Raw genomic sequence first — 56,816 nt, forward strand, 5'->3', positions numbered from 1 at the left:
GATCTCGTGCTCGATGTCGTCAAGATCGGTACGGACACGAGTGGCATCCTGACACTCACGACGCCCGACAACCCGGGCGGCGTACCGATGGCCAGCGCCACGGTCGCGGGCGCTCCGTTGCCGGCTCCCAGCATGGGCGTTTCCTCCCTGGCGATCGCGATGCAGGGGCTGGCGAAGACGCTCAGCCAATGCTTCGCGCTGCCGGTCGCGCAGCGCGCCCTCGAGAGAGACACCAGCATTCCCGAGGCCCTTGGCGGCAGCAGCGTCACCCGCGCCGCGGCGCCGTGCGAAGCGTTGACGGATCCAGGGTTCCTCCACAACGGCTTCAACGCCGGCCAGTACTTCTACTCGTCGTTCACCAGCAACTCGATGACCGGTGCGCAGTTCAGCGTTCCCCAGGTGATGCAGCTGATCCCGGGAGGAATCGGTGGACGAGACGCTGCGATCATCAACGCTCGCTTCCTCGACGCGAACGGCTTGGCGGGCAACTACATCACCGTCGCCGTCAACAAGGCGACGGGCACGTCGACGCCCAACTGGGTGGTCTACGGCAACCAGCACCCCGTGAACGTTCAGGTGCGCAGCTCGATTCGGCGCCAGCAACAAATGGCACCGGTGACCCAGCCCGCGTTCGCAGCGGCTTCGTTGAGCACCTACCAGACGGGCATCGAAGTGTTCATCAACAAGGACGGCCCCGGGAGCACGAACCTGACGGCCGCCCGCGTCACCGGCCCTGGCCTGCCGCCGAAGGGCCTGATCCTGAACCGCCCGATCGCTTCTGCCGAGCCGCAGCAGTCCTGGCTCAACATCGCCGACAAGTCGGGAGGTGATCCCGGCGTCGTTGCTGGCCAACGCACCAACTGCAACTGCGACATCTTCTTCCTGCAGCGTACCCAGGACGTCGCTGGCGCCGGTGCGAGCACGGTCCGAAGCAACCCGAACAACGCCAACAGCAACAGCGGTCAGTTCGTCGATTGGGCGCATCCGCTCGACTACGGCGCTGCGACAGGAACGCCGAGCAACGAGTTCGTTCCGTTCGACAAGATCGTCGCCGGCGCGACCTACAAGGTCGAGCTCTTCTACGGCGGCAGCTCGACGCCGACGCACACCTTCAACAAGACGCTGCTCTCGCCGATCATCCCGGCGACCCAAGGCGCGAAGTTGGCGTGGAACGCGCCGGCGCAAGCTGCACTCGATCTGCTGGACCCGACCAACGCGCTTGCTGCGGCGGCGTCGGCATTGACCGTCAGCTGGATCCAGCACCCGGCCGCCGAGCAGATCCGGCTCGCCCAGATCTTCGCCCGCAGCTCGACCGGCACGGTCAACTAGGGCGACGGTGTCAGCGTGCCGAGAGGCGCGACCTCCGTGATCGTTCCGGCGCCGGGGGGCCTGCAATTCCCGCCACTCGACAGCAGCGGCTCGAGCTCGCGAAGCTTCCAGTTGCTGTACCGGACGTTCGACAACAGTCTGAAGTTGGCGATCTACCGGTTCAACTGATCAAGGCAGGCTGCGCGGGGCGGCACAGCAGCACACCGCCCCGCCGCCTTCCGGTTTCTGTTCTTGGGACTCGCTGAGAAGACGATGATCCTGACGCCAGTCGGCCCCGGGTCTCATCGACGCGGAGCACCGCGCCTCACAGCGAGCGCTCGGGAGCAAGTTCAAGCTTGCGCGGGCTGTGTCGATGTGCCGTGGTCCTAGAATTTAGTGTCCATCGCTTGCAGGAGCGTGCTATGTGGATTGACCGGCGGGGTGCGCGTCACCTTCGTTTCCTCGGTGCCGTTCCGATGGAGGTCCGCGCGAGTGGGGCCCGGAGCGGTCCCGGTTCCCTGGCGTTGGCCTTGGCGGCTTTTGCGCTGCCGCTGGATTCAGCCTTCGCGACGGGCTTTTTCATCAACCAGCAAAGCGTGATCGGCCTCGGACGCGTCGGTGCCGGCAGCGCTGCCGGCGCCGACGGGCCAAGCGGGGTGTTCTTCAACCCGGCCGGTTTGTCCGAACTCGGACGGCTCGAACCGGAAAAGAAGACTTGGACCTCTTTTGGCCTCCAGGTGATTGCCCCGCGTTCATCGCTGCGGGATGATGGTTCGACTGCAGCAACGCCCGGCAGCTTGGGTGGCGATGTTCCTTCCGGCGGTCGAGACATGCGCAACCCGGGGGATCCGACTCCGATCGGAAACCTTTTCTTTGTTCGTCGGCTGACCGATGTGCCGGCGTACGTGGGATTCGGCATCACCGAACCATTCGGCCTGAAGGTCAAGTTCCGCGAAGACTGGTTCGGTCGCTACGACGCCATCGAATCATCGTTGATGACGATCAATCTCGGCCCGGTGGCGGCCTGGGAGCTGAGCCGGGAGGTCACGCTGGGTGGCGGGCTGGATGTGCAGTACGCGCGCAGCACGCTGACGAGCGCCATTCCCAACCCGGCTGTTCCGGGCGGCCCGACTCCCGCTACGGACGGCAAGATCCGGATCCGCGGCGATTCGTGGGCGGCGGGCTACAACCTGGGGCTCTTGCTACGCCCGACTGACCGAACGCGGGTCGGCCTGCACTTTCGCTCCCCGATCGACCACCGGCTTTCCGGGTCGTCGAGGGTGAGTGGATTCACGGGCGCCCTCTCGGCGGCCAATGGCCGCTCCGACGCGAAGGCCAAGCTGAAACTGCCTTCCATCGTCAGCTTGGGGGTGGCTCACAACCTGACCGATCGTCTGCTGCTGCTGGGCCAGGTGGAACGGTATGGCTGGAAACGGTCCGATGAGGTTCGGGTGCGCTTCGACAACGGCGGAGCCGACGCTGTTCGGCGGACCGGCTTCCGCAACGCCTGGGCGGCTGCGCTCGGCCTCGAGTACGCGTATTCGAGTGCGCTGACGCTGCGCGGCGGCGTCCGCTTCGATGAGACGCCGACTGTCGACGCGTATCGCGACACCACGCTTCCCGATCAGAAGCGTCTCTGGCTCGGACTCGGTGCGTCCTGGAAGGTGGCCGAACAGTGGGCGCTCGATTTTGCGTTCGCCCATGCGCGCATCAAGCGGGCCGATATCAACGTCGAGCGCACGTTCTTCGACGGAACGCCGCTGGCGAGTTCGGCCCGGGTCTCAGGCTCGACCCGTTCGTCGGTCAACACCCTGTCGTTCGCCCTGCGATACGCGTTCTAGGCAGCGAGAAGCGCCACCGAGATCGCCTCGCCGTTTCGGCAGTCGTGGCACGCGCTGCCTTTCGGCCGCGCTCGTCATGGAGCGTCGCCGAAGGTTCGCCTCATGTAGCTTTCGATCTTTGCCATGAAGGTCTGCGTCAGCAGTCCGACGAACTGCTTGCCGAGGATTTGACTGTTGTCGAGCAGGACGTCGTTGATCCCTCTCAAGAGGGCTCGGTAGTCGTCCGTCATGCTGTTGGCGGCCAAGCCCTTCGCCGGAAGCTTGTCGACCAGCTCGCCGAGTCGCAGGATGTCGATGAAGTGCGGCTTGTGCTCGGCCGCCAGCTTTTCGTCGACCTTGCGCAAGTTGTCGAGGTCTCGAAACTCGAAGTCCTCGGGGCGGTGGATCTCGGGGAAATCCCCCAGCAACTTACCCTGTGCGCCGAACGCCGTCTCGTCGGTCGTGCCGCCCATTTCCGGCGTCATGATCATGTGCAGCATCGCGCGCACCGCGTGCTTGGCAGATTCGTTCGCCGCCTCCATCGTCGTCATTCGCGTATGGGTCGCCATCCAGGTGCCGGCCGGCACCCAGCGCCGCAGCAGCGGATAGGAGTGCGTATAGGCCATCTCGAGCTGATGCCCATGATCGGGCCGTCCCGGCTCGCGCGGCATGAGACCAGGGCGCAGGCTCCATTGGCCCGGCAGGTTGATGAGGAACGGGCTCGCGTTGCGCAGCGGGGTTCGGTTGTCGGGGGTGCTCAGCAAGAGATTTGTCAGGGCCAGTTCCAGGGGGACCGGTGACGCATAGGGTGGAGAAATCTTGATCCGATTTCCTGCTCGGTCGATCGCTTGGAAGCCGGTTTTCGCTTTCAGCTCGCTCACGAGCTCATCAGCGATGCCCTCAGTTTTGCTGTCGCTTTTCGCGATGACCGTGGCCGACGCCGCCTGCCTCCTGTCGTACTTCAGCGCGACGGCGTAAGTTCGGCCGGGGATGATGACGTCAGGAACCTCCAGCTCTGCCGAGCCGGCAACATTGACGTGTGTCACGTCCGCGGTGCCGACCTCAGGCTGCCTCAGGATCTGCAGGGGGAGCGCGCTGTACCGGCCGCGGGCTCGCAGCGTCAACGCGCACAACACGCCAGGCGTCCCCTTGCTTGTAGTGGCACTCTCGATGCGGATGCAGTCATCGGCGTTGGCAACGGAGAACAGTGCGTCGTTCCCGTCTCTGGTGGAGACCCAAATACCGTGCTCCCCGTAGGGTCCGGCCTCTGCCACTCCATCGGCGTTGATCTTTCCGATGAGTTCTTCGCAACTGGCTCCGTCGAGCACCCGGGGTTTAAGACCCTCACCGGTCGGCGCCAGCATGACGGCGTACCTTCGGCTCGAGCCCTTGGCGACGTGAACAATGAATTTGCTGGCTTCAACCATCGGCGATAGGACGATGTGCCGGCTATCCCCTGCCGCCGCTGCATCCCCGGACGCGCTTGACGAATCATTCCAGGCGAACACGTTCGCTTCACCTGTGTGTCCTTCGGAGTAGTCGTTGTTCGTGATCGCTTCTGCCAGCACCTTCGCCATCGGGGGCTCGGGGATTCTGTACGGCCGCTCTACAGCGGCTTCGGCGGGCCTGTTGCGGTCCCCGAACGTAAGAAAAAAGTCGTGGCCCTCCAAGACGAGTTCGGCCACTTTGTAGTTCCCGCCACTCTTGAGCTCGACCGTCGCCTTCCACGGTGGCCCCATGCCTTTCGCTGTTGCTGAGGTGAGGTCGGCACTGGTCGTCTTGCTGCCCAAAGGTTGGGTGGCTGAACGAACGCAGAAATCCTCATCAACGCTGGCAATGGCGACCTCAATGAGGTCCTCTCCCGTTCTGCTGCGAATGGTCAAGTCATCCTTGCTCTCTTTGCTCTGCGTGCTCTCTTTGCTCTGCGTGCTCTCTTTGCTCTGCGTGCTCTCCGTGCTCTCCGTGCTCTGCGTGCTCTGCGTGCTCTCCGTGCTCGTCTCTATTTCGACGAGCAATCCGTCGCGTCCAATACGGGACCTCAGGCGCTCAACGATTTGCTCCCGTCTGGCTCGTTGGCCCGGGCTGCCGTTGTCTTCGACCACCCCATCAGCGGTTCGTATAAGGATCCTGTACGAACCATGCACCGTCTCGGGCACGCTGACCGTCAGAGCGTTGGCCTTGACGTACGGCGCGAGGATCAGCACCTGCTGTCCTCCAGGCCGGAGACCGACATGCGCAAGAACACCGGCCGCTCGATCAGGATCGTCGTTGATTCGCGCCGCGATGGCATCGAGTCCCAACCCGTCGTCGTAAGCTGCCCCGCTGTAGGCGTGGGGGGGTTCTCCGTCACCCCAGTCGATACTCAACGAGTCGTGCGACGTTGGTGCGATCGCAGCGAGGATGTTCCCGCGGAAGCCGCCGCTTTCGCGTTCCTCGAAGCGGATGCCCCAGTCGAGGTGGTAGTACTGCGGTTCGAGCAGCTTGCTCGCGTGCGCCGCGTTGATTCCCCGCAGCATCTGCTGCCATGTGGCTTCGGCAATGTCGTGCTTGCGCGACCGCCATGCCGAAGGCGCCTCGCGCGGGTTCTTCTCGCCGGGTGGCGGGTCCTTCGTCCATGGCGCGTACCAGTCGCCGATGTCGACCGACACCTGTCCCAGGAAGCGTCCGATGGGATGGGTGCGGTCGCGGGAGTACGCAAGTTGCGAGATGGCGGTCAGTCCCCACGGCGAGTCTGCGAGATAGACATGGCCGCTGCCGAATCGATAGCGATTCGGGAAGAAGTACTGAATTCCCGAAATGTCACGGTAGGGCCACTGGCCGATGCTCCTGTCGGCGCCCGGCACGGCGCCGCTCCACGCAGCCCTCGGGGGGTCGGCGATTCCCTCGAGCGGCACGGCATCGTTCTTGAGCTTGCGACCCACCGCGCTATCGAAGGCGATGAGCTTCGAGAACGGTCCAGCGAACAGACGCTCGGCCTCGAGCGGCTTCGCCTCTCGCAACTGCTTCCACGCATCCTGGACCAGCCGCGATGATTCGTCCAGGGGTAGCGCGAGTACGAAAAAGTCGTGATAGAAGTTGGTCGGCTTCGCTTCGGCCACGAATTCCGGGACATCAAAGTCCTTCACCCCCTGCCCATCTTTCTCGATGATCTTTTCGTCTGCTTTATGCTTCTCCACGTTCAGGAAGCGATGCCCCGGAACTTCGGGCCGCGGCAGGCGCCAGCCGTCAGGCCCGGAAACGACAGGGACGAACTCGTCGATGGGGTCCCATTCGCCCTGCTTGACTTCTACGTACCCCCTGCCGAGCTCGATCCGCTCGAGGCGCCCCGTAAAGAACTTCACCCCCTGCGCGCCGAGGTAGGCCTTCCACACGTCGAGAAAGGCCTGCGAGGTGGTGCCGTTGAGCGTGAAGTCCTGTGGAAGCTCCTCGAACGGCTGGCGGATCATCATCTGCAGCAGGATGTTCGCCTGCGTCCTCGCGTCGACTTCAGCCGCCGCCATCGCGGCGAGCGCTCGTGGCGCGTGCTCGATGAAGTGCTTGGCCTTTTCCGAGTAGCCCCGTTCGCCCTCGTCGCCGCCGACGTACTTCCAGAACGTCTGGTCTTCACATTGCTCGATGCGTCGTTGCTTGCATGATGTCAGGTAACGCAGCAGGCGGAGTTGCAGGCGGAGCACGTCGCGTTCGGTGAAGCCGGCGGTTTCGAACACGAAGTGAGACAGTTGCTCGAGATCGCTTAGCGACTTCAAGACCCTGTAGTTGATCTGCAATGCGGGCTCGCCGTTGACGGCGACCGACGGGTCTGCTGCCGGGACCAGGTGGTTGCGAGCGGTTTCGTGACTTTCCACGCCGAACCGGTCGAACGTCGGCACCCGCTTCATCGTGTCAAAGAGATTGCGGTAGAAGGCGGGAAAGAACCGAAAGCCGTGTTCGCCAGGGATGACCTGCTCGATCACTTCGAATTCGACGCGGTTCGATCGCCGACGGCTGAGCCGCTCGCGCGTTGCAGCTTCGCTTGTTGATGTCGCTTCGTCCCGGCCGACGGGGATCAGGTGGTTGTTCAGCTCAAAATCGAGTGGCTTATCGACGCGCTGTTTGCTGAGATTGCGCAGTTCCGTGATGACGTCGCGGGCCCAACCCCTGCCGCCGCCTTTTATGTCTTTTCGGTTTGTAAAGCCGACGACACGCACGGCTAATATCTCTCGCCAGTACTCGATGGGATATTTGCCACCGGGCGCTATGGTCTCTTTCTTGATGTCGAGAAACGCGATTCGCGCGCGGTATTCGTTGTAATACTCGGTAAACGCTTGATATAGCTTGTCGAGAACACGATGAAGTTTCGACTCGTTCGTCACCCCGTGCGCATCCTGCTCGTAACGCCAATCCGGGCTGTCGCGGCGCTCGAACACGATGCTCTCGGTGAGGGGGAAGCGGCGCTGCACCGGACGCATCCGCAGGCCGCGTAGCCTCATGGGCCAGTCGACGACTTCTGCAAGTTTGGGGACGGACTTGCCGCCGGGCCACTCGGGCGGCAGGCTGAGGATCTCTGCCATGTCCGCCGGTACGCGTGAGTACTGGTTCGCTGCCATCCCGCCGACGTCGCTGGCGTGTTCGACGAGGCTGCTCTCGGCCGCTTCGACGACCTGGACGCCGAATCCGCGCTCGATCAGTTCCTGGGCAACCGACAAGCCGGTGATGCCCGCGCCGAAGACCGTGACCAGCGGCGGCTTTTCCTTGTCGCGCTTGTTGAGAACGAGGCGACTTTTCTCATCCGTGCGACGCCGCAAAGCCGTGAGCCCCGCGATGCGCCATTGGAGGTCCAGGAAAACGGCCATGCGACATCTCCTCGTGTCTAGTCGGGCTGCCGGTGCCCGCGGAACGCTGCCATCAACGCCTGCATCTTGTGGCTGCGCATGCTTCCGATGATGAACGTCGTAAAGGCGTCGAAGAATCGTTCGACGTGTTCGGGGCGGCCGCTCAGCCACAGGCGCTCGCCGATCAGCGCGTCGAGCAGCGTCAGCCGTCCGTCGACGAGGTCATCGATCGTTGCGAGTTCGAAGCGGGCTCGGACCGCGGCGTCGTGCACGCCATCCCTGATCGCAAGTCGATCGCCGTCGAGCCAGACGGTTCGCGTGTCGTCACCGGGACTGAGACAGGCACGCAGCGGCGCGAACTGTGCATGAAACCGGCGGTAGGCGAATGGCGCCTGCTCCTTCAGCGCCTCGACCGCTTGCGCCAGGAACCCGAAGAAATCAGGCTGCGGCATGGTTGTACTCGGCGAGGGTGAAGCTCTCGAAGCTGATCGCCTCACCATCGATCGAGCCGGTCACCCGGGCTCGGCCGCGCACTTCGGACAGCTGGGTCAAACCGCAGCCGTCGTCGTCCGGAAGGCAGAGCTGAGCGTAGTCGTCGTGGTCGAGTTCGAGACTCCACCGATCGCTTCCACGCGCCGCGACGAGGACGACTCTCTCGGGGATGTCAGCCGCAAGTCCCTGTAGCGCCAGAGCGGCGACGGCCGGAATCCTGGCGATCCGCTCCGGGCGAAGAAGACCGGAACGGCTGACATGGATATCGGCAGCATGGAACACGCGTGTCGGCGCGTGTCGGTGCCAGACCATGAGGCTGCGCGAGAACAGCTGATTGCGGCCGCGATCGGCGATCTGCATGTACACGAGCGTCCAGTCGACACTGGGAGCGATGGGCAGGAAGACGATCCATTCCCAGCTGAAGTCGCCACCCCAGGCGAAGTGGCCCCAATTGCGGTCGTGGTACGCCGGCGCGGATCGCACGGCATGCTGAACGCCGTCGACCTCGAGGGTGCCGCTCGCGCCGAGGCGGGGCACGACCATCCACCGCATCGGCCCGCGATGCGAGAGCCGCACGCTTCGCGCGAGTGCCGGCCGGGACTCGGGGCGCAAGGTAAGACGCGCGTCGACCCGTCCCGCGCGGTCGATGACGAGGTGATAGCCGCCGTCGCCATAGGTGAGCGAATGGGGGCCGAAACGCGTTTCCACCTCGCCGGCGCGCGCTCGGCAGTCCGTCATGTCGTAGGTCTGAACCGAGCCGGACCAGCCCGTCGCGTCGCGCAGCATGAGCACCAATCGCGGCACGTCGACGAAGGCACCATCGCGCAGCTCGCTCGTCACACTGAAGTTCACGAGAAGCTCGAACGCGTCGGTCAGCACGCAAAAGTACGACCACTCCTTCGCGCCGCTGGCATCGCTGCTCAGGGTGCCGGGGCGACGCCAGTGGTCGGAAAGAGTCAAGACGCTCGGCAGCGCGCCCGCACCGGTCTGATCGCGGGAAAGTCCGCCGGTTTTCGACACGTCGATCACCGCAACAGGGTGCCTGCGGCCCCGGGTTGCCGGTCTTCCGGCACGGGAGCGCGTGGTTGTGATTGTTCGATCACCGCCAGCCAGCGCAGCAGCCGCGATCGCACCGCGCACACGCCCAGGCACGCGTCGAGCAGTCGCTCATCCGGTGCAGAGCCCGCCCTGGTCGCGTCCGGCTCCAACGCCAGCGCACAGAATCGCTGCATCGATTCGCGAGCGCCCAGCAGCACATCGACGATGTCGTTGTGCTCGGCACTGCGGTCGACCAAGCCCAGGGGGTCATCACGCATGGCCGTCCTGTTCCCATCGGAACAGCTTGTCGAGCAGCTCGTCGCTGTTCTCGAGCGAGCTCAAGGTGAACAGGACGTCGAGCAGCTGCGTCGGCAGCACGCCCGGCGGATCGTGGTCGAGCAGGGAGAGGGTCGAAAAATCGAAGAGCAGGCCCAGGTGACGGACGAGGCGCGAATGACGCAGGCGCTCGTCCCACTCTCGACCTTCGGCGGTGTATCGGTAGCGCCTCCCTTCGGCGCTCAGGTACTGAAACGCGGCCTGCGCAGCCGCAGGGTGCTTCAGCACGCTCTTCTGGAGGTGGCGCAACGCCCCGAGCATCTCGTCTTCACGATCCGCGAGCACGAGCGTCGGCACGCCGAAACCTTCGTCGTCGCTCAAGGCCGCGGGATGCGGATCACTGCTCGTCATAGAGGGTCGCCTCGAGCCACACCCGCGCATGCGGCTTGTTGCCCATGTGCACGGCGAACGACGCGCTGACGGCATCCACGCCGCTCGTGTCCGCGTTGCGGAGGTCGAGCTGGAGCTCGACCACCCGGTGCGCACGCGCGGCGAGGATGAAGCGCGCAGGCTCGACGCCGGCAATCGCCCCTTGGACAGGGCTCCCGTCGCCGTCAGGTCGGTGCACTGCGCTGCTGGCGATGGAGACCTCGACCTGTTCCGAAAACCGATTCAGGCATCGGAAGCGCCCGGCCGAACGACCGGCTCTCGGGCATTGAACGAGGATGGTCTGCTGCAGCGTGCTCGCAGGCAATGCGGCGGGCGCAGGATGAAGCGGCGCGACCTTCGTCATCACTGCATCGACCAGGGAAGCGTGTTCGGCCAGCTTCGATTCGACGCCCCGGAGCTTGCGCCAGAGCTGCTCGTACGCCGCGCCGTCGGCCTCGCGCTCGCGCGATTGCTTGTCGTGGATGCTGCTGAGGACCTCGGCCAGCCGCGCAACATCGACCGCAGCGCCAGGACCCCGACCCGCGGGCAGCTGCAACAAGCGTGTGATCGGCCGGGCGACATCCGCGGCGGGCGCGTCGTGCGAAAGGCGTTCGCGCGTACGCTGCTCATCGATCCCGCCGAACAAGCGCGCGAGTTCGTCAGGAGAAGCCGAGATGAGGCTCTGGGCGAAATTCAGAAGCGGGCTCATCGTGGTTCTCGCCTAGGTCGCGCGGTCGATCGCATAGTCGGCCAACTCGAACAAGAAATCCCGGTGCCTCGAACGCGCCCAGCCGTCTGCCTCGTGCGCGAGACCGGCCCGAAACCGGCGTGCGAACCGGCGCGCCCGCTGACGCGCGAAGTCGAGGCTGCCGTGCAGCTCGACCAGACGCCGCAGAAACTCGACGTCGCTGGCGCTGCGCTCGTGCGCGCGTGCGCTGGTGTCCAACTCGGTACCGAGCCGCGGCTGCCGCTTGGCGAGGATCTCCAGCGCCGTCGCGCGATCTTCATGGGGCGCGGCATTGATCGCGTGAATGAGGATCAGCGTGCGCTTGCCCTCCCACAGGTCAGCCAGGGAGTCCTTCCCGTACGCATCGCCGCAAGTCGCGAGGTTCAGCACGTCGTCCTGGATCTGGAACGCAATGCCCAGCGGGATGGCGAGTCGCGCGATGCGGGCAACCGTCTCGTGCTGGGCGCCACCGATGATCGCCCCAGCGGACATCGGGGCGATGAAGGAATACCAAGCGGTCTTCTTGTGGACCAGCCTGGAGTACTCCCCCAGTCTCCGAGGCACAGCGCCGGACTTGATCCAGTTGAGTTCGATCATCTGTCCCTCGGCGGTCTCGCATGCCATGCGTGCGATGAGACGCAGGATACGCAAGGCACGTCCCACGCCGATCACCGCCATGTTGTCGAGCAGCGGCCCGATCGCCAGCGCCAGCATACCGTCACCGACATTGACGGCGGAAGGGACGCCATGCAACGCGTTCAGGGTGAGCTCGTGGCGGCGCTTCGACGAGGCATCCTCGACGTCATCGTGGATCAGGAATGCGTTGTGGTAGAGCTCCAGCACCGCCGCCGTCGGCAGCACCGCGCTTTGGGCGCCGCCCAGCGCTCGGCAGACCGCCAGGCACAGTGCCGGACGCAACGCCTTGCCCGGGCGCAAGGGGTAGTCGAGCATGAGCCGATACAAGCCCCCCGTGTGGCGGTCGTCGCGCGGGATGACACGCCGGATTTCAGCCGCAATCATCTCCCGACAGGAGCTCAGGTAATCCTGCAGCGGGCGCGCGCTCATGGCCTGATGGGCAGAGGTTCAGGCGGCGCCGAGCACCGGTGCGGGGTAGAACATGGTTGCGAAGGCTGATGGGTTCCTGATCTGCTCTCTCGCCATGAAGGCCTCGGCCGGGGGCATGCGCTTGTTTTTCGCAAACCGGTGCGTCAACGCTTCGGCGTAGAGCTCCATGTCTGCGCTTCGGTAGCCCGCCGTCGCCAGCCCGACCAATCTCGTCTGGGCATCTTCCTTGCCTTCCACGCCCGCCACCATGCTATCGATCGCGGCTGCCATCGCGCCTGCGAACGGCAGATCGGTGGCCTGGATGCAGCGCGCGTCCTTGCGAGCGATCGAAAGCAGCCTCTGACGCTGGCTTGTGTCGTGGCTGCAACTGCATGCGGCAATCGCGGCGCGCGAACGGAGCTCGCGCAGGAACGTGCTCAACGCGGCGAGCCGGAGGAATCCAGTTCCGGCGACTTCGGGCCACTTGCTTTCGATCAGGTCCCACGCACGCTGTGCTTCGCCCAGGTACAGGAGGAGGTTCGTCGCGGCGATCAGGTGATGAAAGTGGAGCGAGGTGAAGCGGTCTTTGGGTACCTTGTGCAAGCTGCCGTTGACGACCTTCATGGCGGCCTCGCAGTTGTCGTCTGCAGCCGCCACGAGATACCCCAGAAAGCTGGATCGAAAGACGTCGAAGAAGTATTCGTCACCGCGCTTGCGCGCGTCTGCGAGCAGGCCGGGCATCATGCCCCGCACATGGTCGATCTCGCCGACGAAGGCGCGTGCGGTCAGGGCCCAGCCGAGCAGGATCGCGACTTCGAACTGCACGCCCTGGCAACTGCTTCGGTAGATGGCGATCGCCTGCTCGGCGACGGAGGCACTCTGGCGCCATTCGCCTTTGAACCACGCCACGGTCGCTTCGGCGTGATACACGAAGGCTTGGTTGGCTGGCTCGTTCGCATGAGAAAGCAGTTGCCGAGCGCGCGTCATCATCGCGGCAGAGCGCTTCAGCATTCCACGACCGCCGACGTTCGCATAGATCGACGCTTCCAGGCCGACCGCGCGGAGCAGCCGAGTCGGCTCGCGTGCCTCGACAGACTCGCGCAGATACCAACTCGCCATGGCGTCGCCCACCACGTAATCGAGCATGCAGGTGCCTTTGGCAGCGACCCACAGGGTGTCGAGCCGAAGCAGGGTTTCCGCGGGCACGTTCCCGGCCGGGCTCGCGGCGGCGCGACCAACCCGCAGGGCGAACAGCAGCCGGTTCAGCGTGGCGGTGCGCGTGGCAGAGCGTTGGTCGTGTGGGTAGGGAAGCGACAGATCGGCGAAGACGTTGCGAAGCAGATCGATGCCACTTGCCAGTAGCCCGGCGCAGAGGAATTGCTCCGCCGCGTGGACCTTCAATTGCGCCACATGCAGGCGCGGCGAACACGAATGATCGAGCGTTTCGAGGCTGCGGAGGTACGCCTGCGCAGCCTTGCGGGACGCTCCTGCGTTCGCCAGCAGCATCCCCAACTCGGCATGCATGTCGCTGAGTTGGCCGCTCGCGTCCTCGTGCTGGATCGCCAAGGCCAGGAAATCGGCCGCCGTGGCGAAGTTCAGGCGGTTGGCCTCCTGGCGAGCAGCAAGCACCGCGACGCCCGAAGCCTGGGTCGTCAGCTCGGCGCCCAGCAACTGGGCGACGACGGCGCGCAGATCCGGATTCGGCGACTGCATCAGGACGTCGGCGATGCGCTTGTGCAGCAGACGCTTGCGTTCGGGCTGCAGCAAGCCGACGACGGCGCGCCGGATGCGGTCGTGGAACACGGCAATCCGGCTGCCCTCCTTGTCGGCGATCTTCTTCAGGAAGTGCCCTTGGCACAGGCTCGTGACCGCCGCCTTCGCGTCAGAGCTGATGCCATCGACGCTCAGCAGGGCGGCCTCGTCCATCGGCAGGTCGCACAACGCGGTGAGCGCGAGCACCTCGTGCGCTGCGGGCGACAAGGAATGGAGGCGTTGCGACAAGGCAATCGCAGGATCGAATCGCCGGAGCTCCTGATCGTCGCCCCAACCATGTCTGGCAATTTCCCGGATGAAGATCGGCAGGCCGCCCGTGCCCTGGGCGAGCGACGCGCGCTCTTCTTCGGTCGACAACGGGGCGCCGCTGAGATCCGCGAAGAACGCCGCGCTTTCCTCGACGCTGAGGGGCTTCAGGAACACGTGCGAGACGCGGCCCGCGAGCGCCTCACCTGAAGCACGCAGCGCGTCGAGCTGTTCAAGCGAAGCCGAGCGGCTCTCGGGGTGGTAGCTGATGACGACGAGGATGCGCGACGCGGTGGTTTCCAGGATGCGCCGCACGAACGGTCCACTGTTGGCGTCCGCCCATTGATAGTCGTCGATCCAGAGGACCAGCGAACGCGACGCGCTCAGCTCAACCAGGATCCGACACAGCGCTGCAAGCGCATGCTCGATGAGCACGAAAGGGTCGAGAGGCTCGCCTTCCAGGCGACCCTGCACGTCGAAACGCACGGCTTCGAGGACCGGGAACAAGCGGCGAAGACTGAAATACTCGAATGCCGAGACGCGCGGCGCAAGCAGGACGTCGTCCGCGAGGAATTCCGCAAGTCCGTCGATGATGCCGTCGAGCGCCGGGGACCTGATCGTTTCCTGGTAATGACAGCGCGAGCACAACATCAGCGCACCCGAGTCGCGCACCGACGTGCTGGTGAAGTGCTCGACCAGCGACGACTTGCCGACCCCGGACTCGCCTGCCACGGTGATGAGGTGCGGTGCGCCCTGGAGGGTCCGCCGCAGCGCGGCATTCAGTACCTCCAGGCTGCCCTCGCGGCCGATCGTCGAGAACTCGGTCGCCGGCGCGCGGCCGGCGGCACGGCGCGCCGCGCGCCCTCGATGGGCGTTCAGCGTCCGCAGGATCATGCTGCCGTCCGGCTGCTGTTCAGCTCTGGGTGCGGTCAGCGCTCCGATCAGATCAGCCAGGTACCCAGGACACTCCGGGGCCACCGCCATGACCATCGCAGCGCTCGGAGCGGCAATGGGTACGGCACCGGTAATCGACTCGAAGAGCATGACCCCGAGCGCGTACCAGTCGAAGCGGGGCGACGGCGGCGCGCCCGCGGCATGCTCAGGGCACATGTAGGCGAGCGTACCGGCCATGGCCCGACTCGATGCGCGCGAGCCGGCCAACGCCGACAGTCCGAAGTCGAGCACGACGACCCGATTCGCGTGGGAGACGAGGACGTTCGAAGGCTTGATGTCGAGGTGCACTCGTCCGATCGCATGGACGGCCAGCAGCGCCTCGACGAGGGCGCTGGTATTCGCGTTCAGTGCGGTGAAATCGACGGTCCGGTTCGCGCCGCCGCCTCGGCGCACTGCGGTCACGAAGTCCTTGCCCTCCACGTACTCCATCGTGAAGTAGCACTGCGGAGGATCGACGTAGAGGTCGTAAAGGGAAACGATGTTGCGATGGGAGAGGGCGCTCAAATCCCGGAACTCGCGCTTGAAGCGCAGGATGTCTTCGCCCTGCGGAAATGCCAGCGACTTGAGCGCGACCGTGATGCGATTGCGCCGGTCGAACGCTTTAAAGACAAGGCTCGTCGCGCCCCGACCGAGGTACGCTTCAACGGCGTACCGCTCGGATACCGGTGCAATCCGCAGCTCGGGGGCCAGTTCCATCACGAACCCTTCTCGATGGCATGCCGCGCGCGCGTCGTCGCCGGGACGGGCTGAAGGCGTCGTGAAGTCTACGGCCGATTTCCGGCGCCGAGGTGGCACACCCCCTCCACAACGCATTGTTGTCGTCGGCTGCGAAACCTCTGGCATGCTCCTGGTTACCCACCAGGCACCTGTCGCGGCGAGACCCCGCGACCAAAGCCTGGGGGCCGACGTCCATTCTTCAGCAGGAGTTCTCGTGGGTGCTGCCCGCCCGACAAGCCCCGCACCCCCTGGCGGTGCGCTGATCCCCGTCCTGGGGCAGCAATGGGCGACCCAGAGCCGATATTTGCTGCGCGACGACATGACCCGCGTGGGGCGTGAGTTCGATTGCGACATCGTGATCCCGGATCGCGCGATCTCGCGTCGCCACGCGGAGTTCACATGGGAAGGCGAGAGCCTGATCCTGACGCCGTTGAGCGAAACCAACGCCACCTTGGTCAACGGCCGCGTCATCGATCTGCCCACCCAGCTCAGGCTCGACGACACGGTCGAGTTCTCCGACGCCCGGTTCGGGGTCAAGGTCTATATCAATCCCACGTCGACATCAGCGTCGACGCAGCGCAGGACCGAGATGAACCGACGCGTGGCAGCGATCGTCTCGGCAGACGTGAAGGCCTACAGCGAAATGATGGAGAGAGACGACGTCACGACGATGCACGCCATCACGACCAGTCGAGCCCGGTTCAACGAGCTGAGCTCCGAGCATGGCGGCCGCGTCGTTGACGCGGTGGGTGACTCCATCTTGCTCGAGTTCCCCAGCGTCTCGGACGCGCTGGCGGCAACGATTGCCTTTCAGGAGAGCACAAGACGATCGTCCGGCGCTGCCGACCGCGAACTCGATCTGCCATTCAGAATCGGCGTCAACGCAGGTGAGATCGTTACGCGGCGCGACGGTACGGTCTACGGCATTGCCGTCAACGTCGCGGCCCGCATCCAGAGCCTCGCGGAGCCCGGGCACATTCTGGTCAGCCAGGTAGCGCACGACCTGGCAGCGCGTCTGCCGGAGGGCTACCGGTTCGTCGACGCCGGGGTTCGTGAACTCAGGAACATCTCCGGTAGCTATCGGCTCTATGGCCTGGCTCGGCTCGGCGAGAAGGAAGATCCGCGCGAGCCTATGGAATAGTGCTTGTGTCCGGATCGGCGGCGCTATCGGGCTGACGGTAACCTGCGGTGAATGACGTAGCAACCGTCGCGAAGGGAGACGTAGCCACCCGCGGTCAGATCCTTGAGGACTCTGCTCACCATTTCCCTCGACGAGCCGATGCGTTCCGCGATGTTCTGCTGGGTTAATTTCTCCCGAATGATTCGTTCCGAACCGATCGCTTCGGACGTTTCCATGAAGAGGTATACGACCCGGCCATAGACGTCTTTGAGAGCCAGGTTCGCGACCTGCTTGGTCAGGCGTCGAACCATCCGGGTCAGCTTCTGCGAAAGATGAAATCCGAACTCGGGGTGATCGACCAGGAAAGCCCGCAGTTCCGCGCCGCGAACGATCAGGCAAGTCGACGGTGAAACTGCTCGCACGGACGCTGAGCGAGGGCTGCCGTCGAGCGCGAGTTCCCCGACGTACTCGCCAGGATCGTGGTCTGCGAGGACCACGTCGCGTCCATCTTCCGAGCTCAGGTAGGTCTGAAGCCGCCCCGACAGCACGATGTAGATGGCGTCGCCGGGGTCGCCCTCATTGATCAGGATCGCGCCGGCACGGTATGAACGCGAGTGGCCGTGTGCACCCAGCGACTCGAGCAGGTCTTCAGGAATCCGATCTTCGTTCATGCCGCCGCACCTGGTCTCAAGCGGTGGGTCGCCGAAAAATCAAACCGGAGTTCATTTCGTGGGCCTCGTCTATCGCGGGCGCCGACGGCGTATTCGCCAATCCCGCGGGCGGAACTCGAAGCTGGATGCGCCCAGCCGGCAAGCGCTCGATCCCTCGAACTGCGGCAAGGTAGCCTCGGCCACTCGGGTTATGAAGCGACCGGCAGTGTAAGACCTGCTTGCGAGCTGCGGCGCGAACGGCCCACACGCTGCGTTTCTCCCCGGGCGGGCGGGCGAGTTTCGGCGCGCCTGCTTCGACGCGCATCGGCGGCGCCAGGGAAGCGCACGATCGACGGAACCCTGACGCACGCGGAAGCGGTCGAAGGTTCACCGGTGGCGTGAATACGCGTTCGAACGAGCCGTGTCTCAGAGGCGCCCCTGCAAGAAGACCATGTACGACCGCGGGTGGCGGCCGTAGGTCGAATCGAGCTGCGACGGCGCGCTTGCGAAGCCGACGAGTCCGCCGACGCCCCACTTCACCGGTCCGGTGTGGACGAAGTCATGGATGTAGCCGACCGAGAACTTGCGGATCCGGAACGCCTGCCCGTGCAGGGGCTCGCCGCCGTGTTCAGGTTTTCGTCGCTGCTAGTCAGGAGGTATTCCTCCCCGAAGATCCAGGTCTCGTTCTCGAGCATGCGATGCAATTGTGATCGCTCGCGAAGGTCGCGTTTGGTCTCTGAGCGGAACAGCAATTCCTGCAGGCCAGTAAGAAACTGCAGTCGGTCCGCGACGAGCTTGCTGGCCTCAATGATTGACGACAGGTCGTGTACTGCAGCAAGTCTGTCAATTCGTTCTGCCGCTCTTTCGGCAATTCGAGCACCTCCGAGAGAATGCGCTTCAGGGACTCGGGGTTCTCATCGAGCGCCGTCTTGAGCATGCGCAAAGTGAACTGCCGGTCCTTGATCGGACCCTCCCGAAAGGAGTCGAGGTACTGGTGAACGCTCAATGCGCAGATGTCGAAGACCTCTCGCCTGGCAGCTTCAAGTGGGCCCGTCGCATCACCGGCGAACGGGTACACACCTTCCTCCTTCCACTGCTTCACGAGCTCTGAAGCCGATTCGGCCTTTCGGCGACGGAAGTGGGAACGCAGCGACGCTCGGGCATCCTCCACCAATCGGCGCAGCCCTGGCTCAAGCTCTTCCAGCGAGAGAACGTTCTCCTGCTGCAGTTTCGAAACGTAGTCCGAGCGAAGGTATGCCGTAAAATTGAACTCGCTCCCTGGGCGGATGCCGGCCTCGATCTCGTCAAGGACGAAGCCATCCGAGTCGCACAGGCAGATTCGGCGCTCCTTCTTCGCGAAGGTCCACTCGACAATGTCCAGTTCACCCGAGACGCTCACGCCGTCCTCGGTCACGAAAGCGGGCAAAACGTGCGTCTCGTGAGCCTTCTGCACCGCCTTGGGATCGATGCGCTCACCCCGATAGATGATGTCTGTGGCCGTATAGTTGCGCAAGTACAGCGCGAACACCTCGGCCAGCTGGCGCGGCGCTGAGCCATCGCGCGAGAGCACGCCAAGCGAGTCTTGGATGCCGGTGATGCGAACCCGTGTTCCCCGACCGCGGCCGTTCGGCGCCGGCGATGGCGCGCCGATCTCGAAATCCTGCAGCCGGTCGCTGCTTCCCTTAATTGCGTAGTGCTGGGCCTGGTCATCGTCTCCAAGGAAGACGGTGTCCCACTCGACGCGATGGCCGAGGGCGAACGCCTTGAATCGCCCTTTGCCGTCGCGCCCATGCATTTTCTTGTGAGCCCGTTGGGTGACGCGTTGCTCGCGCTTCCACGAACCGCCAAGGTTGCCGAACGCTCGCTCTGCCTCGCTTAAGCTGATGCCGCTACCGTTGTCGGTGATCTCGATGACCACCGGGTTCCCGAGATCGTTGTCGGTGATGCCGATGCGGATCCGGTCGGCATCGGCATCCAGAGCGTTCCACACCAACTCGGCCAGGGCGGTCACAGGCCTCCCTCGCGCCAACGATTCGAGATGGTCGGCTTGCGCCTCGACGTGAATAAATCGAGCGCTCGTCGGCTCGGTAGTAGCGTGTTCGCTCATCGTGCTCATTTGGGATGGGGCTGTACAAATATACAGACTCCCTCGGCACCGTCCAAGGGTGGGCCGCCAGAATGTACCCGCGCTCAATATCAGAGCAGCTTAATGAGCCGGCCGAGCCGAACCCAGCTGCGGAGGCAGGCAAGCCTTTTGGAATGCGAGTGACAGCTTCGGGAAGGTGTGATCAGGCGCGCGGACGTCTCGTTAGGGTCGGGTGCGTGAATGCACCGCGTGCAGGAGCAGACGTTCGGGGTAGGGCTCATACAGGCCAGCGCCTCGGCATGTTCTCAACGGCAGCAACGCCTCTGGAAGCGGCCGTCGGCGTTTAAGCGCGCGCTGTGCCCGAAGGGCCGCTCAGTGACGTAGACCGCGCGTACGAGGTTCGAAGGCGACGGACCGCATCCGCTGCGCAGCTGTCGTTGGTGCACCGGTCGCTTGCGGAATCCGTTTGTGGCCTCGCGAGGCTGCAAGCTGCCAAAGGGCTGGCGAGGCTGCGGACGCAGGCAACTATTGCTGCGTGACGCCGTGTTCGGCTGCCCGGAACTCGTCCAGCCGGTTGGCCCACCACTGCATTAACTTCACTCGTTCCGCGACCCACTGCGCCCGGTTGTAGGCGCCTCTCACGTCATCACGTTCCTCGTGCGAGAGCTGCTTTTCAATGACGTCGGAGTTCCATCCGGCTTCGTTGGCACAGGTGGAGAACAACGTGCGAAACCCGTGAGCGGTCATGCGTCCCTTGTAGCCGAGCCGCACCAGTGCGCTGTTCAGCGTGCCGTCGCTGAGCGGCTTGCCGGGATAGAACGGGGAGGGGAACACCAAGTCATCGGCTCCCTCGACTCGCTTCACCCGAGCGAGAACCGCCAGTGCTTGCATGGATAACGGCACGAGGTGCTCGGCCGCCATCTTCATTCGTTCCGCTGGGATGCGCCACAGCGCACGCGCCAGATCGACCTCCCGCCAGCGGGCTCCTCTCAACTCGCCCGGCCGCACCGCCGTGAGGATCAGGAGTTCCAGCGCGGCTTTGGTTGATGGGTCGCCCTGGTACCGGTCGAGCTCGTGTAGGAACGCCGGCATGTCTGCCTCGGCCAGCGCACGCCGGTGACTGATGTTTCGTGGCTTGAGGATCTCTGAGGGCTTGAGGGGGTAGGTAGGATCGACCTCGACGAGATCCTCGGATAGCGCGTAGCGGTGATCGAGCGAAGTCGTTGGAAGACCCGTCCAGCGGTTTCTCCTGCGCCTTGCCGATCGACCGCTTGGATGACCTGCTTGATGTCGCGAGGAACGATCTCCCGGATCGGCCGCTTTCCAAGCGAGGGGAACACGTGGTTCTCGAGCGAAGCCGTGATGGCGTCGCGCGTGCCCGGCGTCCACGCGGTCGCGCGGTGTGCCAGCCAGGCGCGCGACACCGCTTCAACCGTGCTTAGCGCATCGCGGCGCTTGGTCTCCTTCGCCTCCTTGCGGGCGGCGCTCGGGTCGGTTCCGGCGGCCACCAGCTGGCGGGCCTCAGCCCGGCGTGTTCTGGCAAGCGACAGCGGCACCTCGGGGTAGGTGCCGAACGAGATCCGCTTCTCCTTGCCCTCGTAGCTGTACTTGAAGCGCCACCACTTGCCCCCGTTCGGCCGCACCTCGAGGTACGGGCCGTCGCCGTCGAAGAACCGCTGCGGCTTCTCTGCCGGCTTGAGGCTGCGCAGCTTGGTGTCGGTCAGCAGCATGGGGGCAACTTTTCAGACGCTGGGGGCAACTGGTCTGAAATCTATCCCCAGACGCGTGCGCTGTCACGGGCTGCCCTTGAACGCCGTGGGATGCTTCTTGGAGCATCTACGCCCGGATAACAGGCTTGCGAGGAGCTCGTTTGAGACGCTGCTGAACGTCCCAAAAACCCGTTAGTTGGTCTCGCCGACAGGAATCGAACCTGTATTTGCCGCTTAGGAGGCGGCCGTTCTATCCATTGAACTACGGCGAGAAATCCGAGACCTCGGGCGCGGCGGGGCGCTCGAAGCTCGAAAGACCGGCAGTGTAAGAGAGGCCCCGCTGCCTTCAGCCACGGCTGGCCACGAGTAGGCCTTCGAGCGCCAGCGATACTCGGCCCGCAACAGGGAGAGCGCACATGCCGAGCATCAGCGGAACGTTCGAGCAGAAGGGGACCGGGCGGCCATTCGGGTTCCGGATCGAGTACGAGGTCGTCGGCAGGACGATCAACTACAAGGCCGACATCTCGGCGCAGGGCGCGAGCGTGGCGAGCCCGTCGGGGCAGTTCGACTTCGACGCCTCCCGGCTCGATCCGCGCGACGCGGTGGTCAGCTTCGTGCAGGGGCAGGTCGACCAGGTGAATTTGGGCGACGCGCCGGACCGGCCGTGAGCTCCTGGTGAGGCGTCTGGCGCCGGTTCAGGGCTCGAGTGCCCCGCTGCCCCTCACTTCCATCGCAGCGTCCAGTTCACGTCCACCGCGTTGTCCCCGCCCGCCTGCGCCTTGACGGTGAGCCGGCGACCCAGCCTGTAGATCAGCTGCCAGCTGCCGGTCGCGGCGTTGAGGCCGCGCTCGTAGCCGAGGTACCAGTTCTTCGAGATCTGCTTGCCGATGGTGACGATCGCGTCGCTGACGCCGCCTTCGCCAGCGCTCACCGACAGGGTGTCGAGGCCGAGGCTCTTGGTGATGCGGTCCATCGCACCGGGTCCCTCGCCGGCGAGCAGGGCGAGCGCGGCGCGCTGCAGCAGCGCGGTTTCGGTTCCGCCGGTGGTGGTGCTGGCCTTGCCGAGCACGAGCCAGCTCAGCTTGTCCATGTCGGACATCTCGGGCTCGGAGAACAGGCGCACGCGAGGCGCGAGCACGGTGCCGGTGACGACGACGCCGACCCTGACGTCGAGGTCGGGCCGGGTCGCCTGCACGTCGAGGCGCGGGTTGTCGAGGGGGCCGACGAACGAGATGATGGCCCGGTTGATCGCCAGCTTCTGGCCGTACGCCTGGTAGGTGCCGTCGACGGCGCGGATCGCGCCGTTGGCCGAAAGGCGCCCCTGCGGCGACGTGAGGTGCACCTCGCCGCGCAGGCGCGCGTCGATCCCGCGGCCGCGGATCTGCAGGCGGTTGCCGACGTCGACGCGCAGGTCCAGGTCGACCTTGCGGCCGACCGGGGGTTCGGCCGGCACCGCCGCATTCGCGCGGCTCTGCGCGGCCGGCGACGCGGTGCCCTGCGGGCGCCGCACCACCACGACGTCATCGCCGAGCGTCGGCGCGTCGGAGCGCGTGAAGTCCACCAGGCCCTCGTCGACCTTGAAGTTGCCGCTCACGGCGATGGTCTTGGCGTCGAGGCGCAGCGCGCCGCTGCCGCTGGCGACGATGCGGCGGTCGACGCGGCCGAGCAACTGAAAGCTCTCGGCGACCATGCGCAGGTTCGCCTCGGGCGACTCGCCGAAGCTCGCCCCGCCGCTGATCTGCAGCGTGCCGCTGCCGCCGCGCGCGCTGAAGCGCTCGATGCGCGCGGTCTCGCCCTGCAGCGCGATCACGAGCTCGCCGTCGGTGATGTTCACGCCCTGCAGGAAGTGGCGGACCGAGATGCGCGTGCCTTCCACACGACCGGTATACGAGGGCGCGCCGATGCGGCCGCCGATCGCGGCGCTCGCGTTGAGGCTGCCGCCGAGGCGCCAGCCGGCCGGCAGCCAGCTCGCGTACGTCGCGAGGTCGGGCGCGCGCAGCGTCACATTGCCGCTGATCGGCGTCGCGGCGGTTGGCCAGTCGGTCTCGCTCGCGGTGCGCGCGGTCACGTTGCCGGCGAGCACGCCGATGGTGCTGCCGGCGACGTCGGTGCGCAGCGTCCACACGCCGCGCTCGGCGCCGACTGCGACGCGCAGTGCGGTCAGGCCCATGCTCTGCTTGCCGAAGTCCTGGTTGACGATCAGGTCGCCGCGTGCGCGCTCCACCACGATGTCGGCCCTGATGACGGGCGCGCTGCGGATGTCGATGCGGGCGCCGACCGCAAGGTCGCCCTCCCAGCCGAAGTCAGGCTGGAACTGGCGCAGCAGCGGCGCCACCTCGATCGGGTCGACCGTGGCCTGCACGTCGAGGCGCGCCGCCGACGTGCCGGCAGGGGCGCCCTGGTAGGCGATGCGGCTCCAGCGCAGCAGCGCGCCGAGCACGCTCGCGCTGCCGGGCTCGACGTCAACGCGGAGCGGCGCGCCGCCCCAGGCCACGCTGCCGCGCACGTCGCGCATCTCGACCCAGCTGCGGCGCGGCGCGGCGACGCTGCGCGCGGCGGCCTCGACGATGCGGCCGCGCCAGCCGGCGGCGCGCTGGCCGTTGGCGTCGAAGAGGCCGCCTTCGACGCCGAGCACGACTTCGCTGCGGCCGCTCGGTGCTGCCGAGGCGGCGCGCGGAGCGGCGGACGACGGTGCCGGGCTCGTTGCAGAGGCGGTGGCGACCAGCGCATCGGCCCACGCCGGCGGCAGGGCGGCCGACTCGAGGCGCAGGTCGGCGCGATGCTCGGCCGCGGTGCCGTCGACGCGGAGCGCGGCCTGGCCGATCGTGCGGCCTTCGCTGACGAGACCGTCGACGTCGAGCGTCGCCTCGACCCGTGCGTCGGCGGCGCTGCCGGCGCTCCAGCGGCCGTCCGCGCGCTGCAGCGCCAGGGTGCCGTAACGCAGGTCGGCGGCGTGCAGCTCGCCTTGGGTGGTCACCGTCGGCCAGCGCCCGGCGACGCGGGCGTTGGCGTCGACGCGACCGCCGACTGCCCCGGCAACCCCGGCGCGCGCCAGCAGCGGTGCCAGTGCACCGAGTTCCGGTGCGGCGAGCGTGACCTGCCACTCGTCGGCACGCCCGTTTGCGCCGCGCGGCGCGAGCTGGCCGCGGCCGCTCGCGCGGTTGGCCGCGGCAGCCACGTCGAAGGCGACGCGCGCGCGCCCGTCGGAGTTGGCGAAGCTCGCGCTCGCCTCCAGCGGCAAGCCGATCAGCAGGCTGTCACGCACCGCGAGCTCCGCGCTGCCGCGCGTCACGGCGAGCGTGTCGAAGATCGACGCGTTGGCGCCGGCGTCGCCCAGCAGGAGATCGAAGGTTCCCTGGGCGTTGATGCGGCTGGGCGCCGCCGCGGCGCTGCGTTGCGCGGCGGGGGTCTGAACCGTGCGAGCGGCCGCCGTGCGCACGGCCGCACGCGCTGACCGGGTCGGCGCGGCAGCCGACGCAGTCGCGCTGCGTGCGCCCGTTCCGGCGCTCGTCTGTGCGCTTCGGGCGGCGGTCGCGGCGCGCCCGCGCGGCGTCGGCGCCGCGGCGCCCGGCCACCACGGGTTCGGGTCGAACTCCGCGACGTTCAGGCGCCCGGCGGCGCGCCACGGGGCGGCGTCCGTGCTGCGGCTGAGACGGCCGGTGAGCGCGGCGCGCGCCGCGCCAAGCGTCGCTTCGACGGTCTCCAGGTCGACGGTGTTGCCGGCGGCGCGCACGTCGAGCCTGATGCGGGCGTCGCGCGGCGCGTTGCGAGGCAGCGCGGGGTCGAGCAGCTCGCCCGCGATGTCGGCGCGCACCGCGAAGCTGCGCGCGGGTGCAGCGGCAGAGGCTGCGGCTGCGGGCGCTGTCGCTGCGGAAGGTGCCGACGCGCGCGTGCCCGAGGCGCTCGGCGTCGACCCCCTTGCGCGGGGTGCCGTGCGTGCGGCGGGCGGCGCGGCCGTCGCCGTTGCGGTACCTACGGCCTCGCTGGTCAGCGCCACCTGCCCGCTCAACGCCGCCTGCGGCGCGCGCGCATCGAGCAGCGCCGGGCGCACGCCCTGCAGCTCGAGCGCCAGGTTTGCGAGCGTCGGCGCCCAGCGTCCGCTGCCGGCCAGGCGGCCGGCGTCGCCGTCAGTGCCGCCGAGGTCGGCGCTCAGCGTGCGGACTTCGACGATGCTCGGGTCGTCGGCGCGCGCCCGCAGCTCGGCGCGTATGCGCCGCACCGGCAACAGGCCGGCGTCGACGCGGCCGGCGCGCGCGTTCGCGAGGTCGAGCGAGACCACGACCGGTTGGTCGATGGCACGCGTCGTGACCAGCGCACCGCCGCTCAGCGAGGTCGCCGGCAGGCCCGGCGCGAACGCCGAAAGGTCGAGGTCGCGGGTGCGCGCGTCGAGTTCGCCGAGCGGCCAGGCGGCGAACGGCTGCAGCGTGGCGCGGGCGTCGAGCGCCTGCGGGCCGTGCGTGGCGGTCGGCGTGACGCGTGCGGTCGCAGACAGCGGCAGGGTGCCGAGCGGCCCGTCGGCGGCGACGCGCGCCTGCCACGCCGGCTCGCCGCCGACGCTGCGCGCGTCGACCGTCGCCGCGACGGCGAACGGCGGGTCGGCGGCGATCGACGCCGACCCGCTCGCCGCGGCCGGTCCGTACGCGACGGCCAAGTCGTCGACGCGATGGCGCGCGCCGCCTTCGGCGCCGACGTGAAGGCGCGCACGCAAATCGCGGATCGGCGTCGCCTCGGCGCTGCCGACGCGCAGCTCGCCGACGCTCGCGGCGCCGACCAGCAGCTCGAGCGGCAGGCGCAGGCTGTCGGGTGCGCGCCGCGGCTCGGCCGGTCCGGTGTCGGCGTCCGGGACGAAGAGCACGCGATCGGCGTGCAGGGTTGCGATCTCGACGCGCAGCCAGCGCCCATCGCTGCCGCGCGCCACCTGCAGCCCGGTCCAGCGCGGCCGCTCGAGGAGGAGCCGCCCCGACGCGCCGATCCGCACGTCGATCCGCTCGGCGCCGAAGTCTCCGATCAGCGAGCCGGTCGGCGCGACCGCCGTGACGCCGGGCGCCATCGAGAGCAACCAGGCCGTGCCGGAGGGCGTGCGCGCGGCCCAGAGCAGGGCACCGACGCCGACGACGAGCAGCAGGACGAGGGCGCCGACGATTCCGGAGACCCAGCGCCACGGGTGGTGCCCGCGCGGGGGCGGGGCGCCGTCGGGACCGCCGCCGGGCCGGTCGGTGCCGCCGGGTGGCACGGGGGCAGCGGGCGGCACGGCGCCGGGCGGTGGGAGGCTTTCACCCGGCAACGCGGCCGGAGCCGAGGCCGTCGCCGCAGCGGGCGGCAGCGAGCGGGTCGGCGTTCCGCCGCCCGCGTCGCCTGAGCCGTCGGAAGCGCCGGCACCGCCGAGCGCTCCCGTCCCTTGACCCACCGGCCGCTCGCTCACCGTGCCGGGCCCTTCAGAACGCCACGCCGACGCTGAGATGCAGGCGCGCGCGCCGCACCGCTTCGCCGTATGCCAGGTCGAGGCGCAGCACGCCGACCGGGCTGCGGAAGTGCACGCCGACGCCGGTGCCGAACACCGGGCTCCAGTCGCCCCAGCGGTCAGCGGCGTTGCCGGCGTCGATGAAGACGGCGCCGAGCAGTTGCGGCAGGCTCGCCAAGATCGGGTGCTCGGCCTCGACGCTGCCGGTCAGCAGCACTCGGCCGCCGACCACCGTGCCGTCGATCTCGTGGCCGAGGTCGCGATAGCCGTAGCCGCGCACCGAGTTGTCGCCGCCGGCGCGAAAGAGCAGGGTGTCGGGCACCGCGATGCGGTTGTTGACGAACACCTGGCCGGCCTCGAGGCGCCCGTTCAGGTACCACGAGCCGAACGGCTTGTAGGCGTTGATGCGGCCGTAGGTGCGCAGGAATGGGCCGCGCGCGTCTTCCTTGCCCGGGCGGCTGGCGCGCGTCTCGCTGCCGATGCCGTAGCCGAGCGCGCCCTGCAGCGAGATCACCGAGCCGCGCGTCGGCAGCAGCACGCTGTCGACGTCGCGACGCAGCCACTGGTAGTGCACCGCGGCGGCGTCGCTCGTCGTCGCCACCTCGTCGCTGCCGACACGGCTGTGCGAAAGCTCGGCGAAGTAGACGCGCTCGTAGCGGCCGGTGTCCTTGGTCCGACCGACCCGCAGCGCGGCCGAGTTGCGCGTCTCGTCGTCGTTCTTGAGCTGCTCGAGGTTGATGCCGACCAGCGTGCTCGAGAGGTCGTTGCGCGGGTAGGAAGTGAAGTCGGTACCGATCGAGCGCAGCTCCGAGCCGAGCACCAGCGTGCTGTGCGCGATCCACGGCCAGCCGAACACCTTGCGGTCGTAGTGGTCGACCGAGAAGCGCGCACCGGTGTTGGCGCTGTAGCCGACGCCGAACGTCGCCTGGTGCTGCGGCAGCTCGCGCACGCGCACCGTCACCGGCGCGCCCTCGGGCGGCCCGTTCTCGACGTCGACCGTCACCGCAGCGCCCTGGAACAGCCCGACCTTGACGAGGCGCTCCTGGTAGTCGAGCACCGCCTTCTCGCTGTAGACGTCGCCGAGCGCGAACGGCGCGAGGCGGCGCACCACCGCCGGGTCGTAGCGCTCGGTGCCTTCGACGCGCACCGCGCCGAAGTGAAACAGCGGGCCGCCGTCGACGGTGAGGTCGAGCGTGGCGCTCGCCGCCTCGGCGTCGATGCGCGCCATGGTCTCGCGCCAGGTCGCGAGCGGGTAGCCGTCGCCGCGCAGCTCGCCGAGCGCAGCGGTCTTCGCGCTCGACCAGGCGGCCTGGCGAAACGGCTGGCCCGGGTCGAGCGTCCAGTTGCGGCGCATCCGCTCGATGCGGTCCTTCGAGCGGTCTTCGCGGGTCGGGGTGCGCGGGGCGATCGGCGTGGCGGACTGGATGGTCACGCTCTTGATCGTGGTGCGCCGGCCGGGCTCGACCTTCACCGTGACGCGCGCCTTGCCGTCGGCGTCGGCGCTCTGCGTCGCGCTGACGATCGCGTCGAAGTAGCCCTCGGTTTCGAGCAGCGACTTGGCCTGCGCCGGCGCGGCGGCGACCAGCCGCTCGAGCTCGGGGCCGCTGATCGCGTCGCTCTGGGGTGCCTTCTGAAAACGCGCGAGGTCGAGATATTCGGTGAGCAGCGTCTTCAGCGCCCCGGGCGCCTCGACGTCGAGCTCGTACAGCACCACCTGCGGCTCCTCGCTCGCCTCGGCTGCCGACTTTGCATCGTCGTCCTTGCCGAAGAACGGCAGGCTCGCGCAACCGCCGAGCAGCCCGGTGGCGAGCAGCAGTGCCGCCGCGCCGAGCGGCCCCCTCATTTGCTGAGCAGGCGCATCGCCCCTTCGAGACCCGGCAGCGTGAGCGGGAACATGCGGTGGTTCATGAGCTGCTGGATCACCGCGATGCTCTGGCGATAGCCCCAGACGCCCTGCGGCTCCGGATTGATCCAGGCGAACTTCGGGAACGCGTGGGTCAGGCGTGCCAGCCATTCGGCGCCGGGTTCCTCGTTGTTGTATTCGACGCTGCCGCCCGGCTGCAGGATCTCGTAGGGGCTCATCGTCGCGTCGCCGACGAAGATCAGCTTGTAGTCCTTGTTGTACGTGCGGATCACGTCCATCGTCGGGAACTTCTCGGCGTAGCGGCGCCGGTTGTTCTTCCACATGAAGTCGTAGACGCAGTTGTGGAAGTAGAAGAACTCGAGGTGCTTGAACTCGCTCTTGGCGGCGCTGAACATCTCCTCGACGCGGTGGATGTGCTCGTCCATCGTGCCGCCGACATCCATCAGCAGCAGCACCTTCACGCGGTTGTGACGCTCCGGCACCATCTTGATGTCGAGCCAGCCGGCGTTCTTCGAGGTCGAGCGGATGGTGTCGTCGAGGTCGAGCTCTTCCTCGGCGCCTTCGCGCGCGAAGCGACGCAGGCGCCGCAGCGCCACCTTGATGTTGCGGGTGCCGAGCTCGACGTTGTCGTCGTAGTCCTTGAACTGGCGCTGGTCCCAGACCTTCACCGCGCTCCGGTTGCGGCCCTTGTCCTGGCCGATGCGGATGCCCTGCGGGTTGTAGCCGTAGGCACCGAACGGGCTGGTGCCGCCGGTGCCGATCATCTTGTTGCCGCCTTCGTGGCGCTCCTTCTGCTCCTCGAAACGCTTCTTGAGCGTCTCCATCAGCTCGTCCCAGCCCATCTTCTCGATCGCCGCCTTCTCCTCGGGCGAGAGCTCGAGCTCGAACTTCTTCTGCAGCCACTCGAGCGGCACGTCCTGGGTGAAGTCGGTCAGCAGCTCGACGCCCTTGAAGTACGCCGCGAACGCGCGGTCGAACTTGTCGAACTGGGTCTCGTCCTTGACCAACGCCGTGCGCGCCAGGTAGTAGAAGCTGTCGACCGTCGGCGCGCCGCTCGCCTCGTCGTCGATCACGCCGGCCTTGATGGCCTCCAGCAGCGTCAGGTACTCCTTGACCGAAACCTTGAGCTTGGCGGCGCGCAGCGTGAAGAAGAAGTTGATCAGCATGGGGCGGGTCCGGCCGGCGGGTGGTCGAGGATAGCCCGCATGCCAAGCCGCACGGCAGCCTGGGGGGATCGCGCCGCGAGCGGCGCACCGCAGCCGACGCTCAAAGGCCGGACGGGAAGGTCTCGGGCGCCTCCGGCGGTGCGGGCGCGGCGACGACGCCGAGCGGACGCAGCGCCTCGGTGGTGTCGATGTGCACCACGGCGTCGAACTGGCGCGCCAGCGAGGCGTCGAAGTAGTGGCTCCAGCGTTCGGTGTCAGGACGGTAGATCACGCCGATCGCGCGTTCGAGGCGTTCTTCGGCAAGCGCGCGGCGCAGCTCGGGCGCCGCGTTGCGCAGCCCGAGCAGGAAGCGCTCGCCGCCGCTGTCGTGCAGCACGCGCTCGATGCTGTCGGGGCGCGACGGCAGCACGCGCTTGGTTTGGCTCGGCTCGTCCCAGTCGTGCGCCGCGGTCACCGTGCCGGTGTGGGTCGTGAAGCCGAGCAGGAAGGTTTCGCCGGGCGCGGTGAAGCCCTCGCGTGCGAGCTGCCCGAGGTTGAGCTGGCCGTGGCGTGCCGAGTCGGTGGCGCGCGCGTCGCCGACGTGCGAGTTGTGCGCCCACACGACGATGCGCGCCGGCCGGCCGCGGCGCCGCTCGATGTGGTCGGCGAGCAGTTGAAGCGTCTCGCCCATGTGGCGGTCGCGCACGTTCCACGAGTCGGTGCGGCCACCGAACATGGTGCGGTAGTAGACCTCGGCGTTGTGGACCACGCGCGCGTTCTGCTGGGCGTAGAACAGCTCGTCGCTCGCCGCGCCGCCGTCGCGACGGAGCTTTCCGGCGCCGGCTCGGCAGAGCTCGGCGAGCTGCAGCAGCACGCCGCGCTCGCAGCCCGGGCGCATGCCGAAGCTCACCGCGTGCCCGTAGGCCTGCGGGTCGTCGGCCAGGTCGTCGAAGCAGGCGTAGCGGGCGCGCGCGCGGCGCGCCGCTTCCGGGTCCTCCCGATCGAGGTAGCGCACCACGGCGTCCATCGACTCGCGCAGGCTGTAGAGATCGAGCCCGAAAAAGCCGACGCGCTCGTCGGCCTGCCGGCTCGCGTTGTGCGCGCGCAGCCCTTCGAGCCAGCGCACGACCTCGGTGTTGCGCCACATCCAGCGCGGAAAGCGCTCGAAGTCGCCGAGCGCTTGTTCGGCCGTGCCGTCGGAGCCGGCGCCCTGCGCATAGCGGCTCGCGCGCAGCGCCGCCGGCCAGTCGGCCTCGGCCGCGACGGCGTCGAAGCCCTTCCGTTCGATCAGGCGGCGCGTCACCTCGGCGCGCACCCGGTAGAACTCGCGCGTGCCGTGGGTCGACTCGCCGAGCAGGACGATGCGCGAGTCGCCGATCGCCTCGACGATGGCGTCGACGTCGCCGAGGTCGTCGAGCGGCACGGCGTGGCGCCCGATCGCGGCGCTGAGGTCGGCCGGTTTCATGCGGGAAGCGCGGCAAGCCGCGTGCCAAAAGCAGCGGCGGCAGGGATGCGGCTGTCCGTCGATGCGGGGTGGCGGTCACGCGGGTTGCGCGAGCGTCCGCCTCGGGAGCGGTGGCGAGGGCCGAAACGCGCACGGCGGGCATGCCGGATGCCGCTCGCGCTGCCTCACTTCCACCCCGAGACTCCGATGACGAACCGACGCATCTTCCTCACGTGGCTGCCCGCTGCCGGTGCGGCGCTCGCTGCCGCCAACGCGACAGCCCAGACCCCTGCGCCGATGGTCGACGAGAAGGAGCCGCAGGCCGTCGCGCTCGGCTACGTGCACGACGCCAAGCGCGTCGACAAGGCCAAGTTCCCGAAGTACGCGCCGCCGCAGCGCTGCGCGATCTGCCAGTTCTACCAAGGCGCGGCGACGCTGCCGACGGCGCCGTGCACGCTCTTCGCCGGCAAGCGCGTCGCCGGTCCCGGCTGGTGCAGCGCCTACGTGCCGAAGGCCGCCTGAGGTCGCGACGCCGCGCCGCGCGCGATCAGCGCGGCCTGTCGAGCTGCCAGCGCAGTTGCGCCTTGACCTCCGGCCACTCGCCGGCGGCGAGGCTGTACATGACGGTGTCGCGCACCGTGCCGTCGCGGCGCAGCGCGTGGTGGCGCAGCACGCCGTCGCGGCGCGCACCCAGCCGCTCGATCGCGCGCTGGCTCGCGAAGTTGAAGTTGTCGGTGCGCCAGCCGACCAGCCGGGCGCCGAGCGTCTCGAACGCGTGCGTCATCAGCAGCAGCTTGGCGCTGGTGTTCACGTGGGTGCGCTGGCGACTCTTCGCGTACCACGTGTAGCCGATCTCGAGGCGCTCGACGGCGGGCACGATGTCGTGGAAGCTGGTCGAACCGATCACCTCGCCGGTCGCGGCGTCGATCACCGCGAACGCGAGCCGATGGCCCTCGGCGAAGCCCTGCAGTGCGCGCTCGACGTAGCCCCGCGTGTCGTCGGGCTCCGGAACGCTGGTGACGCGGATCGTCCACAGCTCGCCGTCGGCCGCGGCACGCTTGAGACCGTCGACGTGTTGGAGGGTCAGCGGCTCGAGTCGAACGCGCTCGCATCCCAGCGTGACGGGTTCTACAGGCAACATGCCTCGAAGCGTGGAGATGCCGTCGCGAGCGGGCCGAGGTCGCGGCGAAAAGCGCAGCCGGACAGGCGTACGGCGAGCATCGCAGGCGCGAGATCGACCCGCGCAGCAGGCAGATCCACTTCTCTGACGAGTTGTGGTTCCGGCCGGCGCTGCGCGCCTTCACATGGCGTTGCCATGCGAGCCTCCACCGCAACCGATGAACGCTGTCGCGTTCATCGGTTGTGACGCTGCATGAAGACGAGCTTCTCGAACAGCGACACGTCCTGCTCGTTCTTCAGCAGCGCCCCGACCAGCGGGGGCACCGCCACCTTCTCGTCCTTGCTCTGCAGCGCCTCGAGCGGAATGTCCTCGGCGACCAGGAGCTTCAGCCAGTCGAGCAATTCCGACGTGCTCGGCTTCTTCTTGAGGCCCGGCAGGTTGCGCACGTCGTAGAAGTTCTTCAGCGCCGCCGCGAGCAGGCCCTTCTTGAGATCGGGAAAGTGCACGTCGACGATGCGCTGCATCGTCTCGGCATCGGGGAACTTGATGTAGTGGAAGAAGCAGCGGCGCAGGAACGCGTCCGGGAGCTCCTTCTCGTTGTTCGAGGTGATGAAGACCAGCGGCCGGTGCCTGGCCTTGACGAGCTCGCGCGTCTCGTAGACGTAGAACTCCATGCGGTCGATCTCGCGCAGGAGGTCGTTCGGGAACTCGATGTCCGCCTTGTCGATCTCGTCGATCAGCAGCACGACGGGCTGGTCGGCGCTGAAGGCTTGCCACAGCACACCCTTGACGATGTAGTTGTGGATGTCCTTGACGCGCTCGTCGCCGAGCTGGCTGTCGCGCAGCCGGCTGACGGCGTCGTACTCGTACAGGCCCTGCTGTGCCTTGGTCGTCGACTTGATGTGCCACTGCAGGAGCGGCATGCCGAGCGCGCCGGCGACTTCCTCGGCCAGCATCGTCTTGCCGGTGCCGGGCTCGCCCTTGATCAGAAGCGGCCGCTTGAGCGTGGCGGCGGCGTTCACCGCGAGCATCAGGTCGGGCGTCGCGACGTAGTTTTCGGAGCCTTGGAACTTCATGGGCGCCCTGCGGGAAGAGGGCGGCCAGTATAGGGCCCGCCCCTATAATCGCCGGTTGCATCCGCTCATTCGCGTCACCATGAAAACGCTGGTCTCCTTCTCGCTCGCCGCGCTGGTCGCCACCGGCATCGCGTCGACTGCAACCGCGCAGCAGCCTCCGGTTCAGCAGCCGAACGTCTCGCCGACGACGGTTCCGGTCAGCACTCAGATCGCGATGTGCACCGGCTGCCACAACATCCCCGGCTACCAGGCGAGCTTTCCCGAGGTCCACAAGGTTCCGATGATCGCCGGCCAGAGCGCCAAGTACATCGCCAACTCGCTGATGGCGTATCGCAAGGGCGAGCGCAAGCACCCGACGATGCGCTCGGTCGCGGTGACCATGAGCGACGCCGACATCAACGCGGTCGCCGACTATTACTCCAAGCTCGGCCAGGCCGAGCCGGCGCCGGCCAAGCCCGAGCACACGCCGCCTGCCAACGTGGCAGCCCTGCTGCAGAAGGCCAACTGCGCGTCGTGCCACGGCGAGAACTTCTCCAAGCCGATCGACCCGAGCTACCCCAAGCTCGCCGGCCAGTACGCCGACTACCTGTACGTTGCGCTCAAGTCGTACCAGATCGACAACAACCCGCACATCGGCCGCGGCAACGCGATCATGCAGGGCATGGCGCGCCCCTACACGCGTGCCGAGCTGCGCGTGCTGGCCAACTACCTGGCCTCGTTGCCGGGCGAGCTGCGCCTGATCGAGCAGTCGCGTTTCCGCTGAACCTCACGCGGCCGTGCGGCCGCTGCCGGCCGCACTTGGCCGGCTCGCCCTGCCATCGGAGGTCCGGATGAAACGTCTCGTCGTCGCCGCCGTGATCGGCACTCTGGGCTCGACCGTCGTGCACGCGCAGACCCTGCGCTGGGCGTCGCAGGGCGACCCGCAGACCATGGATCCGCACTCGCAGAACGAGTCGCTGACCAACCAGATGAACGGGCAGGTCTACGAGCGCCTGACCTCGCTCGACCGTCAGCTCAACATCGTGCCCGGCCTCGCGAGCGAGTGGCAGCAGGTCTCGCCGCTCGTGTGGCGCTTCAAGCTGCGCCCGAACGTCAAGTTCCATGACGGCTCGCCGTTCACGGCCGACGACGTCGTCTACTCGATCCAGCGCGCGCAGCAGAAGACCTCGCAGGTCAACAACTACGCGGTCGCGGTCGGCACCCCGAGGAAGGTCGACGACCTCACCGTCGAGTTCCAGCTCGCGGCGCCGAACCCGATCTTCCTGCAGCATCTCAACGGGCTGTGGATGATGAGCAGGAGCTGGAGCGAGAAGAACAAGGTCACGCGCCCGCTCGACTTCGCCGCCAAGGAAGAGAGCTTCGCGTCGCTGCACGCGAACGGCACCGGTCCCTACATGCTGGCGAGCCGTGCGCCCGGCATCCGCACCACCTACAGGCGCAACCCGGCGTACTGGGGCCGCATCGAAGGCAACGTGCAGGAGATCGTGTTCACGCCGATCGCCAACGATGCGACGCGTCTGGCGGCACTGGTCTCGGGCGAGGTCGACTTCGTGCTCGATCCATCGCCGCGCGACGTGCCGCGCCTCAAGAACACGCCGGGCGTGAAGGTGATCGAGGGGCCCGAGAACCGCATTGTCTTCATCGGCATGGACCAGGGCCGCGACGAGCTGCTCTACAGCAACGTCAAGGGCAAGAACCCCTTCAAGGACGTGCGGGTGCGGCGCGCCCTGTATCAGGCGATCGACATCGAGACCATCCGCAGCCGGCTGATGAATGGTCAGAGCTTTCCCACCGGCGGCATGACCCCGTCGCCCAAGGGCGCCTACAACGACCCGGAGCTCGAGCGACGGCTGCCGTACGACCTGGCGGAAGCGCGCAAGCTGATGCAGGAGGCCGGCTACCCCGACGGCTTCGAGGTGCAGCTCGACTGCCCCAACAACCGCTACATCAACGACGACGCGATCTGCGTCGCGCTCGCCAGCATGTGGGCGCAGCTCAAGGTGAAGGTGAAGGTGCTCGCGCAGCCGCGCGTCACCTACTTCCCGAAGATGCAGAAGTACGACCTCAGCATGTACATGCTGGGTTGGGGCGGCGACGTCACCGACGCCGAGACCACGCTCACGCCGGTGATGCGCAACCCCGGCGAGAACGGCATCGGCTCGTGGAACTGGGGCCGCTCGCGCAATGACAAGTTCGACGCGCTCGCCGCGCAGTCGAGCGTCGAGGCGGATCCGAAGAAGCGAGAGCTGCTGGTGAAGTCGGCGCTGCGCGAGTGGAAGGAGCAGGTCCACACGATCCCGCTGCACCGTCAGGTAATTCCGTGGGCCGCGCGCTCGAACGTCAACGTCGTGCACCGGGCCGACAACTGGCTCGAGGTGCAGTGGGTGACGGTCGGGAAGTAGGCGGGCGCTGAGGGCCGGCGCGGGCAGCCGCAGCTGCCGTCGCGGCTACTGGAAGTACGCCAGCATCCGCTCGAGCGCCATCGTGAACGGCGCCTGCATCAGCGGCAGCGTGAGCAGCACGCCGATCAGACCGACGCCCAAGGTGATCGGAAAGCCGATCGAGAAGATGTTCATCTGCTGGGCGACGCGCGAGATGACGCCGAGCACGATGTTGGTGAACAGCAGCATCGCGATCATCGGCAGCGCGATCCACAGGCCCAGCCCGAAGATCTCGCGGCCCCAGGTCTGCGGCTGAACGCTGCGCAGGAACGCGAACGGCTCGGGGCTTACCGGAAACGCGTGGAAGCTCTGCACCACCGCGGCGATCAGCATCAGATGGCCGCCGGTCACGATGAAGAGCCAGCTCACCGAGATGCCGAAGAAGCGGCTCATCGGCGTCGCCTCGCTGCCGCTGCCGGGGTTGAAGAAGCCCGAGAAGTTGAGGCCCATCTGCAGTCCGACGAGCTCGCCGGCGAGCTCGATCGCGCTGAAGACGATGCGTACCGCGAAGCCGAGCGCGATGCCGATGATGAGCTGCTGAACCACCGTCATGAAGCCGGCCGCCGAGTCGAGCGCGATCGTCGGCATGGTCGGCAACGTCGCCTGCGCGCAGAAGGCGACGAGGAACGCGAGCGCGATCTTGACGCGCATCGGCACGTTGCGCTGCGACAGGACCGGCAGCGAGCCGAACAGCGCGAGCACGCGGATGAACGGCCAGACGATGGGCGTGATCCACGCCAGCACCTGGGCTTCGGTGAAGGTCAGCATCGAAAGGGCAGGGCGTCTGACGCAGGCACGGCCGCGGGAGCCGACGGCGCGACGCAGCCGGTCGGCCGCGCGCCGCGGAACGGGATGGTCGGACCGTTCAGCCGACCACCGTCGGGATCGACTGCAGCGAGCGCTGCAGGAACTCCACCAGCGTGGTCAGCATCCACGGCCCGGCGATCGCGAGCACCGCGACCGCGGCGACGATCTTGGGCACGAACGACAGCGTCGCCTCGTGGATCTGCGTCGCCGCCTGGAAGATGCTGACCAGAAGGCCGACGCCGAGCACCACCAGGAGGATCGGTGCCGACACCATCAGCATCATGTAGAGGCCCTGCTGGCCTAGCGTGAAGACCTGTTGTGCGTCCATCGAAGATGCGATCCGGGAAAGAAGGGTCAGGTCGAGAAGCTGGCCGCGAGCGAGCCGAGCAGCAGGTTCCAGCCGTCGGCGAGCACGAACAGCATCAGCTTGAAGGGCAGGGCGATCAGCACCGGCGACAGCATCATCATGCCGAGCGACATCAGCACGCTGGCAACGATGAGGTCGATGATGAGGAACGGCAGGAACACCAGGAAGCCGATTTGGAACGCGCTCTTGAGCTCGCTGGTCACGAACGCCGGCAGCAGCACCTTGAACGGCACGTCCGCGGCCTTCACGTTGGCGTCGATGCGCGCCAGCTTGGCGAACAGCATCACGTCGGCCTGCCGCGTCTGCTTCAGCATGAAGGTGCGCACCGGGCTCTCGCCGCGCTTGATCGCCTCCTCGAAGCCGATGCGGTTTTCGGCGTACGGCTGGTAGGCCTCGCTGTAAACCTTGTCGATGGTCGGACCCATCACGAAGAACGTGAGGAAGAGCGAGAGCCCGATCACCACCTGATTCGGCGGCGCCGCCTGCGTGCCCATCGCCTGGCGCAGCAGGCTGAGCACGATGACGATGCGGGTGAAGCTCGTCATCAGCAGCAGCACCGCCGGCAGGAAGCTGAGCGCCGTGAAGAACAGAAGGGTCTGGATCGGCACCGAGTAGCTGGTGCCGCCCGCCGATTGCCCCACGAGCAGCGGCAGCCCGGCGTTGCCGGTCGCCTGCTGGGCTTCAGCGACTCCGGGAACTGCCGATAAAGCCGACAAGCCGACGATCAGCCCGAGCCCGGCGATGCGGCGCAGGGCTCGGCCACGCGGCGCGCTCATGGCGAGCCGTCCTTGCCGCGGCGCAGCTTGGCCAGCACCTGGGCGAACGCGGGGCCGACGGTCTGCAGGCCGGGCGGCCCCATCGGCGGCGCGGCGACGGCGTCGTCCTGCGGGTCCATCGTGTGCAGCGTGGTGATCGAGCTGGGGGTCACGCCGAGCACGAGCCAGCGACGTTCATCGCCGGCACCGACCTCGACCGTGACGATGCGCTGGTTGGTCGAGATCGGCAGCGTGCCGATGCTGCGGATCACGCCGGCGCCACCCGCGCCGCCGATCGGCGTGCGCTTGAGCAGCCAAAGCGATAGCGGAATCAGCGCGAGGATCGCGACGAACCAGAACAGCGAAGCGAGGCCGTTGCTCATCGATCGGTCCGGCGCGGCAGGCAACGAGGCGTCATGTCAGGCGCGGCTGAGGCGGCGCATGCGCTCGCTGGGGGTCACGATGTCGGTCAGGCGCACGCCGAACTTCTCGTTCACAACCACGACCTCGCCCTGCGCGATCAGGTAGCCGTTGACGAGCACGTCCATCGGCTCGCCGGCCATGGTCTCGAGTTCGACCACCGAGCCCTGCGCGAGCTGCAGGATGTTCTTGATCGGGATGCGGGTGCGGCCGAGCTCGACGGTCAGCTGGACCGGGATGTCCAGCACCATGTTGAGGTCGTTCGGCGCCTGGGCCGGCGGCGTCGGCGCGAAGTTGGTGAACGGCGCCGGCGACACCTGGTCGGCGGGGTGCTGCAGCTCGGTCGCGGCTTCGCGCGCACCGCCGGTCGCCGCAGCCCAGTCGGCCGCGAGCTGGTCGTTCGGGTCTTCGGCTGCGGGGTTGTCAATGCTCATGGTTCTCTCCCGACCAGCCTGCCTGCGAGGCGGTCAACAGGTTGTTCACTTTGAGGGCGTAGTGGCCGTTGGAGACGCCGTAGTGGCACTCGAGCACCGGCACGCCCTGCACCTTGGCCTGCACGCCGCGCTGCAGGTCGAGTTCGATGAAGTCGCCGGGCTTGAACGACAGCAGCTGCTCGACGGTCGCCGGTGCGCGGGCGAGCTCGACCACGAGCTCGACCTCGGCCTCCTGGATCTGCGTGCTCATCAGGTTGACCCAGCGCCGGTCGGGCTCGCCGCCTTCGCCCTGCACCGTCGACGAGAGCACGTCGCGGATCGGCTCGAGCGTCGCGTACGGGATGCAGAAGTGGATGCTGCCGCTGGTGTCGCCGATCTCCATCGAGAACGACGTCGACACCACCACTTCGGACGGCGTCGCGATCGACGCGAACTGCGGCAGCATCTCCTGCCGCTGGTACTCGAACTTGAGCGGGTAGATGCCGTTCCAGGCGCGCTCGTACTCGGTCGTCACCACCTCGACCAGGCGCTGGATGATGCGCTGCTCGGTCGGCGAGAAGTCGCGGCCTTCGATGCGCGTGCGGAACTTGCCGCTGCCGCCGAACAGTGCGTCGACCACCGCGAACACCATCGACGGGTCGCACACGATCAGGCAGTTCCCGCGCAGCGGGCGCACCGTCATGATGTTGAAGTTGGTCGGCACGACGATCTCGTGCAGGAACGCGCCGTACTTCTGCACCTTGATCACGCCGATCGAGATCTCGGGCGTCTTGTGGATCAGGTTGAAGAGGCCGATCCGCACGTTGCGGGCGAAGCGCTCGTTGATGATCTCCAGGGTCGGCATCCGACCGCGGACGATCTTCTCCTGGTTCTGGATGTCGTAGCCGCGGATCGCGCTCGAATCGTCGCCTTCGTCGCCGGGCTCGCCCTCGCCGGCGATGCCGTGCAGCAGCGCGTCGACTTCGCCCTGGGAAAGGATCTGTTCGCTCATTTGAGTTTCTCGGCGGCGGGGAACGTCAGCACGCTGTTCACTGGATGATGAAGCTCGAGAAATGCACGTGGCGAATGGGGTTCAGCGCGCCTTTCTTCTTTTTCTTCTTCGGCTTGTCCTCGTCGTCGCCATCGGCCTCGGCATCGGCATGCGCCTTCTTCGGCTTGTCGGAGACGTCGATCCCCATCGGTCGGACCGTTTCACGCTGGATCTCGGCGGCGAGCTGTTCCTTGCCGGCGCGGTCGAGCAGTTCCTGCGAGGTCTTGTGGGCCAGGATCAGCAGGATCGCGTTGCGGATCGCCGGCATGTAGGCGCGCACCTGCTCGGCGAACGCGGCGTCCGCGACCTCGAGCGTGATGCCGACCTGCGCGAAGCGGTCGGCGTCCTTGTCGGCGAGGTTGACCACGAACGGGTCGAGCGGCAGGAAGGTGGGCGGGTGCGCCGGATCGGCCTTGCCCGACTTGTGCTCGGCCGGCGCGTCGTCGCCGGCTTCCTCGGCGGCGGCGGCGTCGGCCGCCTTCTTCTTCATGTAGACCACCGCGCCCGCGCCGCCGGCAAGCAGCACGATCAGCAGGGCGGCGATGATGATGATCAGCTTCTTCTTGCCGCCCTTCGGGGAAGGGGCGGCTTGGGCAGCGTCTGCGATCGCAGCGGCGGACATCGGATCTCCTCGGCCGGTCCAGGCCGGCGACGCCCTCGGATGCGAAGCGCAAACGTTCGGGCTGAGGAAATTATCGAAACGCGGCGGCTTCGCCGATGTGCCGATAAGGGCGGTGTTTGACCGTCAGAAGCGGGGGCCATGCGGCGGCGCGCCACCGTGCAGGCGGATCGATCGGGCGCTGCGAAAGCCGGTGGCGACGGGCGTTCCAGGCACCTGCCCGAGCGGCCGCCGCTGCCCTCGTGCGAAACGTCACGCGTCGAAGCGGACGGCCGAGCCCGCGACCGTCGGTCCGCGCCGGCGGTTGAGGCCCGCGTGCCGGGACCGGGCGGCGTCAGGCGTAGGTGTCGACGCCGCCGAGCCGCGCCTGGCGGCGCACCGGCGCGGCAGCGGGTACGGCGTCGCCGCTGCCACCGTTGGCCTTGGCGCCGCTGCGGCCGTTCGCCGCCGCCGCCTGCGCGTCGGGCTGGCGCTCGCGCGAGTGCTGCGAGACCCCGCCGCCGGCGAGCGTGAAGCCGGCCTCGCGCAGCGCGCCGGCGAGCTCCGGCAGGCCGGCCTCGATCGCGCTGCGGGTGGCGGCGAGGTCGGCACCGAACTCGACGTGGGCGCGCGTGCCGTCGATCGCGATCTCGATCGACACCGGGCCCATCTCGGCGGGGTTGAGATGCAGTTCGGCGCGCGTGACGCCGTCGCTCGCCAGCACGCTGACCTGCACCGCGAGCGCCGGTGCGAAGTCGGGGCTCTCGACCGGCGTCGGCAGCGCGATCGCGACCGGCGGCGCCTCGTGCAGGCGCTCGAACGTCGGCTGGAAGGTGGCGGCCGGCGTCGCGACCGCGTTCGTCGCCTTGGCGAGCGCGCGATCGAAGCTCGCCTCGAAGCCGCTGCTCGGCACGCGCTCGCCGTCGCCTGCAGCGGGCGCGGTGACGCCGGGCGCTGCGCCGTCGGCGCTCAGGCGCGCGCTCGGATCGGGCCGCTCGCGACCGCCCTGGCGGGCATCGTTGCCCTGGCCGCGCTGGGCGGTCGGCGCGGCGTTCGCGTCCGCGGGCAGGCCGGGTGCGGCACCGGTCGCCGCGTCGACCTCGCCGCGCGCGCGCGGGCCGGTGTCGGCGCGGACGGTGCGCGGTTCGGCCGGCACGGGAGGCGGCGCGAGGAACGCGTGCAGCGCGGCGAGTTCCGGCGGCAGCTCGGTGCGTGGTTCGGCGGCGGCGTCGGCTTCGAGGTCGGCCTGGTCGGCCGCCGCGCGCAGCTCGGCGTCGGCGGCCGGCGATCCCGGCAGCGCGGCAGCGCTGCCCGCAAGCTCGGCAACCGCCGCGTCGGCGGCGATCGCCGCATCGCGCGCCGCGCGCAGGTCGGCGAGGGCGGCGGCGACGTCGGCCGGCAGCATCGCATCGGCCGCGCCGTCGACGAGCGCGGGATCGCCGACGTCGGCGCTCGGCGTGGCGCCGGCACGCGCGTCCTGCGGCAGCGCACGTGCCGCCGCGCCGGTGGCGTTGCCCGGTCCAGCGGCGTTCGCGCCGGCGGCCGGCCGGGTCGGCTTCGGCGCCTCGTCGGCACGCCGGGTCTGGCGCAGCAGGCGGGCGAACGGGTTGTCGGCCGGGTTGTTGCTCGCGGCGGGCGGATTGCCCGGGCTCGACGGCGGCGTCGTCGCCGCAGCGGGCAGCATCGACAGCAGGGGATTGGCAGCGCTCAGCATGGCAGGCTCCCCGATCAGAACGCGCTCGAAGCGCGCAGCGTCGCGCCACGGCCCCACGTGGCGCGCGCCGCAAGCTCGTCGCTCTGCTTCTGCTCGCGTCGCTCGGCGGCGAGCTGGCCTTCGTGGGTGCGCCGCTCGATCAGCTTTCTCACCGCGGCGGCGCGAACCTCGCACTCGCGCACGTTGGCGCTGGCGCGAGCGAGCTGGTTGGCGGCGTGGTCGGCGACGCGCGCCTGCTGGTCGACCGCCTGCGTGAGGCGCTGCACGAAGCCCTGGTAGCAGCGGACCAGCTCGATCTTGCCCTCGCGGCAGAACTGCTCGCTCCAGCGCTGCTCGTACTCGCGCCGATAGGTCACGAGCTGCTGCGCCTGCGCCTTCGCGGCGTCGTGCGCGGCCTGGACCTTCTGCTGCTCGGCGAGCGCGAAGTCGCGTTCGCGCTCGGCCTGATGCAGCAAGGTGAGCAGCGAGTCGAGGTTGTTCATGGGATCCTTCGGGAGAGGTTCAGGAGAGCACGGCCTGCAGCAGGCGCTGGCTCGCCTCGAGGTCGGCGCACTGGTTCTTGTCCTGGCGCAGCAGCTCGGTCATCGCGCCCTGCAGGCGCACCGCGGTGTCGAGATCGGCGTCGTGACCCGGCGTGTAGGCGCCGAGCTGGATGAGGTCGCGCGCCTTGTTGCGGCGCGCCAGCAGCTGGCGGAAGCGCCGCGCGGCGTCGACGTGGTCTTTCTCGGCGACGCTCGTCATTACCCGCGAGATCGACCGTTCGACGTCGATCGCCGGGAAATGGCCTTCCTCGGCAAGCTCGCGCGACAGCACGATGTGGCCGTCGAGGATGCCGCGGGCGGCGTCGGCGATCGGATCCTGCTGGTCGTCGCCCTCGGTCAGCACCGTGTAGAACGCGGTGATCGAGCCGCCACCCGGCTGGCCGTTGCCGCTGCGCTCGACCAGCTGCGGCAGCTTGGCGAAGCAGCTCGGCGGGTAGCCCTTGGTGGCCGGCGGCTCGCCGATCGCGAGCGCGATCTCGCGCTGCGCCATCGCGTAGCGGCTGAGCGAGTCCATCAGCAGCAGCACGTCGAGGCCCTGGTCGCGGAAGTGCTCGGCGATCACGGTCGCGTAGTTGGCCCCCTGCATGCGGACCAGCGGCGGCGCGTCGGCCGGTGCGGCGACGACCACCGCACGCGAGAGGCCTTCCTCGCCGAGGATGTCCTCGATGAACTCCTTGACCTCGCGGCCGCGCTCGCCGATCAGGCCGACGACGATCACGTCGGCGGCGGTGTAGCGCGCCATCATGCCGAGCAGCACCGACTTGCCGACGCCGGTGCCGGCGAAGAGGCCGACGCGCTGGCCGCGGCCGACCGTCAGCAGCGCGTTGATCGCGCGCACGCCGGTGTCGAGCGGCGTGCGCACCGGGTCGCGGTCCATCGCGTTGATCGGGCGCCGCGTCAGCGGCTCGTTGTGCACGCTCGCGAGCGGGCCCTTGCGGTCCATCGGCACGCCGTGCGAGTCGACGACGCGGCCGAGCAGGCCGTTGCCGACCGGCAGGTGCAGCGTGCGGTCTTCGTTGCGGCGCCACGGGTGGCGCGTGCTGCCGAGCTGCATCGGCACCACCGGCGACGGGCGCGGCACGACGCGCGCCCCGCTCGCGAGGCCCGTGATGTCGCCGGTCGGCATGAGATACGCGCAGTCGGCCGAAAAGCCCACCACCTCGGCGGTGACCGGCGCCTGGCCGTCCATCCGCACCTCGCAGACCGAGCCGACCGGGACGCGGATGCCGGCGGCCTCGAGGACGAGGCCGGTGACGCGCACCAGCAGGCCTTGCGTCTCGAGCGGGATCGGCGCGGCGGCGAAGCTCTGCATGTCCGAGAGGTAGCGCTGCCACCTGGCGCCGACGCTGCCCGCGCTCGCGGACGTCGTCTCCGCCCCGCCGAGCACGACGCCGAGCTCGTCGTGGACCGCGCTCATGGCGCGCTCCCGGGGGCGTCGGCGTGCCAGTCCTCGTCGCTGCCGAGGCTCGCGACGACGCGGCGCCAGCGCGACTCGAGCGTCGCGTCGATGAGGCCGATGTTCGACTCGACGATGCAGCCGCCACGCGTCACGCTGGCGTCGTCGACGACACGGGCGCCGCGTGCCTCGATCACCTCGGCGGCGCCTTCGGCGATCAGCGCGTGGTCGTCGGGGTGGACGCGCAGCGTGACGTGACGCGCGCTGAGGATCAGCGCGTCGACCGCCTCCTGGGCGACGCGCACCACCGCCTCGGGACGGCCTGTGAGCTCGCTGCGCACGATCTGGCGGGCGAGGTGGATCGCGGTCACCGCGAGCGACTGCGCCATGTCCTGCTGCAGGCCGTCGAGCTGGCTTCCGATCGACTGCACGAGCGCGCCGACCTGCAGCGAGGCCTGCTGCACGAAGCTCTGCTTGAAGCCGTCGAGCGCCACCAGGCCGTCGCGGTAGCCGTCCTGGTAGCCCGACTGGCGCGCCTGCTGCAGCTGCTCGGCGAGCAGCTCGGCCGCATCGCGCTTGGGCGGTGCCGGCGGCTCGGCGACGGCGGCCGGCTGCTGCGTCGCCCCGGCGTCGAATTCACCGAGCTTCCAGGCCTCGAACGAGCTCAGTTCCTCGCGCGGGATGAAGCGCGCGTAGACGTTGGACTTCGGCTCGCCGCCCATCGGCGGCGGCACGTTGCGCCAGACCTTAGATGTATTGGTCATCGCTGTTGCCACCGAGGACGATCACGCCTTCGTCGACGAGACGGCGCACCACCTTGAGCATTTCCTTCTGCTCGGCCTCGACCTCCGACAGGCGCACCGGGCCGCGCGACTCGAGCTCTTCGCGCAGCGTCTCGCTGGCGCGCGACGACATGTTGCGGAAGATCTTGTCCTTGATCTCGGGCGGCGCGCCCTTGAGCGCGATGACCAGCGATTCGGTCTGGATTTCCTTGAGCAGCGCCTGCACCGACTTGTCGTCGATCTTGGCGAGGTCGTCGAAGGTGAACATGTTGTCCATGATCTGGCGCGCCAGATCGCCGTCGGCCTCGCGGATGTGGTCGAGCACCGAGGTCTCGACGCTCGAGCCCATCAGGTTGAGCATCTCGGCCGCGGCCTTGACACCGCCGAGCACCGACTTCCTCATGCGGTCGCCGCCGGTCAGCAGCGACGACATCACCTCGTTGAGGTCCTTCAGCGCCGACGGCTGGATACCGTCGAGCGTCGCGATGCGCACGATCACCTCGTTGCGGTTGCGCTCGGGCAGCACCTTGAGCACCGAGGAGGCCTGGTCGAAGTCGAGGTGGACCAGGATCGCCGCGACGATCTGCGGGTGCTCGTTGCGCAGCAGTTCGGCGACCGCCTGCGCGTCCATCCACTTCAGGCCCTCGATGCCGGTGACGTCGGCGCCCTGCAGGATGCGATCGATCAGCAGGTTGGCCTTGTCGTCGCCGAGCGCCTTCTTGAGCAGGTTGCGCACGTATTCGTCGGTGTCGCCGACCATGTTGATCTGCTCGCCGGCGATCGCGGTGAAGTCGCCGAGCACCTCCTGCATCTTCTCGACCGGGATCGCCTTCATGCGGGCGATGGTCTCGCCGACGCCTTGCACTTCCTTGGGCGTCAGGTGCTTGAGCACTTCGGCGGCTTCTTCCTCGCCGAGCGACATCAAGAGGATGGCTGCGTTCTGCAGCCCGTCCGGATCCATCGAGCGGTCCATGTCAGCGGGCCTCCGGAGTCGGAAGTTCGGTGCGCGAAACCCAGGTGCGCAGGATGCCGGCCACCGCGGCCGGGTTCTGGCGCGCCAGGGCGCGCGCGCTCTCGAGCTGGTCGTTCACCTTCGGCGGCGGCGGCGAGAGCGCCGGCAGCGGGGTCGGCGCATCCTCGACGGCCTCGATCGTGCTGCCGGGAACCGGCGGCGGCGGCGTCATCGCGAGCAGCACCGCCTTCGCGCCGGGGCGCAGCAGGCCGAAGAAGATCAGCAGCGCCACCAGCGACAGCGCGACCGGCATCGCGAACGCGCGCAGCGTGTCGATCGTGTCGGGGTGCTTCCACCACGGCGTCTCGACCGGCGTCGTGGTGTCGACGCGGAACGGCGCGTTGATCACCTTGACGGAGTCGCCGCGGTCCTGCTTGAAGCCGACGCTCTCGCGCACCAGCGCGGTGAGCTTGTCGATCTCGTCGTTGGTCAGCGCGACCTGCGTGGTCTTGCCCTTGGCGTCGGTGACGCTGCGGTTGTTCACCACCACCGCAGCGTTGACGCGGCGCACGTTGCCGCTCGCGCCGCGCGTCACGCGCACCGTCTTGTCGACCTCGTAGTTGGTCACCGCCTCGCGGCGGCCGCTGGCGTTGCCCGCGGTGGTCGGGCCGCCCTGCAGCGGTTGCGAGGCGGCGGTGAGCGGCGCGGCGGCGGCCGCCGGCGGCTGGTTGCTCGCAGCGCCGGGCACGCCGCTCGGCAGGCCGGTGCCGGCGCCGTTCTGCTCGGTCGTCTGCTGGCTGCGGATCGCGACGCTGGCGTCGGCGCCCTGGTTCGGCCGGAACTCCTCGGAAGTCGCTTCGCTTTGCGAGAAGTCGATGTCGGCGGTGACGCTCGCGCGCAGGTTGTTCGGGCCGACGATCGGCTCGAGCAGCTCGAGGATGCGCTTCGTGTAGCCGGTCTCGATCTGGTTGACGTACTGCAGCTGCTGCGCGTCCAGGCCCGCGGCGTGGCCGTCGCTGCCGCTGGTGAGCAGCGCGCCGGTGTGGTCGAGCACGCTCACCGCCTTGGCGTCGAGCTCGGGGACGCTCGACGAGACCAGGTGCACGATGCCGGCGATCTGCGCACGGTCGAGCGTGCGGCCCGGGTGCAGGCTCAGCAGCACCGACGCGCTCGGCTTCTGCTGTTCGCGGAAGAACCCGTTCTGGTTCGGCAGCGCGAGGTGGACGCGCGCGTTCTGCACCGCGGCGAGCGAGGTGATCGAGCGCGTCAGCTCGCCCTCGAGGCCGCGCTGGAACGTCAGCCGCTCCTGGAACTGGGTCTGCCCGAAGCGGGCGGTGTCCATCAGCTCGAAGCCGGAGACCGTGCCCTTGGGCAGGCCGGCGGTCGCCATCTTGAGGCGCAGGTCGGGCACCTGCAGCGCCGGCACCAGGATCGCGCCACCCGGGGCGACCTTGTATGGCACGTTGAGCTGGGTCAGCTGCGCGACCACCGCGCCGCCGTCCTTGTCGGACAGGTTCGAGTAGAGGACCTTGTAGTCGCTGTCGCGGGCGTTCAGCGCGAGGGTCGCCGCGATCGTGATCAATGCCGCGATGCCGACGATCACGCCGATCTTCACGCGGCTGGGCAACGCCATCAGGCGCCCGCCGAGGGTGGCGGGCACGGCCATCGGAACGGGTTGTTTGACTGCGAGCGCGTTGTCCATGGAGATCCGGTCGATCCGGACGCACGATGCCCCGGAATGACAGGCATTGTTGGACGGCGCGACGCGCGGCCATGCCGGAAAGAGCCCCGCCTTGGCGCGTCAATTCGCAGCCTTGCGGGGCGCCTGGCGCTGGCACCATTCGTTCCACGGTCCGCACATGCGACCGCCGGAGCCCCGATGAACGTCAGCCTCAAGCCCTTCGATTTCGCGCAGGCCGCCGCCCGCGCGGGCATGACGCCGACCGGTCAGCCGCTGCCGCGCACGACCAAGGCGGCCGAGCCGGCAGGCTTCCAGCAGGCGCTCGGCAAGGCGCTCGGCGCCGTGAGCCAGGCCCAGAACGAGGCCTCCGCGCTGCAGCGCGAGGTCCAGCTCGACAACCCCACGGTGTCGCTCGAGCAGACCATGATCGCGATGCAGAAGGCGCAGATCGGCTTCCAGGCCACGCTGCAGGTCCGCAACCGCCTGGTGCAGGCCTATTCCGACGTCATGAACATGCAGGTCTGACGCCGCGCCGCGCGCCTCGCGGGGCGCGCCGTGGGTCGGCTCAGAGCGTCAGCATGCGCCCGCGCTTTTGCGTGAGGTCGATGAAGCGCTGCAGCGCGCGCAGGGCCTCGCCGCCGGCACGCACGAACTCGAAGCCGAGGCGGGCGCCGCCAGCCTCGCTGCCCGGCAGCGTGACGTGCTGCAGCCGCATGTTGACCTCGAAGCGCGTGTCGGCGTCGAGGTCGATCTGGACGCTGCCGACGAGCAGGCCGAGCGACGGCGGCGGCACGTCGTCGGGAAGCAGCACGGCGCAGCCGCCGATGCTCACGTCGAGGACACGAAGTGCGAGTTCGACGGGCCCGAGCGCCGGGTGGCGCAGCCGGGCCAGGCGCGAGCCGCGCGGCAGCGGACGCACGCGGAACGCGTTCCGGCGCTGGAAGCGGAAGATCTCGCGCGGGAACGCGCCGCTCAGCACGCTCGCGCGGTTGCCGCGCACCAGCACCAGGTGGTACAGGTCGAACTGCAGCTTCACGTTGTCGAGATAGCCGACGACGATCACCTGCGGGTGGCGCAGCAGCGAGGCGAGCGCCGGGTCCTCGGGGTCGGCGTTGAAGCCAAGCGTGCCGCGCTCGCCGTCGACGGTCCACAGCACGCTGGTGTACGGGCGGCCGTCCTTGCCGTGCAGTTGCAGGCGCACCGAGCCGTCGCAGAGCTGGTTCAGCATCAGCGCGATCTCGCGCCGCGACGACACGCGGAAGTCGTCGAGCCCGTCGTCCGGCGGAGCGAGGGCGTCGAGCGGAATCGGTTTGGTTTCCATGGCGATCAGCGCGCGCGGGAAGGGTTCGGGAAAAGAGGCGACGCCGCGCGCATCAATGCAGGGTCTTCGGGCGGCCGGCGAGGATCTCGTCGAGGTCGTTGAGCCAGGGCTCGGCGAGCTGGCGGATCTCGGCGTCGTTGACGAGGATGCGCTGCATGATCCGCGACTTCAGCTGTGCCTCCTCGGCGCCGAGCGGCTGCTCGTTCGCGCTGTGTTTGAGCTGCGCGATCAGCACCGCGCACGCGCCCTCGAGCTTGACCACGTGGTCCCAGTTGCCGTCGCGGGCAGCCTGGAGCATGTCCTGGCTCGCGCGCTCGATGGCCTCGTAGTAGTTCAGCAGCACCGAATTCATGGTCGTCGTTCCTGTGGGTCCTGCGATGCGGTTCATGCAGCCACCGCCGGTGCCTCGACCTGCGAGCCGATGGCATCCCAGCCATCGCGCAGCACGTCCAGCAGGCGGGCGCATTCGACGAGCGCGGCGTCATCGCTGTTGAGGTTGGCCATCGTGAGGCGATGGACGAGGTATTGGTAGAGGTCGCGCAGGTTGATCGCGAGCGCGCCGCCGGCCTTCATGTCGAGCGGGGCCATCAGGCCTTCCTCGATGATGCGCACCGCGTGCGAAATGGCACGCCCCTTCTCGGCGACGTGCGAGCGGGCGATCGCGCCGCGTGCCGCGGCGATCTCGCTGGATGCCGACTGGAACAGCAGGTTGACCAGCTTGTGGGGCGACGCGCCCTCGATCGCCGTGCTGGCGTTGACGTCGCGATAGCTGCTCGCGAAGGGGCGGCGGGATCCGAGGTGATTGGCGCTGCTGAACATGGGGGGCTACTCCTGCGTCTGTGCCTTGTTTATCGACCCCCGGCGGGCTTTCTTTACCTCGGTGGAAGGCCGGTTTGAGGCCGCTTTGGCACGCAGAGATCTGGGGCGTCGGGACCCGGCTTCTCGCCGCATCCGGGTCCTTCAGCCCGGGCGGCGGGCGCCCGCCGATCGGCGCCGGGTCCCCGCGTGCCGCCGATGCGTCGTGCCGCGGCGAGGCTGGCGGGCGCAGCGAAGTCGAGGCCGAGGCACGCGGTGGGGCCGCGGTCCGGCACGGTCCTGTCAGGCCGTGCTCTTGTTCCAGGTCGTGATCTGCTGGGCGACGTATTTCGAGAGCGCATTGGCGCTCGACATCGTCGCGTCGAGCGCGGTGTACTGCGCCTTCAGGCGCTTCTCGGTCTGCGCCAGGCGGTCGGTGAGGGCGCTCTGGTTCTTCTCGTTGGCGGTCATGCGCGCCTTGATCGAGTTGGTCTTGCCGGGCACCGCACCGGCGGTCGACAGCATCGAGTCGGCCCACAGCGTGAACTTCTTGGCGAAGCCGTTGTTCGCCGGCGTCGACGCGTCGACGTTCGAGAGCGCCTTCGTGAGCTCGGGCAGGTTGGCGATCGCGGCACTGAACTTGGTTTCGTTCAGCTGCAGCGAGCCGTCCTTCTGCATCTGCAGGCCGATGTCGCTGAGGCGCCCGAACACGCTCGACGCGCCGCTCGCCTGCGAGACCAGCGCGCGCAGCTGGTTCTGGATGCCGATCACCGCGCCGTCGCCCTGCAGCACCGCCGCGGTCTTGGTCGCGGGGTCGTACTTGGTCGAGTCGGTGAGGAACTTGTTGAGCTGGTTGTAGGCGGTCGCGAACGCGTTGACCTTGGTCTTGATCGCCTCGGTGTTGCGCGTGATGCTCAGCGACACCGGCGACGTGGTGACCTTGTTGAGGCTGAACGTGATGCCTTCGACGACGTCGGTGAGCGTGGTCGTCGCGGTGCTCACCGGGATGCCGTTGATGGTGGCCTCGGTGTTCGAGGCGGCGGTCGCGAGGGACATGCGGGCGGCGCCGCCGGGCAGGTCGAACGCGAGGCGCGAGAGCCCCGCGTTGTCGGTGTCGTCGAGGTCGTCGTCGTCGACCGTCACCCGAAAGCCGTTCTCGACGCCGGTCGCGGTCGACTGCAGCGCGAGCCTCGAGCCGTTCGCGTCGGTGACCACCGACGCGGTCACGCCGGCGTTCGCGGCGTTGATCTTGTCGCGGATCGCGGTGAGCGAGTCGTCGCCGGCGCCGATCGGGATGGTGAGGTCGGCCGAGCCGGCCTTGGGCGTGAACGACGCCTGGCCGGGTGCCCAGGTGCCCATGCGGATCGTGATGCTGCCGGTGCCGACGCTCGCCGCGGGGCCGCTGAACTGGCCGCCCGGCGTCACGATCGACTGCGCCGCGGCGAGCTTGGCGACCGAGATCGAGTAGTTGCCGGGCGCCGCCTTGCTGGTGGTGCCGGCGCTCACGCTCGAGGGGTCGGACGAGGTGGCGGTGGTCAGGCTGAACGAGTCGGCGCTGTAGAGCGGCGCGGCGGCGTCGCGCAGCTGCGAGATCGCCGACTGCAGCTGGCCCACCGTCGACAGCTGCGTCTGCAGCGCCGTGTAGGCCTTCTGCATCTTCAGCAGCGGCTGCGTCTCCACGTCCATCAAGGACTGGATGATGTTGTTGACTTCGAGGCCGCTGCCGATGCCGGCCGATGAGATCGACGCCATGTTCTGTCTCGCTGGGTGGGGCGAGCGACCTGTCGGTGCTCGTCGTGCTGATCGGCCGCGGCGCCGGAAACCTGAGCGGTTTCTGCGCGGCGTCGATGCCGCAGGGGTCGGACGAACACCTCGGGGCACGACGCATCGCGTCGCCGCGCCGAGGTGGCGGTGCGAGGGGGCAGCGGCGCGCGGCGGCGCGCCAGCCGCGCAGGCGTCAGCCCTTGAGCAGCGAGAGCACCTGCTGCGGCAGCTGGTTGGCCTGCGCGATCATCGCGGTGCCGGCCTGCTGCAGCACCTGGGCGCGTGCCAGGTTCGCGGTTTCCTGCGCGAAGTCGGCGTCCTGGATCCGGCTGCGCGACGCGGTGAGGTTCTCGGCCGAGGTGGCGAGGTTCTCGATCGTCGACGAGAAGCGGTTCTGGATCGCGCCGAGCGAGGCGCGGCTCGAGTTGATGGTGGTCAGCGCGGCGTCGATCGCGGCGAGCGCGGCGTTGGCGCCGCCGACGGTCGAGATGTCGACCGCCGCGATCGCGGTGCCGGTTCCGGCGATCGCCGTCGAGTTCGCGAAGCCCGCGGTCTGCGCGAACACCACGTTGCCGGTCGTTCCCGTCGGGGCGACGTAGTTGACGTTGACCGTCGATCCGGTGGTCGCCGTGGCGCCGAGGCCGAAGTCGGCGACCGTTGCCGAGGTGAAGCCCCCGGCGGCGAACGAGGTCACGATGTTGCGGCCGTCGGCGGCGCTGAGCTGCACGCCCGAGCCGGTGTCGGAGGCGGTCACGCCCGTGGCAGCGCTTTGCGCGTTGATCGCAGCGACCGCGTTGGCGCGGTTGCCGCTCAGACCGCCCGCACCGGCGACGCCGGCGATCGAGATCGCCACGCCGTTGACGGTGAAGGTCGAGGTGCCCGAGGTGGTGCCGTTCGAGGCCGAGGTGCCGGCCGCGACCGTAGTCGCGTTGGCGGTGGCGGTCAGGCCCGCGACGTTGCCGCCGTTGATCGCCGCGGCGATCGCCTTGGCGTCGACGGCGACGCTGCCGAGCGCGATCGCCGAGCCCGAGCCGACCGTGACCGTCAGGGCCGCGGCGGTGTTGCTGGCGGTGCCGATCGACTGGTTCTGCAGCGAGAAGCCCTGGTAGACGCCGAGCGCGCTGGTGCGGGCGCTGGCGATCGAGGCGAGCGAGACGGTCTGGCCGGCGTTCGCGCCGACCTGGAACTGCTGGGTCTGGAAGCTGCCGTCGAGCAGGTTCAGGCCGTTGAACTGGGTCTGCGTCGCGACGCGGTCGATTTCGGCGGCGAGCTGCGAGACCTCGAGCTGCAGGGCGGCGCGGTCCGAGGCCGAGTTGGTCGAGTTGGCCGACTGCACCGCGAGCTCACGCATGCGCTGCAGGTTGTTGCCGACCGAGCCGAGGCCGCCCTCGGCCACCTGGGCCAGCGAGATGCCGTCGTTCGCGTTGCGAGCGGCCTGGTTCACGCCGCGGATCTGCGCCGTGAAGCGCTCCGAGATCGCGAGGCCTGCCGCGTCGTCCTTGGCGCTGTTGATGCGCAGGCCCGACGACAGCCGGGCGATCGAGGTCGAAAGGTCGTTCTGGGTCCGCGCCGAGTTGCGTTGCGCAGTCAGCGACGAAATGTTCGTGTTAATCGTCTGTGCCATGAAGTCACTCCGTTGAAGCTTTGCATCCCGGCTCAGCGCCGGCCTGATGCCCTCACGACGGGGCCGACATGACCCCCTCGCCAAGGCATTTGCCCGACCGTCGCTCCGCCGGTACGGCGCGCCTCGATTGACTGGCGACGCCGGCACCCTTGGCCGATCCGGACCCCCGGCTTCCCGCGAAGACCTGGTATGGCAATTCTCGGCAGGCACCCGGCCGACGAGCCGCCGATAAAAGCGGGGAATGCCGGCCAATTCGAAGGCGTGCCGATGCGCCATTGCGGCAGCGGCCGCCGGGTCGATCGTGGTCCGGGCGCCCGCCGGCTGCCTCGCCCGACGGGGGCGCGTCGGGTCAAGTCGACCGCTGGCGCGCCGATAACGCCGGCGTCGGAAGGCTCGCCGGCGAGCGCGGGCGTCGCCGGCCGCCGGGCCGAGCCCGACCCGCCCACCGGAGCCGCATGCCTTTCGGATCCACACCAACCCGGCGTTCCTCGCCGCGCTGCGCGGCCTCGGTCGCGCGCAGAGCGAGCGGCTGACGTCGACGACGCGTCTGGCGTCGGGGCTGCGCATCTCCGAGCTCGCCGGGCTGGCCCGGGTCGCCGCTGCGGGTTGGCGGCCGATGTTCTCGCCGTTGGCCCGCAGCCTGTCGAGCGTCGCCGCGAAGCGGTTCCGCACCGGCCCGAGCGACGCGCCGTTGACGGTCGCGAGCGCGGCGTCGATCGACGTCAGAGCCGCGCTGGCCCCGCTCACGCTCGAGATGTCGAGCGCGCTCCCGGCGGCGCCGAGCGCCGCGACCGGCGCGCTGATCGTGGTGTTGCTGCGCGTGAACGCGACGCTGCCGGCCACGCCGGCGGTGCGACGTCGTCGGCGTCGATCGTCGACGCCTGAGCCGGCACCAAAATGGTCAGACCAAAGCTTGCACCGGTGCTGCCCGGCAGCGTGTCGGCGTCTTACCCGGTGGCGATGCTGCCTCGGTCCCTTGCGCCGAGGCCGAGGGCGCTGCCGGTGTCGGTGGCGGTCACAGCGGTCGCTGCATTCCGGGCGCTGATCGCAGCCGGCGCGGCGGCGCGGTCGCCCGCCAGCGCCGCCAGGCTAGACGTGCCGGGCATCGCGCTCGCCACGTCGATCTCCGAGACGAGTCGGGCGACTTCGAGCTGCCGCGAGGCGCGGTCCGACGACAGCCGTGCGATCGGCCGTCGACAGCCCCATCCGCGTGCGGCCGCTGTTGCGTTGGGCGTTCGGCGACGCGGCGTTGGTGCTGATCGTCGTCGCACTCCCGGGCGGGAAGGGCGCACGAGAAGAGAACGCGACTGGCGGCGGGCCGTGCCCGCAAGCGGCTGCCGGCGGCACGGCGTGCTCAAAGAAAAGGCGGGCCGCGGCCCGCCTTCAGTTCGTCGAAGCCGCGGGGCTTCGCGCGTTGCAGTCCCGCGTCAGCGCAGCAGTTGCAGGACCTGCTGGGGCAGCTGGTTGGCCTGGGCGATCATGGCGGTGCCGGCCTGCTGCAGGACTTGGGCGCGCGAGAGGTTGGCGGTTTCCTGCGCGAAGTCGGCATCGAGGATGCGGCTGCGCGAGGCCGAGAGGTTCTCGCCGGTGACCTGCAGGTTCTCGATGGTCGAGGAGAACCGGTTCTGCACCGCGCCAAGCGAGGCGCGGCCCGCGTTGACGGTGCTGAGCGCGGCGTCGACCGAGGCGAGCGCGGCGTTCGCGCCGGCCACCGTCGAGATGTCGAGCGCCGAGAGCGCGGTGCCGGTCGAGCCGATCGCGGTCGAGTTCGCAAAGCCTGCGGTCTGCGCGAACACCACGTTGCCGGTGGTGCCCGTGGGCGCCACGTAGGTGACGTTGACGGTCGAGCCGGTGGTCGCTGCCGCGCCGAGGCCGAAGTCGGCGACGGTTGCCGAGGTGAAGCCACCGGCGGCGAACGAGGTCACGATGTTGCGACCGTCGGCGGCCGTCAGGCTCACGCCCGAGCCGGTGTCGGAGGCGGTCACGCCCGTGGCAGCGCTTTGCGCGTTGATCGCAGCGACCGCGTTGGCGCGGTTGCCGCTCAGACCGCCCGCACCGGCGACGCCGGCGATCGAGATCGCCACGCCGTTGACGGTGAAGGTCGAGGTGCCCGAGGTGGTGCCGTTCGACGCCGAGGTGCCGGCCGCGACCGTCGTCGCGTTGGCGGTGGCGGTCAGGCCCGCGACGTTGCCGCCGTTGATCGCTGCGGCGATCGCCTTGGCGTCGACGGCGACGCTGCCGAGCGCGATCGCCGAGCCCGAGCCGACCGTGACCGTCAGGGCCGCGGCGGTGTTGCTGGCGGTGCCGATCGACTGGTTCTGCAGCGAGAAGCCCTGATAGACGCCGAGCGCGCTGGTGCGGGCGTTGGCGATCGAGGCGATCGAGATGGTCTGACCGGCGTTGGCGCCGACCTGGAACGCCTTGGCGGTGAAGCTGCCGTCCAGGAGGTTGATGCCGTTGAACTGGGTCTGCGTGGCCACGCGGTCGATCTCGGAGACGAGCTGGGCGACTTCGAGCTGCAGCGAGGCGCGGTCCGAGGCCGAGTTGGTGGCGTTGGCCGACTGCACCGAGAGTTCGCGGATGCGCTGGAGGTTCTCACCGACCGAGGCGAGCGAGCCTTCGGCGGTCTGCGCGAGCGAGATGCCGTCGTTGGCGTTGCGGGCGGCCTGGTTGATGCCGCGGATCTGCGAGGTGAAGCGATCCGAGATCGCCAAGCCCGCCGCGTCGTCCTTGGCGCTGTTGATGCGCAGGCCCGACGACAGCCGTGCGATCGCCGTCGACAGCTCGTTCTGCGTGCGGCCGCTGTTGCGCTGCGCGTTCAGCGACGCCAGGTTGGTGTTGATGGTCGATGACATGAGGAACTCCTGAACCGTTGAAGAACTGTCGGCTTGAGCGCCGTTGTTGGCTCGCCGGGGGCGCCGCATGAAGGTTGGCGGCGGTCCCGTCCGAGTGGCCCGCGGACGAATCCGTCGGCCCACTGCGCCCGGCGTGCGTCTTCCTCAGGTCTGGCGCGGGATTGCTCCCCCGCTCGACATGGGCCGCTTTCTCCGGACCCCGGGTCGGATCGCTCCTTCCCGTTGGCCGGTTATCGGAGCCCCGGTCCGGCAACTTGAGGGCTGCCGAGCGTGATATTTCGCGCTTCGCCTAAGCGCCCCGGGAACGGGTCGCAAGCCCGCTCGTCGCGGCCCCCGTGACGCAGTGCACGCCCGCGCGCGAGGGGCGACGCGCGGTGCCGGTGGACTGCTGCAACCACGTAGGAAGTTGCCTGACAAGCTCCATGGAAGAAGCTGGACTCAAGCCACAGAGCAGGCCTGATGTTCCGGTCCTTCTCCGGTCTTCACAATTCTTTCCATGTTGCGGCGCCCGCCACAGCGACAAACGAAAAACCGGAACCAGGAACAACGCCATGAACGCCGACCAGATCCTCAGCGAAATCCGTGAAGCCAACCTCTCGTACCTGATGCTCGCGCAGAGCCTGATCCGCGCCGATCGCGAACAGGCGCTCTACCGCCTCGGCATCAGCGAGGACAGCGCCGCGCTCATCGCGCTGCTGACGCCGGCGCAGATGATGAAGATCGCCGCCAGCAACACGCTGCTGTGCCGCTTCCGCATGGACGACGACATGGTCTGGGGCCTGCTCACGAACCACGGCAAGAGCGCCAACGACTCGACCGCCCGTCTGCACGCGTCGATCCTGATGGCCGGCCGCCACCAGGAAGCCGCCTGAGCCTTCGACCGCCGCGGTCCGTTTTCGACACCCTGACCCGAATCTGAAAGACCTTCCGTCATGCGCACCAAGAGCATCCTCACCGAACAGAAGCAGATCGCCCGCGCCGTCGCGCTGATCCAGCTCGGCGCCCGTCTGCAGGTCCTCGAGTCGGAAACCGACCTGTCGTACGAGCGCCTGCTGCGCCTCTACAAGGAAGTGGCCGGCAAGTCGCCGAGCAAGGGCCAGCTCCCGTTCTCGACCGACTGGTTCATGACCTGGCAGCCGAACATCCACGCGTCGCTGTTCCTCAACATCCACGAGTACCTGAACAAGGTCGCCGAGATGGACGAGATCGACACCGTCATCAAGGCCTA

Annotated in this window: 47 protein-coding genes and 1 tRNA gene (2 of these 48 only partly in view); 10 read left to right on the plus strand and 38 right to left on the minus strand. The window is 68.4% G+C overall.

Annotation, left to right across the window (positions count from 1 at the left end; translation table 11 throughout):
* Window positions 1-1,329, plus strand: partial view of a hypothetical protein gene (locus HQN59_RS26775; protein WP_176068275.1) — the 3' portion only. Its footprint begins 96 nt before the window's first position; only the last 1,329 of its 1,425 coding nucleotides appear in the window; its start codon lies beyond the left edge, outside the window; the stop codon is at window positions 1,327-1,329.
* Between the two features lie 509 nt (window positions 1,330-1,838).
* Window positions 1,839-3,149 (plus strand): OmpP1/FadL family transporter, encoded by a 1,311-nt coding sequence (locus HQN59_RS09010; RefSeq protein WP_176068277.1) that lies wholly within the window; start codon window positions 1,839-1,841, stop codon window positions 3,147-3,149.
* A gap of 74 nt (window positions 3,150-3,223) precedes the next feature.
* On the opposite strand, the gene HQN59_RS09015 is transcribed toward HQN59_RS09010, so the two are convergent.
* The 8 genes from HQN59_RS09015 to HQN59_RS09050 are packed head-to-tail and all read right to left on the minus strand — an operon-like array spanning window position 3,224 to window position 15,614.
* Window positions 3,224-7,960 carry an NAD(P)/FAD-dependent oxidoreductase gene (locus HQN59_RS09015; RefSeq protein ID WP_176068279.1) on the minus strand — a complete coding sequence of 1,579 codons (4,737 nt, stop codon included), beginning with the start codon at window positions 7,958-7,960 and terminating at the stop codon, window positions 3,224-3,226.
* A 17-nt stretch (window positions 7,961-7,977) separates the two neighbouring features.
* Complete coding sequence (locus HQN59_RS09020) at window positions 7,978-8,391, minus strand: hypothetical protein (RefSeq protein ID WP_176068281.1); 414 nt, start codon at window positions 8,389-8,391, stop codon at window positions 7,978-7,980.
* A complete protein-coding gene (locus tag HQN59_RS09025; protein WP_176068284.1) occupies window positions 8,378-9,460 on the minus strand; it encodes a hypothetical protein in 1,083 nt (360 codons plus the stop codon). The genes HQN59_RS09020 and HQN59_RS09025 overlap by 14 nt, the downstream gene beginning before the upstream one ends.
* Window positions 9,457-9,747 (minus strand): hypothetical protein, encoded by a 291-nt coding sequence (locus tag HQN59_RS09030; RefSeq protein WP_176068286.1) that lies wholly within the window; start codon window positions 9,745-9,747, stop codon window positions 9,457-9,459. The genes HQN59_RS09025 and HQN59_RS09030 overlap by 4 nt, the downstream gene beginning before the upstream one ends.
* Window positions 9,740-10,126 (minus strand): hypothetical protein, encoded by a 387-nt coding sequence (locus HQN59_RS09035; RefSeq protein WP_176068288.1) that lies wholly within the window; start codon window positions 10,124-10,126, stop codon window positions 9,740-9,742. The genes HQN59_RS09030 and HQN59_RS09035 overlap by 8 nt, the downstream gene beginning before the upstream one ends.
* Before the next feature lie 16 nt (window positions 10,127-10,142).
* Window positions 10,143-10,883: a hypothetical protein gene (locus HQN59_RS09040; RefSeq protein ID WP_176068290.1), complete on the minus strand. Its 741-nt coding sequence runs from the start codon at window positions 10,881-10,883 to the stop codon at window positions 10,143-10,145.
* 12 nt (window positions 10,884-10,895) lie between these two features.
* Entirely contained in the window at window positions 10,896-11,966 is a 1,071-nt protein-coding gene (locus HQN59_RS09045; protein WP_176068292.1) for a polyprenyl synthetase family protein, read from the minus strand.
* Window positions 11,967-11,984: 18 nt separating this feature from the next.
* Window positions 11,985-15,614 (minus strand): serine/threonine-protein kinase, encoded by a 3,630-nt coding sequence (locus HQN59_RS09050; protein WP_176068294.1) that lies wholly within the window; start codon window positions 15,612-15,614, stop codon window positions 11,985-11,987.
* 235 nt (window positions 15,615-15,849) lie between these two features.
* Between HQN59_RS09050 and HQN59_RS09055 the strand changes: the two genes are divergently transcribed.
* Window positions 15,850-16,776: an FHA domain-containing protein gene (locus HQN59_RS09055; RefSeq protein ID WP_176068296.1), complete on the plus strand. Its 927-nt coding sequence runs from the start codon at window positions 15,850-15,852 to the stop codon at window positions 16,774-16,776.
* A gap of 23 nt (window positions 16,777-16,799) precedes the next feature.
* Here HQN59_RS09055 and HQN59_RS09060 read toward each other — a convergent pair whose 3' ends face one another.
* From HQN59_RS09060 to HQN59_RS09075, 5 genes are all read right to left on the minus strand, one after another.
* Window positions 16,800-17,426, minus strand: coding sequence for a Crp/Fnr family transcriptional regulator (locus tag HQN59_RS09060; protein WP_176068298.1), 627 nt, complete (start codon window positions 17,424-17,426; stop codon window positions 16,800-16,802).
* Between the two features lie 628 nt (window positions 17,427-18,054).
* Complete coding sequence (locus tag HQN59_RS09065) at window positions 18,055-19,521, minus strand: ATP-binding protein (RefSeq protein ID WP_176068300.1); 1,467 nt, start codon at window positions 19,519-19,521, stop codon at window positions 18,055-18,057.
* Between the two features lie 495 nt (window positions 19,522-20,016).
* Entirely contained in the window at window positions 20,017-20,583 is a 567-nt protein-coding gene (locus tag HQN59_RS26060) for a tyrosine-type recombinase/integrase (RefSeq protein WP_246294776.1), read from the minus strand.
* Window positions 20,511-21,221: a tyrosine-type recombinase/integrase gene (locus HQN59_RS26065; RefSeq protein ID WP_246294777.1), complete on the minus strand. Its 711-nt coding sequence runs from the start codon at window positions 21,219-21,221 to the stop codon at window positions 20,511-20,513. The genes HQN59_RS26060 and HQN59_RS26065 overlap by 73 nt, the downstream gene beginning before the upstream one ends.
* 176 nt (window positions 21,222-21,397) lie before the next feature.
* Window positions 21,398-21,472: transfer RNA gene (locus HQN59_RS09075), tRNA-Arg, on the minus strand.
* 144 nt (window positions 21,473-21,616) lie between these two features.
* Between HQN59_RS09075 and HQN59_RS09080 the strand changes: the two genes are divergently transcribed.
* Window positions 21,617-21,868 carry a hypothetical protein gene (locus HQN59_RS09080; RefSeq protein WP_176068302.1) on the plus strand — a complete coding sequence of 84 codons (252 nt, stop codon included), beginning with the start codon at window positions 21,617-21,619 and terminating at the stop codon, window positions 21,866-21,868.
* Between the two features lie 53 nt (window positions 21,869-21,921).
* Here HQN59_RS09080 and HQN59_RS26780 read toward each other — a convergent pair whose 3' ends face one another.
* The 4 genes from HQN59_RS26780 to HQN59_RS09100 all read right to left on the minus strand — a co-directional run bounded on the left by HQN59_RS26780 (window position 21,922) and on the right by HQN59_RS09100 (window position 31,135).
* Window positions 21,922-26,451, minus strand: a complete 4,530-nt coding sequence (locus tag HQN59_RS26780; protein ID WP_176068304.1) for a translocation/assembly module TamB domain-containing protein — start codon at window positions 26,449-26,451, stop codon at window positions 21,922-21,924.
* Between the two features lie 184 nt (window positions 26,452-26,635).
* Window positions 26,636-28,504, minus strand: a complete 1,869-nt coding sequence (locus HQN59_RS09090) for an autotransporter assembly complex protein TamA (RefSeq protein ID WP_176068306.1) — start codon at window positions 28,502-28,504, stop codon at window positions 26,636-26,638.
* On the minus strand, window positions 28,501-29,691 hold the full coding sequence (locus HQN59_RS09095) for a vWA domain-containing protein (RefSeq protein ID WP_176068308.1): 1,191 nt from the start codon (window positions 29,689-29,691) through the stop codon (window positions 28,501-28,503). Before HQN59_RS09095 ends, HQN59_RS09090 begins: the two co-directional genes overlap by 4 nt.
* A gap of 100 nt (window positions 29,692-29,791) precedes the next feature.
* The gene (locus HQN59_RS09100; RefSeq protein WP_176068310.1) at window positions 29,792-31,135 is read right to left on the minus strand and encodes an erythromycin esterase family protein; all 1,344 of its coding nucleotides are present in this window, start codon (window positions 31,133-31,135) and stop codon (window positions 29,792-29,794) included.
* Window positions 31,136-31,321: 186 nt separating this feature from the next.
* Here HQN59_RS09100 and HQN59_RS09105 point away from each other — a divergent pair, with 186 nt between their 5' ends.
* On the plus strand, window positions 31,322-31,636 hold the full coding sequence (locus HQN59_RS09105) for a high-potential iron-sulfur protein (protein WP_176068312.1): 315 nt from the start codon (window positions 31,322-31,324) through the stop codon (window positions 31,634-31,636).
* 25 nt (window positions 31,637-31,661) lie between these two features.
* Here the strand turns inward: HQN59_RS09105 and HQN59_RS09110 are convergent, their stop codons facing one another.
* Window positions 31,662-32,255: a GNAT family N-acetyltransferase gene (locus tag HQN59_RS09110; RefSeq protein ID WP_176068314.1), complete on the minus strand. Its 594-nt coding sequence runs from the start codon at window positions 32,253-32,255 to the stop codon at window positions 31,662-31,664.
* Between the two features lie 212 nt (window positions 32,256-32,467).
* On the minus strand, window positions 32,468-33,310 hold the full coding sequence (locus tag HQN59_RS09115) for an AAA family ATPase (RefSeq protein WP_176068316.1): 843 nt from the start codon (window positions 33,308-33,310) through the stop codon (window positions 32,468-32,470).
* A gap of 79 nt (window positions 33,311-33,389) precedes the next feature.
* Between HQN59_RS09115 and HQN59_RS09120 the strand changes: the two genes are divergently transcribed.
* Window positions 33,390-34,073: a c-type cytochrome gene (locus HQN59_RS09120; protein WP_176068508.1), complete on the plus strand. Its 684-nt coding sequence runs from the start codon at window positions 33,390-33,392 to the stop codon at window positions 34,071-34,073.
* A gap of 67 nt (window positions 34,074-34,140) precedes the next feature.
* Window positions 34,141-35,712 (plus strand): ABC transporter substrate-binding protein, encoded by a 1,572-nt coding sequence (locus HQN59_RS09125; RefSeq protein ID WP_176068318.1) that lies wholly within the window; start codon window positions 34,141-34,143, stop codon window positions 35,710-35,712.
* 45 nt (window positions 35,713-35,757) lie between these two features.
* On the opposite strand, the gene fliR is transcribed toward HQN59_RS09125, so the two are convergent.
* The 13 genes from fliR to fliF all read right to left on the minus strand — a co-directional run bounded on the left by fliR (window position 35,758) and on the right by fliF (window position 47,250).
* On the minus strand, window positions 35,758-36,519 hold the full coding sequence (gene fliR, locus HQN59_RS09130) for a flagellar biosynthetic protein FliR (RefSeq protein ID WP_176068320.1): 762 nt from the start codon (window positions 36,517-36,519) through the stop codon (window positions 35,758-35,760).
* A 97-nt stretch (window positions 36,520-36,616) separates the two neighbouring features.
* Complete coding sequence (gene fliQ, locus HQN59_RS09135; RefSeq protein ID WP_176068322.1) at window positions 36,617-36,886, minus strand: flagellar biosynthesis protein FliQ; 270 nt, start codon at window positions 36,884-36,886, stop codon at window positions 36,617-36,619.
* A gap of 26 nt (window positions 36,887-36,912) precedes the next feature.
* Window positions 36,913-37,701, minus strand: coding sequence for a flagellar type III secretion system pore protein FliP (gene fliP, locus HQN59_RS09140; RefSeq protein ID WP_176068325.1), 789 nt, complete (start codon window positions 37,699-37,701; stop codon window positions 36,913-36,915).
* A complete protein-coding gene (locus HQN59_RS09145; RefSeq protein ID WP_176068327.1) occupies window positions 37,698-38,063 on the minus strand; it encodes a FliO/MopB family protein in 366 nt (121 codons plus the stop codon). The genes fliP and HQN59_RS09145 overlap by 4 nt, the downstream gene beginning before the upstream one ends.
* A gap of 36 nt (window positions 38,064-38,099) precedes the next feature.
* A complete protein-coding gene (gene fliN / locus HQN59_RS09150; protein ID WP_176068329.1) occupies window positions 38,100-38,534 on the minus strand; it encodes a flagellar motor switch protein FliN in 435 nt (144 codons plus the stop codon).
* On the minus strand, window positions 38,524-39,525 hold the full coding sequence (gene fliM, locus HQN59_RS09155; protein ID WP_176068331.1) for a flagellar motor switch protein FliM: 1,002 nt from the start codon (window positions 39,523-39,525) through the stop codon (window positions 38,524-38,526). Before fliM ends, fliN begins: the two co-directional genes overlap by 11 nt.
* A 37-nt stretch (window positions 39,526-39,562) precedes the next feature.
* Entirely contained in the window at window positions 39,563-40,186 is a 624-nt protein-coding gene (locus HQN59_RS09160; protein ID WP_176068333.1) for a flagellar basal body-associated FliL family protein, read from the minus strand.
* A 331-nt stretch (window positions 40,187-40,517) separates the two neighbouring features.
* Window positions 40,518-41,876, minus strand: a complete 1,359-nt coding sequence (locus tag HQN59_RS09165) for a flagellar hook-length control protein FliK (protein ID WP_176068335.1) — start codon at window positions 41,874-41,876, stop codon at window positions 40,518-40,520.
* Between the two features lie 14 nt (window positions 41,877-41,890).
* Window positions 41,891-42,358: a flagellar export protein FliJ gene (gene fliJ / locus HQN59_RS09170; protein WP_176068337.1), complete on the minus strand. Its 468-nt coding sequence runs from the start codon at window positions 42,356-42,358 to the stop codon at window positions 41,891-41,893.
* 19 nt (window positions 42,359-42,377) lie between these two features.
* Window positions 42,378-43,730: a flagellar protein export ATPase FliI gene (fliI, locus tag HQN59_RS09175; protein ID WP_176068511.1), complete on the minus strand. Its 1,353-nt coding sequence runs from the start codon at window positions 43,728-43,730 to the stop codon at window positions 42,378-42,380.
* A gap of 101 nt (window positions 43,731-43,831) precedes the next feature.
* Window positions 43,832-44,578 carry a FliH/SctL family protein gene (locus tag HQN59_RS09180; protein ID WP_176068339.1) on the minus strand — a complete coding sequence of 249 codons (747 nt, stop codon included), beginning with the start codon at window positions 44,576-44,578 and terminating at the stop codon, window positions 43,832-43,834.
* On the minus strand, window positions 44,562-45,557 hold the full coding sequence (gene fliG, locus HQN59_RS09185) for a flagellar motor switch protein FliG (protein ID WP_176068513.1): 996 nt from the start codon (window positions 45,555-45,557) through the stop codon (window positions 44,562-44,564). Before fliG ends, HQN59_RS09180 begins: the two co-directional genes overlap by 17 nt.
* Window positions 45,558-45,570: 13 nt before the next feature.
* Window positions 45,571-47,250: a flagellar basal-body MS-ring/collar protein FliF gene (gene fliF, locus HQN59_RS09190; protein WP_176068341.1), complete on the minus strand. Its 1,680-nt coding sequence runs from the start codon at window positions 47,248-47,250 to the stop codon at window positions 45,571-45,573.
* Window positions 47,251-47,481: 231 nt separating this feature from the next.
* Between fliF and fliE the strand changes: the two genes are divergently transcribed.
* Window positions 47,482-47,754, plus strand: a complete 273-nt coding sequence (gene fliE / locus HQN59_RS09195; protein ID WP_246294816.1) for a flagellar hook-basal body complex protein FliE — start codon at window positions 47,482-47,484, stop codon at window positions 47,752-47,754.
* Window positions 47,755-47,794: 40 nt separating this feature from the next.
* Here the strand turns inward: fliE and HQN59_RS09200 are convergent, their stop codons facing one another.
* The 6 genes from HQN59_RS09200 to HQN59_RS09225 form a co-directional block, all read right to left on the minus strand.
* Window positions 47,795-48,550, minus strand: a complete 756-nt coding sequence (locus tag HQN59_RS09200) for a flagellar brake protein (protein WP_217703973.1) — start codon at window positions 48,548-48,550, stop codon at window positions 47,795-47,797.
* A 52-nt stretch (window positions 48,551-48,602) separates the two neighbouring features.
* Window positions 48,603-48,902, minus strand: coding sequence for a flagellar protein FliT (locus tag HQN59_RS09205; RefSeq protein ID WP_176068345.1), 300 nt, complete (start codon window positions 48,900-48,902; stop codon window positions 48,603-48,605).
* Window positions 48,903-48,934: 32 nt separating this feature from the next.
* Entirely contained in the window at window positions 48,935-49,369 is a 435-nt protein-coding gene (gene fliS, locus HQN59_RS09210) for a flagellar export chaperone FliS (RefSeq protein WP_176068347.1), read from the minus strand.
* A gap of 279 nt (window positions 49,370-49,648) precedes the next feature.
* A complete protein-coding gene (fliD, locus tag HQN59_RS09215; RefSeq protein WP_176068349.1) occupies window positions 49,649-51,097 on the minus strand; it encodes a flagellar filament capping protein FliD in 1,449 nt (482 codons plus the stop codon).
* A 205-nt stretch (window positions 51,098-51,302) separates the two neighbouring features.
* A complete protein-coding gene (locus tag HQN59_RS09220; RefSeq protein WP_176068351.1) occupies window positions 51,303-52,733 on the minus strand; it encodes a flagellin N-terminal helical domain-containing protein in 1,431 nt (476 codons plus the stop codon).
* Between the two features lie 1,427 nt (window positions 52,734-54,160).
* Window positions 54,161-55,588 (minus strand): flagellin N-terminal helical domain-containing protein, encoded by a 1,428-nt coding sequence (locus HQN59_RS09225; protein ID WP_176068352.1) that lies wholly within the window; start codon window positions 55,586-55,588, stop codon window positions 54,161-54,163.
* A 551-nt stretch (window positions 55,589-56,139) separates the two neighbouring features.
* Between HQN59_RS09225 and flhD the strand changes: the two genes are divergently transcribed.
* Window positions 56,140-56,460: a flagellar transcriptional regulator FlhD gene (flhD, locus tag HQN59_RS09230; protein WP_176068354.1), complete on the plus strand. Its 321-nt coding sequence runs from the start codon at window positions 56,140-56,142 to the stop codon at window positions 56,458-56,460.
* A 60-nt stretch (window positions 56,461-56,520) separates the two neighbouring features.
* Window positions 56,521-56,816: the 5' portion of a flagellar transcriptional regulator FlhC gene (flhC, locus tag HQN59_RS09235; RefSeq protein WP_176068356.1), read on the plus strand. Its footprint extends 241 nt past the window's final position; 296 of the gene's 537 nt are visible here — the first part of the coding sequence; its start codon is at window positions 56,521-56,523; its stop codon lies beyond the right edge, outside the window.

It is taken from the genome of Rhizobacter koreensis (assembly GCF_013366375.1).
Lineage (GTDB): Bacteria > Pseudomonadota > Gammaproteobacteria > Burkholderiales > Burkholderiaceae_C > Schlegelella_A > Schlegelella_A koreensis.

Excerpts from the sequence above, each read along its gene's own strand:
- HQN59_RS09015 (WP_176068279.1), bottom strand. The coding sequence starts at position 7,960 with ATGGCCGTTTTCCTGGACCTCCAATGGCGCATCGCGGGGCTCACGGCT.
- HQN59_RS09020 (WP_176068281.1), bottom strand. The coding sequence starts at position 8,391 with ATGCCGCAGCCTGATTTCTTCGGGTTCCTGGCGCAAGCGGTCGAGGCG.
- HQN59_RS09030 (WP_176068286.1), bottom strand. The coding sequence starts at position 9,747 with ATGCGTGATGACCCCCTGGGCTTGGTCGACCGCAGTGCCGAGCACAAC.
- HQN59_RS09040 (WP_176068290.1), bottom strand. The coding sequence starts at position 10,883 with ATGAGCCCGCTTCTGAATTTCGCCCAGAGCCTCATCTCGGCTTCTCCT.
- HQN59_RS09045 (WP_176068292.1), bottom strand. The coding sequence starts at position 11,966 with ATGAGCGCGCGCCCGCTGCAGGATTACCTGAGCTCCTGTCGGGAGATG.
- HQN59_RS09050 (WP_176068294.1), bottom strand. The coding sequence starts at position 15,614 with ATGGAACTGGCCCCCGAGCTGCGGATTGCACCGGTATCCGAGCGGTAC.
- HQN59_RS09060 (WP_176068298.1), bottom strand. The coding sequence starts at position 17,426 with ATGAACGAAGATCGGATTCCTGAAGACCTGCTCGAGTCGCTGGGTGCA.
- HQN59_RS09065 (WP_176068300.1), bottom strand. The coding sequence starts at position 19,521 with ATGAGCACGATGAGCGAACACGCTACTACCGAGCCGACGAGCGCTCGA.
- HQN59_RS26060 (WP_246294776.1), bottom strand. The coding sequence starts at position 20,583 with ATGCCGGCGTTCCTACACGAGCTCGACCGGTACCAGGGCGACCCATCA.
- HQN59_RS26065 (WP_246294777.1), bottom strand. The coding sequence starts at position 21,221 with ATGCTGCTGACCGACACCAAGCTGCGCAGCCTCAAGCCGGCAGAGAAG.
- HQN59_RS09080 (WP_176068302.1), top strand. The coding sequence starts at position 21,617 with ATGCCGAGCATCAGCGGAACGTTCGAGCAGAAGGGGACCGGGCGGCCA.
- HQN59_RS09090 (WP_176068306.1), bottom strand. The coding sequence starts at position 28,504 with ATGAGGGGGCCGCTCGGCGCGGCGGCACTGCTGCTCGCCACCGGGCTG.
- HQN59_RS09095 (WP_176068308.1), bottom strand. The coding sequence starts at position 29,691 with ATGCTGATCAACTTCTTCTTCACGCTGCGCGCCGCCAAGCTCAAGGTT.
- HQN59_RS09100 (WP_176068310.1), bottom strand. The coding sequence starts at position 31,135 with ATGAAACCGGCCGACCTCAGCGCCGCGATCGGGCGCCACGCCGTGCCG.
- HQN59_RS09105 (WP_176068312.1), top strand. The coding sequence starts at position 31,322 with ATGACGAACCGACGCATCTTCCTCACGTGGCTGCCCGCTGCCGGTGCG.
- HQN59_RS09110 (WP_176068314.1), bottom strand. The coding sequence starts at position 32,255 with ATGTTGCCTGTAGAACCCGTCACGCTGGGATGCGAGCGCGTTCGACTC.
- HQN59_RS09115 (WP_176068316.1), bottom strand. The coding sequence starts at position 33,310 with ATGAAGTTCCAAGGCTCCGAAAACTACGTCGCGACGCCCGACCTGATG.
- HQN59_RS09120 (WP_176068508.1), top strand. The coding sequence starts at position 33,390 with ATGAAAACGCTGGTCTCCTTCTCGCTCGCCGCGCTGGTCGCCACCGGC.
- HQN59_RS09125 (WP_176068318.1), top strand. The coding sequence starts at position 34,141 with ATGAAACGTCTCGTCGTCGCCGCCGTGATCGGCACTCTGGGCTCGACC.
- fliR (WP_176068320.1), bottom strand. The coding sequence starts at position 36,519 with ATGCTGACCTTCACCGAAGCCCAGGTGCTGGCGTGGATCACGCCCATC.
- fliQ (WP_176068322.1), bottom strand. The coding sequence starts at position 36,886 with ATGGACGCACAACAGGTCTTCACGCTAGGCCAGCAGGGCCTCTACATG.
- fliP (WP_176068325.1), bottom strand. The coding sequence starts at position 37,701 with ATGAGCGCGCCGCGTGGCCGAGCCCTGCGCCGCATCGCCGGGCTCGGG.
- HQN59_RS09145 (WP_176068327.1), bottom strand. The coding sequence starts at position 38,063 with ATGAGCAACGGCCTCGCTTCGCTGTTCTGGTTCGTCGCGATCCTCGCG.
- fliN (WP_176068329.1), bottom strand. The coding sequence starts at position 38,534 with ATGAGCATTGACAACCCCGCAGCCGAAGACCCGAACGACCAGCTCGCG.
- fliM (WP_176068331.1), bottom strand. The coding sequence starts at position 39,525 with ATGAGCGAACAGATCCTTTCCCAGGGCGAAGTCGACGCGCTGCTGCAC.
- HQN59_RS09160 (WP_176068333.1), bottom strand. The coding sequence starts at position 40,186 with ATGTCCGCCGCTGCGATCGCAGACGCTGCCCAAGCCGCCCCTTCCCCG.
- HQN59_RS09165 (WP_176068335.1), bottom strand. The coding sequence starts at position 41,876 with ATGCTGAGCGCTGCCAATCCCCTGCTGTCGATGCTGCCCGCTGCGGCG.
- fliJ (WP_176068337.1), bottom strand. The coding sequence starts at position 42,358 with ATGAACAACCTCGACTCGCTGCTCACCTTGCTGCATCAGGCCGAGCGC.
- fliI (WP_176068511.1), bottom strand. The coding sequence starts at position 43,730 with ATGCAGAGCTTCGCCGCCGCGCCGATCCCGCTCGAGACGCAAGGCCTG.
- HQN59_RS09180 (WP_176068339.1), bottom strand. The coding sequence starts at position 44,578 with ATGACCAATACATCTAAGGTCTGGCGCAACGTGCCGCCGCCGATGGGC.
- fliG (WP_176068513.1), bottom strand. The coding sequence starts at position 45,557 with ATGGATCCGGACGGGCTGCAGAACGCAGCCATCCTCTTGATGTCGCTC.
- fliF (WP_176068341.1), bottom strand. The coding sequence starts at position 47,250 with ATGGACAACGCGCTCGCAGTCAAACAACCCGTTCCGATGGCCGTGCCC.
- fliE (WP_246294816.1), top strand. The coding sequence starts at position 47,482 with ATGACGCCGACCGGTCAGCCGCTGCCGCGCACGACCAAGGCGGCCGAG.
- HQN59_RS09200 (WP_217703973.1), bottom strand. The coding sequence starts at position 48,550 with ATGGAAACCAAACCGATTCCGCTCGACGCCCTCGCTCCGCCGGACGAC.
- HQN59_RS09205 (WP_176068345.1), bottom strand. The coding sequence starts at position 48,902 with ATGAATTCGGTGCTGCTGAACTACTACGAGGCCATCGAGCGCGCGAGC.
- fliS (WP_176068347.1), bottom strand. The coding sequence starts at position 49,369 with ATGTTCAGCAGCGCCAATCACCTCGGATCCCGCCGCCCCTTCGCGAGC.
- fliD (WP_176068349.1), bottom strand. The coding sequence starts at position 51,097 with ATGGCGTCGATCTCATCGGCCGGCATCGGCAGCGGCCTCGAAGTCAAC.
- HQN59_RS09220 (WP_176068351.1), bottom strand. The coding sequence starts at position 52,733 with ATGGCACAGACGATTAACACGAACATTTCGTCGCTGACTGCGCAACGC.
- HQN59_RS09225 (WP_176068352.1), bottom strand. The coding sequence starts at position 55,588 with ATGTCATCGACCATCAACACCAACCTGGCGTCGCTGAACGCGCAGCGC.
- flhD (WP_176068354.1), top strand. The coding sequence starts at position 56,140 with ATGAACGCCGACCAGATCCTCAGCGAAATCCGTGAAGCCAACCTCTCG.